Source organism: Streptomyces sp. CNP082 (assembly GCF_059570535.1).
In genome coordinates, this window is the sequence record NZ_JCANSZ010000045.1 from 1 (window position 1) to 56830 (window position 56830).

General features: G+C 71.4%; 55 protein-coding genes and 1 pseudogene (1 of these 56 cut by a window edge). 29 read left to right on the forward strand and 27 right to left on the reverse strand.

Features of this window, described 5'->3' with window-relative positions:
• Positions 1 to 102: 102 nt before the first annotated feature.
• A complete protein-coding gene (locus B124_RS27970) occupies positions 103 to 270 on the forward strand; it encodes a DUF8730 family Cys-rich protein (protein WP_496505757.1) in 168 nt (55 codons plus the stop codon).
• A gap of 60 nt (positions 271 to 330) precedes the next feature.
• Here the strand turns inward: B124_RS27970 and B124_RS27975 are convergent, their stop codons facing one another.
• The 3 genes from B124_RS27975 to B124_RS27985 are packed head-to-tail and all read right to left on the reverse strand — an operon-like array spanning position 331 to position 3867.
• A complete protein-coding gene (locus B124_RS27975) occupies positions 331 to 579 on the reverse strand; it encodes a hypothetical protein (RefSeq protein ID WP_496505758.1) in 249 nt (82 codons plus the stop codon).
• Entirely contained in the window at positions 576 to 935 is a 360-nt protein-coding gene (locus B124_RS27980) for a hypothetical protein (RefSeq protein ID WP_496505759.1), read from the reverse strand. The genes B124_RS27975 and B124_RS27980 overlap by 4 nt, the downstream gene beginning before the upstream one ends.
• Before the next feature lie 46 nt (positions 936 to 981).
• On the reverse strand, positions 982 to 3867 hold the full coding sequence (locus tag B124_RS27985) for an AfsR/SARP family transcriptional regulator (protein ID WP_496505760.1): 2886 nt from the start codon (positions 3865 to 3867) through the stop codon (positions 982 to 984).
• Positions 3868 to 3912: 45 nt separating this feature from the next.
• On the opposite strand from B124_RS27985, the gene B124_RS27990 reads away from it, so the two are divergent.
• The 4 genes from B124_RS27990 to B124_RS28005 all read left to right on the forward strand — a co-directional run bounded on the left by B124_RS27990 (position 3913) and on the right by B124_RS28005 (position 7560).
• Complete coding sequence (locus B124_RS27990; RefSeq protein ID WP_496505761.1) at positions 3913 to 4050, forward strand: hypothetical protein; 138 nt, start codon at positions 3913 to 3915, stop codon at positions 4048 to 4050.
• A 74-nt stretch (positions 4051 to 4124) separates the two neighbouring features.
• Positions 4125 to 5273 carry a HesA/MoeB/ThiF family protein gene (locus B124_RS27995; protein ID WP_496505762.1) on the forward strand — a complete coding sequence of 383 codons (1149 nt, stop codon included), beginning with the start codon at positions 4125 to 4127 and terminating at the stop codon, positions 5271 to 5273.
• A 185-nt stretch (positions 5274 to 5458) separates the two neighbouring features.
• Positions 5459 to 6289 (forward strand): hypothetical protein, encoded by an 831-nt coding sequence (locus tag B124_RS28000; RefSeq protein ID WP_496505763.1) that lies wholly within the window; start codon positions 5459 to 5461, stop codon positions 6287 to 6289.
• Between the two features lie 455 nt (positions 6290 to 6744).
• On the forward strand, positions 6745 to 7560 hold the full coding sequence (locus B124_RS28005; RefSeq protein ID WP_496505764.1) for an endonuclease I family protein: 816 nt from the start codon (positions 6745 to 6747) through the stop codon (positions 7558 to 7560).
• Between the two features lie 234 nt (positions 7561 to 7794).
• Here B124_RS28005 and B124_RS28010 read toward each other — a convergent pair whose 3' ends face one another.
• Together B124_RS28010 and B124_RS28015 are read right to left on the reverse strand one after the other, a co-directional pair.
• A complete protein-coding gene (locus tag B124_RS28010; RefSeq protein WP_496505765.1) occupies positions 7795 to 7986 on the reverse strand; it encodes a hypothetical protein in 192 nt (63 codons plus the stop codon).
• A 10-nt stretch (positions 7987 to 7996) separates the two neighbouring features.
• Positions 7997 to 8848, reverse strand: a complete 852-nt coding sequence (locus B124_RS28015) for a helix-turn-helix domain-containing protein (protein WP_496505766.1) — start codon at positions 8846 to 8848, stop codon at positions 7997 to 7999.
• Between the two features lie 335 nt (positions 8849 to 9183).
• On the opposite strand from B124_RS28015, the gene B124_RS28020 reads away from it, so the two are divergent.
• The gene (locus B124_RS28020) at positions 9184 to 9792 is read left to right on the forward strand and encodes an ATP-binding protein (protein WP_496505767.1); all 609 of its coding nucleotides are present in this window, start codon (positions 9184 to 9186) and stop codon (positions 9790 to 9792) included.
• Positions 9793 to 10142: 350 nt separating this feature from the next.
• Here B124_RS28020 and B124_RS28025 read toward each other — a convergent pair whose 3' ends face one another.
• From B124_RS28025 to B124_RS28045, 5 genes are all read right to left on the reverse strand, one after another.
• Complete coding sequence (locus tag B124_RS28025) at positions 10143 to 12383, reverse strand: ATP-binding protein (protein ID WP_496505768.1); 2241 nt, start codon at positions 12381 to 12383, stop codon at positions 10143 to 10145.
• Between the two features lie 184 nt (positions 12384 to 12567).
• Positions 12568 to 13191, reverse strand: a complete 624-nt coding sequence (locus tag B124_RS28030; protein ID WP_496505769.1) for a DUF6879 family protein — start codon at positions 13189 to 13191, stop codon at positions 12568 to 12570.
• Positions 13184 to 13453 (reverse strand): hypothetical protein, encoded by a 270-nt coding sequence (locus B124_RS28035; protein WP_067020178.1) that lies wholly within the window; start codon positions 13451 to 13453, stop codon positions 13184 to 13186. The genes B124_RS28030 and B124_RS28035 overlap by 8 nt, the downstream gene beginning before the upstream one ends.
• Positions 13454 to 13918: 465 nt before the next feature.
• Complete coding sequence (locus B124_RS28040; protein ID WP_496505770.1) at positions 13919 to 14764, reverse strand: S1 family peptidase; 846 nt, start codon at positions 14762 to 14764, stop codon at positions 13919 to 13921.
• A 616-nt stretch (positions 14765 to 15380) separates the two neighbouring features.
• Complete coding sequence (locus tag B124_RS28045; protein WP_496505771.1) at positions 15381 to 15509, reverse strand: hypothetical protein; 129 nt, start codon at positions 15507 to 15509, stop codon at positions 15381 to 15383.
• Positions 15510 to 15572: 63 nt separating this feature from the next.
• Between B124_RS28045 and B124_RS28050 the strand changes: the two genes are divergently transcribed.
• The 5 genes from B124_RS28050 (at position 15573) to B124_RS28070 (ending at position 21566) form a co-directional block, all read left to right on the forward strand.
• On the forward strand, positions 15573 to 17621 hold the full coding sequence (locus B124_RS28050) for a bifunctional polysaccharide deacetylase/glycosyltransferase family 2 protein (protein WP_496505772.1): 2049 nt from the start codon (positions 15573 to 15575) through the stop codon (positions 17619 to 17621).
• A gap of 40 nt (positions 17622 to 17661) precedes the next feature.
• Positions 17662 to 18027, forward strand: a complete 366-nt coding sequence (locus tag B124_RS28055) for a MerR family transcriptional regulator (RefSeq protein ID WP_496505773.1) — start codon at positions 17662 to 17664, stop codon at positions 18025 to 18027.
• 47 nt (positions 18028 to 18074) lie between these two features.
• On the forward strand, positions 18075 to 19226 hold the full coding sequence (locus B124_RS28060; RefSeq protein WP_496505774.1) for a zinc-binding dehydrogenase: 1152 nt from the start codon (positions 18075 to 18077) through the stop codon (positions 19224 to 19226).
• 231 nt (positions 19227 to 19457) lie between these two features.
• Positions 19458 to 19808, forward strand: a complete 351-nt coding sequence (locus tag B124_RS28065; protein ID WP_496505775.1) for a GNAT family N-acetyltransferase — start codon at positions 19458 to 19460, stop codon at positions 19806 to 19808.
• Between the two features lie 159 nt (positions 19809 to 19967).
• Positions 19968 to 21566, forward strand: a complete 1599-nt coding sequence (locus tag B124_RS28070) for an alpha/beta hydrolase (protein ID WP_496505776.1) — start codon at positions 19968 to 19970, stop codon at positions 21564 to 21566.
• A gap of 1 nt (position 21567) precedes the next feature.
• On the opposite strand, the gene B124_RS28075 is transcribed toward B124_RS28070, so the two are convergent.
• On the reverse strand, positions 21568 to 22212 hold the full coding sequence (locus tag B124_RS28075; RefSeq protein ID WP_496505777.1) for a TetR/AcrR family transcriptional regulator: 645 nt from the start codon (positions 22210 to 22212) through the stop codon (positions 21568 to 21570).
• A 115-nt stretch (positions 22213 to 22327) separates the two neighbouring features.
• On the opposite strand from B124_RS28075, the pseudogene B124_RS28080 reads away from it, so the two are divergent.
• The 6 genes and pseudogenes from B124_RS28080 to B124_RS28105 all read left to right on the forward strand — a co-directional run bounded on the left by B124_RS28080 (position 22328) and on the right by B124_RS28105 (position 29137).
• Positions 22328 to 23291: pseudogene (locus tag B124_RS28080) on the forward strand (zinc-dependent alcohol dehydrogenase family protein).
• 683 nt (positions 23292 to 23974) lie between these two features.
• Positions 23975 to 24787 carry a hypothetical protein gene (locus B124_RS28085; protein WP_496505778.1) on the forward strand — a complete coding sequence of 271 codons (813 nt, stop codon included), beginning with the start codon at positions 23975 to 23977 and terminating at the stop codon, positions 24785 to 24787.
• A gap of 170 nt (positions 24788 to 24957) precedes the next feature.
• The gene (locus B124_RS28090; RefSeq protein ID WP_496505811.1) at positions 24958 to 25536 is read left to right on the forward strand and encodes a sigma-70 family RNA polymerase sigma factor; all 579 of its coding nucleotides are present in this window, start codon (positions 24958 to 24960) and stop codon (positions 25534 to 25536) included.
• 715 nt (positions 25537 to 26251) lie between these two features.
• A complete protein-coding gene (locus tag B124_RS28095; protein WP_496505779.1) occupies positions 26252 to 27289 on the forward strand; it encodes an ABC transporter substrate-binding protein in 1038 nt (345 codons plus the stop codon).
• Positions 27290 to 27315: 26 nt separating this feature from the next.
• Entirely contained in the window at positions 27316 to 28311 is a 996-nt protein-coding gene (locus B124_RS28100) for a FecCD family ABC transporter permease (protein WP_496505780.1), read from the forward strand.
• A 4-nt stretch (positions 28312 to 28315) separates the two neighbouring features.
• Positions 28316 to 29137 (forward strand): ABC transporter ATP-binding protein, encoded by an 822-nt coding sequence (locus tag B124_RS28105; protein ID WP_496505781.1) that lies wholly within the window; start codon positions 28316 to 28318, stop codon positions 29135 to 29137.
• Between the two features lie 176 nt (positions 29138 to 29313).
• On the opposite strand, the gene B124_RS28110 is transcribed toward B124_RS28105, so the two are convergent.
• The 10 genes from B124_RS28110 to B124_RS28155 all read right to left on the reverse strand — a co-directional run bounded on the left by B124_RS28110 (position 29314) and on the right by B124_RS28155 (position 39636).
• Complete coding sequence (locus B124_RS28110; protein ID WP_496505782.1) at positions 29314 to 29919, reverse strand: chloramphenicol phosphotransferase CPT family protein; 606 nt, start codon at positions 29917 to 29919, stop codon at positions 29314 to 29316.
• A 192-nt stretch (positions 29920 to 30111) separates the two neighbouring features.
• Positions 30112 to 30906, reverse strand: a complete 795-nt coding sequence (locus B124_RS28115; RefSeq protein WP_496505783.1) for an ABC transporter ATP-binding protein — start codon at positions 30904 to 30906, stop codon at positions 30112 to 30114.
• A 2-nt stretch (positions 30907 to 30908) separates the two neighbouring features.
• Positions 30909 to 32000: a FecCD family ABC transporter permease gene (locus B124_RS28120; protein WP_496505784.1), complete on the reverse strand. Its 1092-nt coding sequence runs from the start codon at positions 31998 to 32000 to the stop codon at positions 30909 to 30911.
• The gene (locus tag B124_RS28125) at positions 32000 to 33067 is read right to left on the reverse strand and encodes an ABC transporter substrate-binding protein (protein ID WP_496505785.1); all 1068 of its coding nucleotides are present in this window, start codon (positions 33065 to 33067) and stop codon (positions 32000 to 32002) included. The genes B124_RS28120 and B124_RS28125 overlap by 1 nt, the downstream gene beginning before the upstream one ends.
• A 72-nt stretch (positions 33068 to 33139) precedes the next feature.
• A complete protein-coding gene (locus tag B124_RS28130; RefSeq protein ID WP_496505786.1) occupies positions 33140 to 34267 on the reverse strand; it encodes a SagB/ThcOx family dehydrogenase in 1128 nt (375 codons plus the stop codon).
• Between the two features lie 211 nt (positions 34268 to 34478).
• Entirely contained in the window at positions 34479 to 35669 is a 1191-nt protein-coding gene (locus B124_RS28135) for an MFS transporter (RefSeq protein ID WP_496505787.1), read from the reverse strand.
• A gap of 424 nt (positions 35670 to 36093) precedes the next feature.
• On the reverse strand, positions 36094 to 36276 hold the full coding sequence (locus B124_RS28140; protein WP_496505788.1) for a hypothetical protein: 183 nt from the start codon (positions 36274 to 36276) through the stop codon (positions 36094 to 36096).
• A gap of 357 nt (positions 36277 to 36633) precedes the next feature.
• Entirely contained in the window at positions 36634 to 37506 is an 873-nt protein-coding gene (locus B124_RS28145; RefSeq protein WP_496505789.1) for an ABC transporter ATP-binding protein, read from the reverse strand.
• Positions 37503 to 38630, reverse strand: coding sequence for a FecCD family ABC transporter permease (locus B124_RS28150; protein WP_496505790.1), 1128 nt, complete (start codon positions 38628 to 38630; stop codon positions 37503 to 37505). Before B124_RS28150 ends, B124_RS28145 begins: the two co-directional genes overlap by 4 nt.
• Positions 38620 to 39636 carry an ABC transporter substrate-binding protein gene (locus B124_RS28155; protein ID WP_496505791.1) on the reverse strand — a complete coding sequence of 339 codons (1017 nt, stop codon included), beginning with the start codon at positions 39634 to 39636 and terminating at the stop codon, positions 38620 to 38622. The genes B124_RS28150 and B124_RS28155 overlap by 11 nt, the downstream gene beginning before the upstream one ends.
• Positions 39637 to 39770: 134 nt before the next feature.
• Here B124_RS28155 and B124_RS28160 point away from each other — a divergent pair, with 134 nt between their 5' ends.
• The 7 genes from B124_RS28160 to B124_RS28190 all read left to right on the forward strand — a co-directional run bounded on the left by B124_RS28160 (position 39771) and on the right by B124_RS28190 (position 45555).
• The gene (locus B124_RS28160; RefSeq protein ID WP_496505792.1) at positions 39771 to 40988 is read left to right on the forward strand and encodes an MFS transporter; all 1218 of its coding nucleotides are present in this window, start codon (positions 39771 to 39773) and stop codon (positions 40986 to 40988) included.
• Entirely contained in the window at positions 40985 to 41782 is a 798-nt protein-coding gene (locus B124_RS28165) for a TauD/TfdA family dioxygenase (RefSeq protein WP_496505793.1), read from the forward strand. Before B124_RS28160 ends, B124_RS28165 begins: the two co-directional genes overlap by 4 nt.
• Positions 41783 to 41883: 101 nt before the next feature.
• Positions 41884 to 42111, forward strand: coding sequence for a hypothetical protein (locus B124_RS28170; protein ID WP_496505794.1), 228 nt, complete (start codon positions 41884 to 41886; stop codon positions 42109 to 42111).
• Complete coding sequence (locus B124_RS28175) at positions 42108 to 44399, forward strand: heavy metal translocating P-type ATPase (protein WP_496505795.1); 2292 nt, start codon at positions 42108 to 42110, stop codon at positions 44397 to 44399. The genes B124_RS28170 and B124_RS28175 overlap by 4 nt, the downstream gene beginning before the upstream one ends.
• A complete protein-coding gene (locus B124_RS28180; RefSeq protein ID WP_496505796.1) occupies positions 44396 to 44905 on the forward strand; it encodes a copper chaperone PCu(A)C in 510 nt (169 codons plus the stop codon). Before B124_RS28175 ends, B124_RS28180 begins: the two co-directional genes overlap by 4 nt.
• 110 nt (positions 44906 to 45015) lie before the next feature.
• Positions 45016 to 45144, forward strand: a complete 129-nt coding sequence (locus tag B124_RS28185; RefSeq protein ID WP_496505797.1) for a hypothetical protein — start codon at positions 45016 to 45018, stop codon at positions 45142 to 45144.
• Positions 45145 to 45276: 132 nt separating this feature from the next.
• Positions 45277 to 45555: a hypothetical protein gene (locus tag B124_RS28190; protein WP_496505798.1), complete on the forward strand. Its 279-nt coding sequence runs from the start codon at positions 45277 to 45279 to the stop codon at positions 45553 to 45555.
• A gap of 9 nt (positions 45556 to 45564) precedes the next feature.
• On the opposite strand, the gene B124_RS28195 is transcribed toward B124_RS28190, so the two are convergent.
• Positions 45565 to 46023, reverse strand: a complete 459-nt coding sequence (locus tag B124_RS28195; RefSeq protein WP_496505799.1) for a DJ-1/PfpI family protein — start codon at positions 46021 to 46023, stop codon at positions 45565 to 45567.
• Positions 46024 to 46115: 92 nt separating this feature from the next.
• On the opposite strand from B124_RS28195, the gene B124_RS28200 reads away from it, so the two are divergent.
• Positions 46116 to 46948, forward strand: a protein-coding gene (locus B124_RS28200; protein ID WP_496505800.1) for an IS5 family transposase whose coding sequence is annotated in 2 segments (ribosomal slippage) — positions 46116 to 46455 and positions 46455 to 46948 — 834 coding nt in all. Because the reading frame shifts where the segments join, the coding sequence is not laid out codon by codon here.
• A 273-nt stretch (positions 46949 to 47221) separates the two neighbouring features.
• Here the strand turns inward: B124_RS28200 and B124_RS28205 are convergent.
• Positions 47222 to 47863, reverse strand: a complete 642-nt coding sequence (locus tag B124_RS28205) for a superoxide dismutase (protein ID WP_496505801.1) — start codon at positions 47861 to 47863, stop codon at positions 47222 to 47224.
• Positions 47864 to 48077: 214 nt separating this feature from the next.
• On the opposite strand from B124_RS28205, the gene tsaD reads away from it, so the two are divergent.
• The 4 genes from tsaD to B124_RS28225 all read left to right on the forward strand — a co-directional run bounded on the left by tsaD (position 48078) and on the right by B124_RS28225 (position 52785).
• A complete protein-coding gene (tsaD, locus tag B124_RS28210; RefSeq protein ID WP_496505802.1) occupies positions 48078 to 49127 on the forward strand; it encodes a tRNA (adenosine(37)-N6)-threonylcarbamoyltransferase complex transferase subunit TsaD in 1050 nt (349 codons plus the stop codon).
• Positions 49127 to 49699, forward strand: a complete 573-nt coding sequence (locus B124_RS28215) for a GNAT family N-acetyltransferase (RefSeq protein ID WP_496505803.1) — start codon at positions 49127 to 49129, stop codon at positions 49697 to 49699. Before tsaD ends, B124_RS28215 begins: the two co-directional genes overlap by 1 nt.
• 15 nt (positions 49700 to 49714) lie before the next feature.
• Complete coding sequence (alaS, locus tag B124_RS28220; RefSeq protein WP_496505804.1) at positions 49715 to 52381, forward strand: alanine--tRNA ligase; 2667 nt, start codon at positions 49715 to 49717, stop codon at positions 52379 to 52381.
• Between the two features lie 68 nt (positions 52382 to 52449).
• Positions 52450 to 52785 (forward strand): antibiotic biosynthesis monooxygenase family protein, encoded by a 336-nt coding sequence (locus tag B124_RS28225; RefSeq protein WP_496505805.1) that lies wholly within the window; start codon positions 52450 to 52452, stop codon positions 52783 to 52785.
• Positions 52786 to 52834: 49 nt separating this feature from the next.
• Here B124_RS28225 and B124_RS28230 read toward each other — a convergent pair whose 3' ends face one another.
• From B124_RS28230 to B124_RS28245, 4 genes are all read right to left on the reverse strand, one after another.
• Complete coding sequence (locus B124_RS28230) at positions 52835 to 53704, reverse strand: ECF transporter S component (protein WP_496505806.1); 870 nt, start codon at positions 53702 to 53704, stop codon at positions 52835 to 52837.
• A complete protein-coding gene (locus B124_RS28235; protein ID WP_496505807.1) occupies positions 53701 to 55314 on the reverse strand; it encodes an ABC transporter ATP-binding protein in 1614 nt (537 codons plus the stop codon). Before B124_RS28235 ends, B124_RS28230 begins: the two co-directional genes overlap by 4 nt.
• Complete coding sequence (locus tag B124_RS28240) at positions 55311 to 56510, reverse strand: energy-coupling factor transporter transmembrane component T (protein ID WP_496505808.1); 1200 nt, start codon at positions 56508 to 56510, stop codon at positions 55311 to 55313. The genes B124_RS28235 and B124_RS28240 overlap by 4 nt, the downstream gene beginning before the upstream one ends.
• 77 nt (positions 56511 to 56587) lie before the next feature.
• Positions 56588 to 56830, reverse strand: partial view of a hypothetical protein gene (locus tag B124_RS28245; RefSeq protein WP_496505809.1) — the 3' end only. Its footprint extends 834 nt past the window's final position; only the last 243 of its 1077 coding nucleotides appear in the window; the start codon falls outside the window, past its right edge; its stop codon occupies positions 56588 to 56590.

Consider the following 56830-nt stretch of genomic DNA (forward strand, 5'->3'; position numbering starts at 1 on the left):
AAGGTAGGGCGCAACCCATGCAGCCATACCCAGAGCCCCTGGGCCCACCGATCTTACGAATGACCAGTTCGAACCCACGACTTGAAAGGTAGGGCACCACCCATGTGCCAGCGCACCACCTGCCACACCTGCGGCAAGGCCACCTACCGCGGCTGCGGCATGCACGTCGAGCAGGTCCTCGCCGGCGTACCGCAGTCCCAGCGGTGCACCTGCACCAAGGAGGAGGGACAGAGCGAGAGCGTCTGGAAGCGCCTCTTCGGCCGCAAATAAGCCGCACGTAACCCGGGCGGCGACAAGGCCGTGCCCCGCCGGTGGAGCGGGGCACGGCCGTCAGCGCCGGCGGTGACCGAACAGGGCCATGGACTCGTCCAGGCGGATACGCGCCCAGTCGTACTGCGTGCTGTCGGTGTGCCCGCGGTACACCGTCTCGATGACCATGATCAGCATCATGTGAAGGCAGTACAGGCGCCGGCGCACCGGCTGCGCCCCGGTCAGCTCCGGGTGGCCGTATCCGCGCATGAACGGCGCGGGATGGCCGAAGGCGGCCAACTGGGTGCCCGCGAAGCCCGACTCGATCAACGGGTCGCCGAAGAAGGCGCGTTCGTGGTCGGTGACCCCGACGATCCTGCCGTCGCGGACCATGACGTTGCCGGCCCACAGGTCCCACTCGACGAGGCGCGGCTCGTCACCTCGTCAAGGCTGCCGGCGTGTGACCCGCGCTCGTACGTCAGCACCTCCACCCCCGGCGGCGGCGCGATCTTCACCACCACCTCGGCGCCGTCCCGCAGCCGGATGCGGTACGCGACGTTGAACCACCCGTGCCCCAGCTCGGTGGCCCACCCGTCCCCGTCGGGGACCCGGCCGGCGCCGTAGGCGCGCTCGACCATGGCGCGGAGAACGGCGGGGGACTGCCTGTTCTTGGTGATGCTCTCCATGCCCGGGTCCCTTCGTGGTACGCGGTACGCGCGCGTCTGCTCCCGATCAGATCGTGCCGGACTCCGGACGGCCGTCCCGCGAGGCGGGGTTCGCGAGTCGCCGTTCGACGTCCGCCAGCCGGTCGCGTACCTCCGCCGTCTCGCTCGGCGCCAGCCCGACCAGCAGGTGCAGCGCCTGCCGCAGCGTGTCGCGCGCCTCGGTCAGGCGGCCCGCCGCCTCCTGCGCCTCGGCGAGCTGGGGCAGCGTGCCCGCCTGGTACACCCGCTCGTCCCGGCCGGACAGCAGCCGGAGGCACCGGCGGTAGCTGGTGATGGCCTGCTCCGGCTGGCCCAGCCGCAACTGGATGAAGCCCACGCTGTCCAGCGTGGCGGCCTGGCCCACGGTGTCGCCGAGGTCGACGAGGATGTCCAGGGCCTCCTCGCAGCACTCCAACGCGGTCTGCAGGTCGCCCCGTTGCGCGCGGTACCAGCCCAGGTTGTTCAGGGCCAGCGCCACCCCCGGCCGGTGCCCCGCCCCGCGGCACAGCTCCAGCGACCGCTCCGCGTGCCGCTCGGCGTCGGCGGGGCTGCCGTGCTGCCCCTCCAGCACCGCGAGCTGGGTGAGGACCACGGCCTGCCCGACGGCATCGGAGCGGTCCTCGTACAACTGAAGCGCCCGGCGGAGCTCGGCCCCGCCCTCCTCGGCGCGGCGCAGCCGCACCAGCGCCTGGCCGAGGCCGAAGTGGCAGTACGCCCGCGCCGCGGAGTCGGCCAGCCGCTGTGCCGCCGCAAGCCCGGCGCGGTGGACGTCCGCCTGGTCGGACAGGTGTCCCTGCTGGTAGAGGAACGTGCGCAGCACGCGGGCGAGTTGCCAGGTGTGCACGTCCCGGCCGGTACGTGCGCTGCCGGAGACCGCGGCCAGCAGCGTCTGCCGTTCCCGGCGGAACCAGGCCAGGGCCTCGTGCTCGTCGCGCGGCGGGACGACGGTGACGCCGTCCGCCGGCGGCGGCGGGGTGACGGGCAGTTGATGGTGCCGGTTGAGCAACTGGTCGCCGTGGTAGGCGGTGTGCAGCAGGTGGTCGTCGAGGCGGGCCGCCGCCTCGCGCCGCTCCGCCGCCGGCAGCTCGTCGTCCGCCCGCTCCCGCGCGTAGCTCCACAGCAGGTCGTGCCAGGCATAGCGGCCGTACGGGGACTCCTCGACCAGGTGGGCCCGGCTGAGCTCCGTCAGGGTGCGCCGCGCCCGTACCGGCGTCACTCCCGCCAGGCTGGCCGCGGCGGTCAGCGAGATCTCGGGAACCGGGTGCGTCCCCAGCAGCCGGAACAGCCGGGCGGCGTCCGGGCCGAGGCAGCGGTACGACCAGGACAGCACGGTCCGCAGGTCGGTACGGGCGTCCCCGCCGTCGAACGCGTCGAGCCGGGCGGTCGCCTCGTCCGCCCCGCCGAGTTCGGGCAGCATCGCGGACAGCGGCAGGCCGGGGCGGGCCACGGCGCGCGCCGTCACTATCGACAGGGCCAGCGGCAGCCCCGCGCAGTGGGTGATGAGTTCGGCCACCGCCTCCGGTTCCGCCGCGACCGCCTGGTCGCCCAGCCGGCGGGCCATCAGCTCCCGCGCCTGCGCGGGCGGCAGCGAGGCCAGCGGCACCGGGCGCGCCCCCTCGGCGGCCACCAGGCCGATGAGGTCGTGGCGGCTGGTCACCAGCGTCAGGCAGCCGGGCGCGTTCGGCAGCAACGGCCGTACCTGCTCGGCGTCCCGGGCGTTGTCCAGCACGACCAGCATGCGCCGGCCCGCCAGCAGGGTGCGGTAGAGGCCGACCCGCGCCTCGGCGTTGTCCGGCACCCGCTCGCGGGGGACGCCCAGCGCTTCGAGGAAGCCCCGCACCGCGGCGCCGGTCTCCAGCGGCGCCGCCGAGGGGCCGAAGCCGCGCAGGTTGACGTAGAGCTGGCCGTCGGGGAAGTGCTCCTCGCGGGCCGCGGCCCAGTGCACCACCAGGGCCGTCTTGCCGACTCCGCCGGTGCCCGCGATCACCGCGGTCACGGGGGCGGCGGCCCGTGCCTGGTCGCCGGGCGCGGGCAGCAGCCCGTCCAGGGCGGCCAGTTCCTCCTGCCTACCGGTGAAGAAAGCAGTGGCGGGGGGCAGTTGGCGCGGCACGGGCGCCGCTGCCGCCGGGCTCGCCTGTCCGCCGTTGCCGGCCGCGGCCACCGTGGCGTCCTGGAGCACCGCCTGGTGCGCCTGGCGCAGCTCGTGGCCCGGTTCGATGCCCAGCTCCGCCACGAACCGGCGGCGTACCCGCTGGTACATCTCCAGCGCCTCCGCCCGCCGCCCGGAGTGGTGCAGCGACGTCAGCAGCAGCGCCGCCGGGCGCTCCCGCAGGGGGTGCTCGGCGAGCAGCGACGTCAGCTCCGACACCACCTCCTCGTGCCGTCCGGCAGCGGCCCGGAGCGCGGCCAGGTCCTCCACGGCGGCCAGCCGCTCCTCCTCCAGAGCCGGTGCCACCGTGCCCGGCAGCCAGTCGCCGGCGACGTCGGCCAGTGCCGCACCGCGCCACTCGGCGAGCGCCGCGGTCAGCGCCTTCTCGGCCGCCGCGGAGGCGTTCAGCCGACGCGCCTCGCGTACCCCGGTCCGGAAGTGGTGCAGGTCGATCCGCGCCCCGGCCACCCGCAGGCGGTAGCCCCCCGCCGTCGTGACCAGGCCCACCTCCTCGGCGTCCGCCGCCGCCTCGCGCAGCAGCCGCCGTAACGCGGAGATCCGGCCCTGTACGGCGTTGCGCGCGGAGGCCGGCGGCGTTTCGCCCCACAGGGCCCGCTCCAGCCGCGCCACCGGCACCACATGCCCGGCCTCCAGGGTCAGCATGGCCAGCACCGCCCGGTCCTGCGCGGTGTCCGGCCCCAGGCGCCGTCCCCCGGCCCACACGCCCACCGGCCCCAGCACTCGCAGCTCGGCACGTTCCGGCACGCTCGAACACCCCCATTCTGGTCCGGGAGGAGATCAACCTACACGGTGGATCAGCGCCAGATCAGCGTGAAGTCAGCCCGCTGGTACAGCCTTTCGATGCCGAGGGCGGAGGGGAGGTGCCAGACCATGCAGATCAAGGTGCAGAAGGTGGAGCCCGTCAAGGCCACCGTGTTCTACGTGTGAGCCAGAGCCCGGCCACGTCCCCCGCGTGCGCTGCTCCGCCGGGGGGACTCCGCATCGTCATTTGAGGAGAGCCCGTGCGTGTCAACCTCAAGGAATGCCTGTGGGAGTCGGCCGGGGAAGACCTGGTCGTGGTCTTCGACCCGCGTGAGGCCGTCACCCTCCGCGACCCGGACGGCCGGATCGCGGCCCTTCTGACCGAGCTGAACCGGGCGCCGCAGACCCCCGCGGAACTCGTCGCCTCCCTGGGCGCCCGCGGCTTTTCGGTCACCGAGACGGAGGTGCGCGCCGGCCTCGGCGGGCTGAACTCGCTCGGCTTCGTCGAGATCGCCGACTACCACGATCTGGCCGGCCCGGAGGCAGTGGAACGGCAGTTCTCCAACCTCGCCTTCTTCGGCGGCTACGCCTCCCTGGAGCGGTCGCGGAGCGACTACGTCCGCCGGCTGGCGGACGCCCACGTGCTGGTGCTCGGGGTCGGCGGCGGCGGCTCGTCCCTGGTGCAGTGCCTGGCGGGTCTCGGCGTCGGCACCCTGACCCTCCTCGACCACGACCGGGTCGAACGGCGCAACTTCTCCCGCCAGTTCCTCTACCGGCACGACGACATCGGCCGCTCCAAGGTGGACCGCGCCGCCGCATGGGTCGCCGCCTACGACCCCGATATCCGCGTGCACACCGTCGACCGCTGGGTCTCGGGCCCCCGGGACCTGACCGACCTCACCGACGGCGTCACCCTGATCGCCGGCGGTCTCGACGGGCACCCGGACGCCACCCTGTGGGTGAACGAGGCCGCCGTCCGGGCCGGCGTCCCCTACGTCTTCGGCGGTGCCGGGCGCACCCAGATCTCGTACTCCTCCGTGGACCCCGGCGAGAGCCCCTGCCTGGCCTGCGACCGGGCCGGAGACCCGGACGCGGACAGCACCGCGGGCCGGGCCATGCGGCTGACCGCCCGGATGCCCCAGAGCAACCCGCTGATCGCGCCCGTCGCGATGCAGGTCGGCTCCCTCGTCGCCTACGAGGCCCTGCGCTACCTCACCGGCTTCGAACCGCCCCAGGCCGCCGGGTACCGCGTCCAGGTCGACCTGCGCGACGGCCTGACCCCCACCCGGGTCCCCTTCACCCGGGACCCGGACTGCGCCGTGTGCGCCACGGCCCCGCCGCGCACCGCCCGGCCCGGCCGGACCGCCCGCCCCGCCGCTTCGCCGCCGGTGGCGGTCGCCGATGCCTGAGACCGCGGCCGGCACCGTACGGCTGCGCCCGCTCAGCGTGGTGCAGGAGGGCGACGGCGTCGTCGTCGGGGATCCGGAATCCGGCACCTTCGTCACGATGCCCGCCGTCGGCGGCCTGGTGATCGGCGCCCTGCGACGGGGCGCCACCCTCGCTGGGCTTCCCCGACGACGGCGCCGACCGCGGCGTGGAGCGCACCGCGCCCGTCCAGGGCCGCCGCCGGCTGGCCGGCGTCCGCCAGGAGACCGCCCGGCGGTTCTTCGGCCCGACCGCCTGGACCTGCTACGCCCTGTGCGCCGCCGTCGCCGTCGCCGTTCTGGCACTCCGCCCGGCACTGCTGCCCGACCCCTCCGCGGACGCGCTCGTCTTCACCGACACCGGCCTGGGGCGACTGCTGCTGATCCCCCTCGCCCTGCTGGCCGTCGCCGCCCACCAGGCGGGCCACTGGCTGGCCGCCCGCGCCGTGGGCGTCCGCAGCCGTTTCGGCGTCGACCGCCGCATGGTCATGCTGGTCGTCGAGACGGACCTCACCCAGCTGTGGACCGTCGAACGCCGGCTCCGCTACGGGCCCCTGCTGGCGGGCCTGGCCGTCGACGCGGTCCAACTCGCCGCCGCCCTCGTCGCCCGCCTCCTGATCGACACCGGCCACTGGAGCCCGCCCACCACCGCCGACGAACTGCTGGCCGCCTGGATACTGATCAAGACCGGCCAGATCCTCTGGCAGTGCATGGTCTTCCTGCGGACCGACCTCTACGCGGTCCTGGTCAACGCCCTGGGCTGCCGCGACCTGTGGCGGGTGAAGTCACTGCCGCTCCGCCGCGCCCTCGGCAGGCTGACGCCGCGGCAGACGGCGGAACTGGCCGAAGCCGCCCCCGCGGACATACGCGCCGGCCGGTGGTTCCGCTGGGTGTGGCTGGCGGGCTTCGCCGGGTGGCCGCCTGGTTCGTACTCCTGGTGCTGCCTGCCCTGGCGGAGGTGGCCCGCTGGACGGCAGACGGCCTGGCGGAGGGCCCCCTGACCGGCACGTTCTGGTACCGCGCAGCGTGCGCGGCCCTGCTGGCGATCCCGGTAGCCCTGCCCGCGGCCCTCGCCGCCCGCCAGACGGCAGCGGCCCTCCGGCCACGGCACACGTAGCCGCCTACGGCGCGACACCGGGGGCCGCACACCGCCGGACCGGCGGGCCGACGGTAAGCCTCGGCCCCGCGCGGCTACAGCAGGTGGCCGGGCAGATGCCCTGCACTGTGGAGTGAAGCCACCACCGCGGTACGACGCCCGGTTGCTCGCCGACCACCAGTCCTGCCGGACACCGCGACCACACGGGAAATCGGTCTACGCGCGGCCACCTGCGGAGACGCTCTTGAAGCCAACTGCGCCTGCTGTCACTCTCGTTGGAGGTCCGGCACCCGGCCGGCCCACGTGCCGTGCCCCCCACACCCGGCAGCGGCAGGTGAACTCCCGGAGAGAGGTCCTTCCGTGGACACGTCCCGAATACCGCGCACCGCGCTGATCTCCGCCGTGGCTCTGGCCGCGACGGCCACCGGTACGCTGCCCTCCCTCGCGGCAACGCCCTCCGAACCCGCAACGTCCTCCGTCACGGCGTACGACGACACGTACTACGAGGACGCGCTCGGCAAGGAGGGCGCCCAGCTCAAGAGCGCCCTGCACACGATCATCAGCGACCAGACCAAGATCTCGTACGACCAGGTCTGGGACGCACTCATGGAGACCGACGAGGACCCGGAGAACCCGGACAACGTCATCCTCCTCTACAGCGGTTACTCGCAGAGCAAGGACTCCCACGGCGGCGACGCCGACGACTGGAACCGCGAGCACGTCTGGGCCAAGAGCCACGGCGACTTCGGTACGTCGACCGGTCCGGGCACCGACGTGCACCACCTGCGCCCCACAGACGTGACGGTCAACAGCGCCCGCGGGAACAAGGACTTCGACTACGGTGGCAGCCCGGTCGACCAGGCCCCCGAAAGCCTCACCGACGACGACTCCTTCGAGCCCCGCGACGAGGTCAAGGGCGACGTTGCCCGCATGATCCTCTACATGGCCGTCCGCTACGACGGCGACGACGGCTTCGCCGACCTGGAGCCCAACGACCAGGTCGACAACGGCTCGGCGCCCGCCATCGGCAAGCTCTCGGTCCTCAAGGAGTGGAACGAGCAGGATCCGCCGAGCGATTTCGAGAGGAACCGCAACCAGGTGATCTTCGACCAGATCCAGCACAACCGGAACCCGTTCATCGATCACCCGGAGTGGGTCGACTCGATCTGGCCGTAACGTTCCTCCAAGCCGTGACCGTGAGGCAGCGGGCTGACCCCGGCGGCAGGTGCGGCTGCCGGGGCCAGTGGGCGCGGCCCAGGAGGCGGAGTGCGTAAGCGGGGTACCGGTCTGGTCGCACACGGCGGTGGGGCGGGGCGCCATCCCCGATCAGGTGACTCTGCGCGAGCACGTGAGCGGTGAAGCTTGTACCGGTAGCCCGGCGCGGGGTTGGGTACGTGCCGCCTCGGGCGGTTACAGGAGGTGGTCGGCTTTGCCTGCCTTGATGTCCTGGATAAGGGTGCGCAGGGCTTCGCGGGTGTCGGTGAGGTAGGTGTCCTCCTGGCCCGCTACGGCTACATAGGCGTTGCCGTCAGCGTCGGTCCCGATGCGGAAGCAGTTGTTTCCCTCTCCGCAGAAGGGGGCTTCCCACTTGATGTCTGTCACGGTCGAATCCTTACAGGTCGTTGAGGATGGCGTGGAAGAAGTCTCTTGACGCATTGGCGGGAAGGCTCATCTTGTCCATCCACTCCAAATGGGCTCGATACTTCGAGAGTTGCAGGTCCGCATGCATGAACTCGGGGCTGTGCGCCGAGTCGAGCTGCGCCGTGTCGAGTTGCGGCACGGGCCCCTCCGCATAGAGCAGCGCGTGCCCGGCTCCTGGGAAGCTTCCCAGCTCAACGGGAACGACACGCACGACGACGTTTCGTCGCTCGCTCAATTCGAGTAGCGCGTTGAGCTGGCCCCTGCTCGTGTCCCGTCCCCCGAACAGCATGCGCAACGCGGCCTCGTGCACGTATGCCACGTACGGCACCGGCTCGTCCCGGTTCAGAACGCGCTGTCGGTCCATGCGATGAGCGACGCGCAACTCGACTTCGAGGCGTGACAGAGCGGGGAGAACCGCCGCGAAGACACTCCGTGCGTAGTCCTCGGTCTGGAGCAGCCCAGGCACGTGGACGGTCTGGATCGTTTGGATGCGAGCCGCGTGCCACTCCAGCTCAACGATGTCCAGCAGGCCGGGCGAGATCCTCCCCCTGTACTCGTCCCACCAGCGGTCCTGGGAAGGCTGGATCATGTCCGTGAGCGCGGACAGGTACTGCTCGTCTGCACATGCGCAGTGTGTCGCCAGCGTCCGCAGGCGGTCAGGGCTGATGTTGCGGGTGCCTGTCTCGATGTTCGAGATCTTCCCTCGATCGACTCCCAACAGGCCCGCGGCGTACTCGGCGGTGACGCCTGCCTCCGTGCGCATCTTCTTGATCTCTGCGCCAAGCCTGCGTTGCCGCTGCGTAGGTGTGGTGCGTGGCGCCATCGATCGCCTTCCTCTTCAGGGCGTGTCCCAGTCTGCCGGGTGCGGCCACCGTAATCCATTGGTGGCTAAGTGCCTTGGAGAGTATGGCATATGGGCCACCCGTTGCCCTACCGTAAGTGATGCGACGCTCACGCAAGGCGCATGAGAAGAGCATCGCGCGAGCCTGCCCATGTCCTCCTGCCCTGGGAGGGGTGTGTTCGCGCCAGGGAGACGAGCCACTGCCTCGCCGCGTCGCCCAACTGCCCTGTGCCGCACGGCACCTACCCCCACAACTCATCCCGTGCCGTCAACGACACGCCCCCGTACCGGTGTTCACACCACTGAATGGAGTCGTCATGCCCGAAAACGCATCTCCCACCCGTACTCCCGCAGGGCCACCGCGATCCAGCCTGCCCGCCTACACACTCGGCTCCCCGTACACGCTCCAGTCCGCACCGGCGATCACCCACTGCCCGCCGCCGCCCCCCGACCTCCGCGAGCCCTCCGCCGCCCACTTCGTCTACGGGCTGACCCTCCCCTCCGCCACCGGAACACCGGTGATCGCACACGAAGCGGCGGTAGCCGTCCTCGGCGTACACGGGGTCGAAGACGGACTCATCGAGCCGGCACTCGGTCTCGTCCACGAACTCACCGTCCACGCCTGCCGCTTCACCGGCGCGGGGGGGATGGTCCACCTCGTACTCCGCCGCGACGACGGCGGTGCCTTCCAGGCGGTGGCGTACGACACGCACACCCCGCACCTCAACACCCGTCTCGCCGCCCGGTGCGCCGAGCGCCGCCGGGTGTCCCTCGACGCGGTCCGCGAACTCGCGGAAACCCACGGCGGGGAGAGCGGCTTCGCCGCCTCCTATCCGCCCGCCGCGGGCGTGTGCACCTGGGCCACGGTCGCGTACAGCACGCAGGCCCCTGCGGCGTTGGACGCCGTTCGCGAGGAGATCGCCTGACTGGCCACAGGGCGAGGGCAGCATTGTTGGTGTCCGGGGCTGAAGGAGCGCTCGACGTCCGTCGGAGCCTGCACCCGCCCCGGTCGCCGCACTCGATCGGCTGCTTCCTGCTCGTGCCGCGACGATGGCCTGGTGGTCGGGAGACGGGCTCCGGTTACCTCGAATGGAGTCCGTCCTATCCGATCTCGGCGGAGGGCAGGAGAACGAAGTGCGTTCACGGCAGATGCGATGGGGGCCGCGAGGAGGAACGCGGTGAACCGAAGAGGGCCTCCTCCACCTGAGCCCGGCGTTCCTCGAACGCTAGATCTCCGTCGTGCTTGGTGGCGTCAATGGCCACATCAGCGACGGTGTCAACCGGCAGCACGGGTCAGCAACGCTTCCAGGCGGGAGCGGATGGACGTGGCCCGGGGGTCGATATACGGGGTCAGGCGGGTCAGAGCCTCGATCCAGTGGCCACGGGCAGTCTCGGGGTCCTCCGGGTGAACGGCTGCGGCCAGGTGGTCGAGTTCCAGGGCGAGCTGCCAGGTGTCCCCCAGGTCGCGGTGAACGGCCGCGGCCTGGCGGTGGAAGGTGGCGGCCTCGCCGTGGCGGTCCATCGCGGCATACGTCTGGCCCGTGCCACGCCAGGCCAGGGCCTCGCGGCTGCGGTCGCCAAGGCGTCGGTGGAGCATGGCGGAGCGCTGGTAGGAGGTCAGGGCGTCGCCGTGCTGGGCGGCGGTGCGCTGGATGTCGCCGAGGGTGAGAAGCCAGAAGCCTTCCCGGGTGTGGTCGCGGAGGGCGAGCGCGATGTCGAGAGCCTCGTCGATGGATCGCCGGGCAGCATCCGTGTCGCCCTCTTCGAGTCGCAGGGCGGCTGCGATCCGAAGAAGGTTGCCTTCACCGCCACGATTGGCCAGGGCCCGGTGCGCGGCAAGCGCCTCGTCGATGACTGAGGCGGCTTCAGGCAGGCGGCCGGCGCTCAGGCGAGTGCTGGCGATGTTGGACAGTGCGGTGGCGGCTCGTTGAGCATTTCCCAGGCCTCGGAAGACGGACATGGCCTGCCCGAAATGCGCGTCCGCCAGGTCGAGTTCGCGCTGTCGTAGATGGATCAGGCCCATGAGGTTGAGGGCTTGGGCCTCGTCGAACCGGCTCTGCGAACTGCGAGCCAACGTGACGGCTCGCTTCAAAGCGTCCAGGCCTTTGGAGAAATTGTTCAGAGCCCTGTGCGCGATGCCCGTGTTGATGAGCAGCCGTGTCTGCGTTCTCTGGTCCTCTCGTCTTGTCGCTGCCTCCAGTCCGATTCGGCCCAGCTCCAGCCAGTCCCGCTCCGACGAGGAGGCGGGACGTGCGAACCACAGGACGGTGGCCAACTGCCAAGCCGTCTCGTCCATTCCGTTTCGGGCGGCGTCGCGCACGGCGGGGAGGAAGTTGCCCTGCTCCCGTTCGGACCAGTCGACGGCGGCGTTGTAGTCGGTGAAGACGAGGGGCGTGACTTCCGGCAACGGTTCAGGCAGTGGCAGGTGGTCCTCTGATGGATAAAGCCACGTCTGGGCGGCGTCGGCGGTGTGCAGGTACCAGCTGAGGACGCGTCGTCGTGCAGCTTGCCTTTGGTCGTACGACTCCTCCGCCTGCGCCAGGTCGGTGGCGTACGCGCGTAAGAGGTCGTGGAACTGGAACCGGTCCGGAGCGGTCTGCTCCAGCAGGTGGGCCCCGACCAGATCGTCGAGTAGCTGGCGTGTTCGGCTGGGTGTGACGTCACCGAGGGCGGCGGCAGCGGGGAGGCTGAACGCCGCTCCGGGGTGCAGGCCGAGGAGGCGGAAGAGGCGGGCCGAGTGCGTGGGGAGAGCGCGGTAGGACCAGGTGAAGACCGAACGGATGGCCTCGGCCTCGTCATCGATGCCGGTGCTGAGGGCGTCCCAGAGGGCGGACTCGTCACGCAGATCGCTGATGAGATCGTCAAGTCGCATGTGCGGGTGGCTGGCGGCCCGTTCCGCGGCGATTCGCAGGGCCAGCGGCAGACGGGCGCACAGGCGCGCTAGTTCTGCCAGTTTGTCGCCGTCTTCCTCGGGTCGGTAGCCCCTTGTAACCGCGCGCAGCAGAGCGACCGCCTCCGGCTCAGGAAGCGTGCCAAGGGTGATCCTCTGGGCGCCGTCACGCACCGAGAGACCCGCCAGGCGACTGCGGCTGGTGACCACGACGAGGCTGTCTCCTCCACCGGGGAGCAGCGGCCGGACCTGGCTGACCGTGGCCGCATTGTCCAGGAGGATCAGGACCCGGCGGTCGGCGATCAGTGAGCGGTACATTGCTGCTGCGTCGTCGACGTCCTGGGGTACCTCGGCCGCGGCCACGCCCAGGGCCCGCAGGAAGCGCTGAAGTGCCTGCGCGGCTGTGACCGGTTCTCCGGGATCGTACCCGCGGAGGTTGACGAAGAGCTGGCCGTCGGGGAACTGGTCCTTGACCCGGTGCGCCCAGTGCAGGACCAGCGAGGTTTTGCCCGCGCCCGCCGTGCCGGCCACCACGTGAACGGAGACGACGACGCGCCCGCCGTTTCGGTCGGCAAGCACCGCGTTCAGCTGTCCCAGTTCGTCGGAGCGGTTGACGAAGGTGCCCACGTCGGCTGGGAGCTGGCGTGGGACGGGCCCCGATGGCCCCGAGGCGGCGACGTGGTGGAAGTGGATGTCACCGGTGACGCTCCCGGCCTGTACGACATCGCGAGATGACCCGGAGAGGTCGTTCTGCGAGTCTCCGGGTCGCGCCTGTTGCCCTCTGTAGGCACGTCGATCGATGCGCCCTCCGTCAGGCCGCGGGCGGCGGAGGCAGGTCGGCCACGGCACGGTCGAAGTACGCCTGGACGTCCTCCGCAGCCGCGTACAGTTCCCGGAGATACTCCGCCCAGTTCCTCACGGTGCTGGGATCTGTGAAGCGAATCGCCCCGTCCGGTTGACCGGCAGCGGTGTACAGCACACGGTAGAGAACCCGATTGTTCAGAAGGTTCAACTCCGGCAGCAGCACATTGCCCTCCGCGGCAGCGACCGCGGAAGCAGGCAGGACGCGAACGGAATGCCCGCATTCCGCGCTCAGTCGTAGCCAGTGCAGCTCCCACTGCAGGTACGGCGTCAGCGGCTCCTCAACCACACGAATACGATGAAAGACCGCCCTGCGCGACACTTCATCCCTGGCCTTTCGAACCAAGGCGTCACGGTCGGCCTTGAACAGCCGTAACACTGCTGGCCAGTCCCCCTGACGCAGCGCCTCCCGGCTGTCGTCGTTCGTCTCCTCGAAGTGCTGCAACCGCTCCAGTTTCCAGGACTCCCCATCGCGGATCGCGGCGCGCCGCTGCCGGAAGTCCAGCTTGTAGTCCTGGCGTGTGAGCCGCTCACCCAGCTCGTCCGGGAGTCCAGGAGCGAGGAGATCAAGCATCGGGAATGTCCACCTTCGCCGCACTCAGCATGTTGCCCGGGATGACGACCAACCGCTCGTCCGGCCCCAGGTTCACCTCGCTCGGCAGGCGCGACCGGTAGTGCGCGGTGAGATCGCGGCCGATCACGGCAACGTCACCGTTGCTCAGCTGCCAGATGTCCGGGCACTCGTCGTCGTCCTTGGAGTTGCCCAGCTCCGCCGCCGACTTACCGAGGCGCTTGACGAATAACGCAGACGGATCGGCTTCCCACGCGCGGGCCACGACTGCCTCCCGTATCCACAACATCACTGACAGTGTCCTCAACGATACCGGGCACGCCTGGATGCGTACATCAGGGAAACCGCCAGTCCACGCAGTACTCCCCCAGCGGACGCGCGGACGTCCTGAGCTACCGCTCGATACCGCGCGGGTGATCCGAGTCACACAGATAGTGGGACGCAACCCCCTGCGTCGACGGCATCCGAACCCCGTGACTGCGTTCGAGCTGATCAGGCGCGGGAGAAAGGAGCTGGAACGGCTGATGTGAAATTGACAGCCCCGGGCGGCGGCCGTCCTCGACATGCACGGGATCGAGATGTCTGGATGAGGGTGCGAAGCGCTTCGCAGGTCCGTGAGGTAGGTGTCCTCCTCTATGCACCTGGGCCACGGTCGCGTACAACGCGGCCCTGGGCGAGGTCCCCGCCCAGGGCCGCGTTCCGGTCAGGCCGGACAGTCACAGGAGGACCGTCACAGGAGGCTGACGCCGTAGGCGCCGAGTGCTTCCTTCACGGGCTGGTAGAAGGTCGTGCCGCCCGAGCGGCAGTCGCCGCTGCCGCCGGAGGTGATGCCCAGGCCCTTGCTGCCGTCGTAGAGCGGGCCGCCGGAGTCGCCGGGCTCGGCGCAGACGGTGGTCTGGATCATGTCGCGGACGGTGCCGCCGCCCTGGTAGCGCACCGTCACGTCGAGCGCGGTCACCGTGCCGTTGTGGGTGCCGGTGGTGGAGCCCCGGCGGGTGACGGACTCGCCCACGAAGGCGTCGGCGGCGGTGAAGCCGCCCGGGTGGCTGAGGGAGGTGTTGTCGTAGCGGACCAGGGCGTAGTCGTTGCCCGGGAAGCTGTAGCCGGTGGTGGGGCCGATCAGCGTGTTGTGTGCCTGGTCGGTGTACCAGGTGTCGGCGACCTTGCCGCAGTGGCCGGCGGTGAGGAAGTAGTAGGTGTTCCCGCTGACCGCGTTGAAGCCCAGCGAGCAGCGGTAGTTTCCGCCGTAGATGGCGTCGCCGGCGGACAGCAGTGGCCGGAACACGCCGTTGGTGCGTTCGATGGTGACGGTGCTGCCGTAGTCGGCTGCGGCGTTCTTCAGCTTGGCGAGTTCGGCCGCCGAGACGGTGGAGTCCACGGTGACCTGCAGGCCCCCGGTGGCGTCCTTGCCCCAGGCGGTGCCTTCGACGTTCGTGGCGGCGATGGCCGCGGCAGCGGCGGTCGCGTTGGCCGGATCCGGTGCCGCCTGTGCGGCGGGGTGTGCGATTGCCATGGCCAGCAATCCCGTGGTGATTGCGGTGGCCGCCCGGGTCAGGGCCGTGCGCTTGAGCCTCAACTCTGCCTCCTCAGGCATCAGTACGGGCTCGCGCCCCGCGGTCTGGCCGGTGGGCCCGGCCGCGTGGAGGGTAGGGACACGAAAGCGGCAGCGGTCAGGGCGGCGAGGTCGTCGTGTTCCTGACAAACTCCCAAAGGGGAGTATCCGGCTCCGGCCGGACGGCGGCAAGATGTGACGCTAAGCGGTCTCGTGACGCTGAAGGGGTGGGAGGCCCGCGGTGGTGCGGCTTCCGTCATCCGAGAGGACCCCGCTGAGGTAGCACCATGAGTCGCCGTACAAGAGCCGCCGGGCGCGGAGGCCCTGTGCCGCCCCCGCGCCGGAGGGCTGGGTCCCCGGAGCATGCTGCGGGCACGCAGGTCTTCGTGGCCGACAACGGCCGGCGCCGGCGGCTGGTCCGGTACGGGATGGCCGCGGCCGGTCTCGCCTGCGCGGGCTATCTGGTGGTGCTGGTGGCCGGTCTCTTCGGGGCGGGTCCCGGCGGCGGGGCGCCGTGGGTGCGTAAAGGGTCCGGGGAAGGGCGGCCCGCCGCCTCCCCGGCACCCGTGGAATCCGGCAGGGCGGCGCCCTCGGCGGCGCCGGCGACCCCGCAGGACGACACCCCGTCGCGTACCGCCTCTCAGCCGTCCGCTTCCGACAGCACCGAGGAGCCGTCCCCGACCGCCGGCAGCACGGCCTCTCCCGGCAGCGGCCCGGCCGCCACCGATGCGGAAACGTTGGTGCCCGGCGCCACGCGGAGGGCCGGCACCGGCGGAGGCGGAGCCGGTAACCGGACCGATCATCCGGTGGGCACGGGCGGCGGTGGCGGTCATTGAGCCGGCACGCGCGACGGCGTGATCCGCGAGCGCACTGGTTCCTGCTGCTGCTGACGCTGACCGTGTGCGCCGCCGCGCTGCTTTTCGAGGGCTTCACCTACCACCAGATCGGCGCCGCCACGCTCCCCGCACAGCGCTGCACCTCCCCCGCCCCCCAGGAGGTCAGGGACGGCGGACCGGTGTTCCGCATCACGGGAGGCAGGGCCGAGTCGGCGGCTCCGCAGGGCGACGTCACCGCCCTGACCTTCGACGGCGGGCCGGATCCGGTCCAGACCCCGCGGCTGCTGGACCTGCTGCGCGCGCACAAGGCCCAGGCCACCTTCTTCGTCACGGGCGCGGAGGCCGCCAAGCACCCCGGCCTCGTCGACCGCATCCGCGCGGAGGGCCACGAGCTGGGCTCGTACACCTACACCGCCACCGATCTCGGACAGACGGGCACGGTACGCAGCACGCTGGAGCTGTCCCTCTCGCAGAACGTGCTGTCCGGCAGCGCCGGGGTGCACACCAGGCTGCTGCGCCTGCCGCACACCACGACCCCGGAGAAGCTGTGCGCCGCTCAGTGGGAGGCGGCCGAGCGGGCGGGCGGAGACGGGTATCTGATCGTGGCCGCGGGAGACGGCGTCCTGCAGTACGGGCACACCCCGGCCGCGTATACGGACGTGGCCAAGCTGCTTCAGCGGCGCTCCGCGGGTACCGAGTTCACCACCGTCTCCGCGGCGCTGAAGCTGCCGGCCGGGTCCACCGACGCCTCGTTCGCCGCCAAGGTGCGCGGCACCGGGCTGCTGTGGGCGCAGGCCGGTGCGCACGCCTTCGCGGTCGGCATGACGTGGCTGCTGGTGGTGGCAGGGGCGCTGACGGTGCTGCGCATGCTGCTGCTGTTCTCCTTCGCCCGCCGGCATGTGCGCCGCGTACGGCGCGGGCGCCCGTCCCGGCGCGCCGATGAGGTCAATGAACCGGTCACCGTCATCGTCCCCGCCTACAACGAGGAAGCCGGGATCGAGGCGACGCTTCGTTCGCTGCTGGCCTCGACGTATCCGTACATCCAGATCATCGTCGTCGACGACGGGTCCAGCGACCGTACCTACGAGATCGCGAACGCGGTGGCGGCGCGGGACCGGCGGCTGATGGTCATCCGGCAGGAGAACGCGGGCAAGTCCGCGGCGCTGAACACCGGGCTGGGCTGGGCCCACTTCGACCTGGTGGTGATGATCGACGGTGACACGGTCTTCGAACCGGACGCCGTGCACCGGCTCATCCAGCCGTTCGCCGACCCGGCCGTCGGCGCGGTCAGCGGCAACACCAAGGTCGGCAACCGGCGCGGGCTGCTGGGCCGCTGGCAGCACCTGGAGTACGTCATCGGGTTCAACCTCGACCGGCGGATGTTCGACCTCCTGGAGTGCATGCCGACCGTGCCGGGCGCCATCGGCGCCTTCCGCCGCCAGGCGCTGCTCGGCGTCGGCGGACTGAGCGAGGACACCCTCGCCGAGGACACCGACCTGACCATGGCCCTGTGCCGGGCCGGCTGGCGGGTGGTGTACGTGGAGGACGCCATCGCCTGGACGGAGGCCCCCGCCACCGTCAAGCAGTTGTGGAAGCAGCGCTACCGGTGGTGCTACGGGACGCTGCAGGCGATGTGGAAGCACCGCCGCGCCTTCGTCGAACGCGGAGCGGCGGGCCGGTTCGGCCGGCGGGGCCTGAGCTATCTGTGGGTCTTCCAGACCCTGCTGCCCCTGCTCGCGCCGATCGTCGACCTGTACGCCGTCTACGGGCTGTGCTTCCAGGACGCCGGGCAGGCGCTGCAGGTCTGGCTGGGCTTCACGGCCGTTCAGCTCGTCGCGGCCGTCTACGCGCTGCGGCTGGACCGGGAGCGCCTGGGCGCGCTGTGGACGCTGCCGCTGCAGTTGTTCGTCTACCGGCAGTTGATGTACCTCGTCGTGATCCAGTCGGTGTTCACCGCGCTGCTCGGCGCCCGGCTGGGCTGGCACCGCATGCAGCGCACCGGCACCGCCGGCGACACGCTGCGCCGCGGCGCCCCGGTGGGCTGAACCGGGAAGACCCCGGTGATCCCGGACGTTGTCTGCGGATATGAAGATCGGTGAAGCCTCCCGGGCCAGTGGGGTGAGTGCCCGCTCGCTGCGGCACTACGAGGACGAGGGCCTGATCGTCCCCGGCCGTTTCAGCAACGGGTTCCGCGACTACTGCCAGTCCACGATCGACCGGGTGCACGTCATCCGTTCCCTGCTGGAGTCCGGGCTGCCGGTGCGGTTGATCAGGGAAGTCCTGCCCGGCCTCGCCGACGGGCCCGATGCCGGGACCGGGGCCGTGGGTGCGGAGTTCCTGCACGAGGTGCAGAGCTATCGCGACCGGCTCGCCGCCCGTATCGCCGCTCTCAGCGAGCAGCAGACGGCCCTGGACGCCTACCTTCGCCGGGCCCGCCGCGCCGGCCTCTGAGAGCCGCTTGACCTTGACGTAAGTGTCAGGCTCCTACGTTCTGGTGCATGGAGACCAACGAGCCGCAGCAGACCGCCGACCACACGATACGAGCACTGATCCAGCACTCGCACCGGGGACCGCAGGACCTGGCCCTCACTACCGGCCACCGCCGTCCCGCACCGGGGCCCGGCGACTACCTGATCCGCGTCGGCGCCGCAGGGGTCAACTTCGCCGACGTCATGCAGACGCGTGGAACGTACGGAGGAGGGCCGCAGGCACCCTACGTGGCGGGCTTCGAAGCCGCCGGCGAGATCGTGGGGACCGGCGCGGACGTCGAGAGTCCGTACCCGCTCGGCACCCACGTCATCGGGGCCGGCCCGGGCGCGTTCGCGCAGTACATGACGATGCCGGCCGCCGGCGCCCTGCCCGTACCGGCCGGCTGGAGCGACGCCGAAGCGCTCGGAATGGTGCTGAACTGGGCCACCGCGCTGGCGGCGCTCAAGCCGCTCGGCGAGATCAGGACCGGCGATGCGGTGCTCATCCACGCCGCGGCCGGAGGCGTCGGACAGGCCGCCGTCCGCCTCGCCCGCCACTACGGCGCCCGCGTGATCGCCACGGCCTCCCCGGCCAAGCACGCCACCGTCACAGCACTCGGCGCCGACGAGGTCCTGGACAGCCGCCGTCCCGGACTGGCCGCCGAGATCACCCGGCTGACCGGCGGGGCCGGGGTCGACCTGGTCCTGGAATCGGTGGGCAGGGCCACGTTCGAGACCAGCCTGGCGGTCACCAAACCCTTCACCGGCCGCATCGTCGTCTTCGGAGCCGCCTCGGGCGACGCCGCCGTCACCACGCACGACCTGGTCTTCACCCACCACGTCCAGATCAAGGGCCTGCACATCGGGGCGCTCGCGACCGAGGCCCCGGCCCTCTACCGGTCACTGCTCACCGAGATCGAGGCGCTCATCACCAACGGCGTCTACGCGCCAGGCACTCCCCGGGTGCACGGCCTGGCCGACGGGCCCGAGGTGCTGCGGCGACTCGAAGCCGGCGCTACCCACGGCAAGCACGCCCTCGATCCCTGGCGTGAGGAACACGCTGCTGGAGACGGGCCATCGAAGAGGGTTTGCGGACGAGGGCCGGGACCGGATAGTCCTTACCGCCGGACCCCGCCACGAGGGTTGAGGGCCGCGACAGCGAGAGGAGGGATAAGCCCATGATCCCCGTGATCACCGCGCTTGTGTCCTCCCGGGGTACGGACCGCGTCTGACCCCGGTACGTACGGGCGCCTTCACCGGAGCGTGCCTTGACCGTAGAAACGAACGACCTGACCCTGCGTCCGATCACCGGACGCGACGAACTCGACCTCTTCTCCCGGCTGCCCTACGTCCTCAACGGGGAACTGCCGGACGACCTCGCCGAACGCGCACAGCCGTGCCGACCTGACCCGGATGCCCGTACGCGAAGCAGCCGTCCGGCACTACGAGGACGAGCTGGCCCGCTACCCGAGCCCGCGGGACTGGTGGCGCATCGCCACCCTGCCCGACAGAGAGCCGGTCGGGTTCGTCGTCCCGGCCCGCAACCCGTACAACGCGATCATCGCCTACATCGCGGTCCTGCCCGCACACCGCGGCAGGGGCTACATCGACGACCTCCTCGCCGAGGGCACCCGGATCCTCGCGGAACAGCACGTTCCCCGTATCCGCGCGGCCACGGACCTCGGCAACGTCCCGATGGCGAACGCCTTCCGCCGCGCCGGATACGTCAACTTCGGGCGTGAGATCAACATGACCTGGAGCTGACCGAACACGGGGCGGGGACTCCGCGACCGGCGTCCCCGCCCTGAGGTGTGCGGGGGCTGGCACCAGGGCGGACACGGCGGGTGGCCGGATGGAGCGGGTGGGACGGTCTCCGTAGCGTCGCGGTGCCAGGGCAAACCCGCGATATCTCCGAGGAGTTCGATGCGCGTCGCACCCGCTCTCTGCGCCGGGCTCGGCCTGACCGGCCTGCTGGCCGGCGCCGTGCCCGCCACGGCGTCGGCCAACCGCAGCACACCGAGCCCGCCACCCGCCTCGTACGCGGCTCAGGTGAGCAGCCCCGGCACCGCGGCCTACGCGCACCAGCGGCTCTCCTGGGGCCGGTGCTCGCCCGGGCAGGAGGAACTGCGCGCGGCCGGCGCCGAGTGCACCAAGGTCACCGTGCCGCTCGACTACTCGGCGCCGCGCGGGCGCACGATCGAGATCGCCGTCTCACGCGTCAGGGCATCCGACCGTGCGCACCGCCGCGGCGTCCTGCTGTCCAACCCGGGCGGCCCGGGCGGCACCGGCCTCGCGTACACCCTGGGGCTGCGCCCCGCGCTCAAGGAGACGGCGAGCCGCTACGACCTGATCGGCTTCGACCCGAGGTTCCTCGGCGAGAGCACCCCCCTGCGGTGCGCGCCGGCGGAACCGGCGCCGCCGCCGGGCGCGGAGACCTCCCCGCGCGAGCAGTTCGACAGACAGGTACGGTCGGCGCGTGAGGACGCCCGGCGCTGCCACGCGTACGGGGACAACGCCGACCTGCTGCCGCACGCCTCGTCCCGCAACGTCGCACGCGACATGGACCTGATCCGCGCCGTGCTCGGCGAGCGCACGATGTCCTACTACGGCGTCTCCTACGGCGCGGACCTGGGCGCCGTCTACACGCAGATGTTCCCGCGCCGAACCGACCGCTTCGTCATCGACTCCTCGACCGACCCGGCGGCGACGCAGTACGAACTGTTCCAGCGCTCCGGGCCCGCCGCCGAGGAGGGCCTGGACGAATGGGCCGCCTGGACCGCGCGTCGCGACGGGACGTACGGCCTGGGCAGCAGCGCGACCGCTGTACGGGCAGAAGTGCAGGCCCTGCTCGACCGGACCGAACGGCGCCGGCTGACCATCGCGGACGTACCGCTCGACGCAAGCGTCGTACGCCTGATCCTCAAGCAGCCCGTACAGCACGCAGAACAGAACGCGGCGCTGGCCGGCATCGTGCGCGACCTGGTCGACGCGGCCGACGGCACGCCGGTCGAGCCCGGCCCCGAGCTGACCGCGATGCTCGAACTGCTGAAGTCCCCGGCGCTGGCCGACAGCATGATCGGCGGCGCCATGTTCATGTGCGGCGACGGCGGCTGGCCGGCAGGAGGCTGGCCGGCGGACCCGGAGACGTACTGGCAGAACAGCGTGCGCAGCCGCGGCACGGAGCCGGTCTTCGGCCCGTACGTCAACGGCATGATCGCCCCGTGCGCCTTCTGGCAGAGCCACCCCCGCGAGCCCGGCACGCGGATCGGCAACGACCGGCCGGTGCTGATGCTCCAGGCCCGCCGCGACAACAACGTGCCCTACGACGGCGCTCTCGCCCTGCACCGCAGACTGACCGGCTCCCGGCTGGTGACGGCGGACGTGCGGGCACACGGGGTGTTCGGCCGGGGAGCCGACGGCATGCGACCGGTGCCGTGTGCGGACCGTGCCGTGAACGACTACCTGACCAGCGGAGAACTGCCCGCACGCGACTACGTGTGCGAGCCGGAGGAAGCCGGGTGACCTACGGCGTGCGGGACGAGGGGGTGAGGTGCAGGTGCGGTGCCGGCGGCAGCGGTGAAGGCGCTGCCGTTTCCGGCGCGGCGCGGAAGGCCTCGATCACGTAGGCCGCGAAGCGGTGGGAGGCCGTGATCCGGTCGGCACGCGGTGTGTCCTGGAGGCCCCGGTGCGCCATGAGCATGAGGATCAGGTCGTCGACGGCGAAGCCGGGGCGCAGTTGGCCGGCCTCCTGGGCGCGGCGGGCCAGTCCGCCGACCGCGCGCAGGGTCCGCTCCTGGTCGGCGGCGAAGTCCATGGCCTCGGGGAAGGCGGTCATGAAGGCGTCGGCGAATCCCCGGCTGTGCGCGTGCAGTTCGCAGATCCGCTCGATCAGGCTCCGGAATCCGTGCCACGGGTCCGGGTCCGCAAGGGCGTCCCGGACAGCGGTGCGGCAGGCTCGCCGCTGCTCGGCGAAGGTCTCGGCGATCAGTGCCTGCTTGGTCGGGAAGTGCCGGTACAGCGTGGCGGGGCCGACGCCTGCGTGCCGGGCGACCTCGCGCATGGGCGCGCTCAGGCCCTCTTCGCCGAACACCGCGCGGGCGGCGTCCAGGATACGGGCCCGATTGTCGCGGGCGTCGGAGCGCACGGTCCGAGGCACATGGCCGGTCATCGTCTCTCACTTTAGCCAACCGGACGGGGGCGTCCGTTACGGTCCGACGGTGGTGCTGCCGCCCGGCGGGTGATGCCCCGGCTGCGGCGTCCGCCGACCCGACCGAGGAGCAGAGATGAAAGCCGTCGTGATCAGGACGTTCGGAGACCCCGATGGTCTGGAGATCGTCGATATGCCCGTGCCCGTTCCCGCCCCGGGACAGGTGCAGATCGCCACGGAGGCGATCGGGGTGGGCGGCGTGGACGCCGTGATCCGCCGGGGAGCGCTTGCGGCCTTCGGCTTCCGGGAGGGCCATCTCCTCGGGAGCGAGGTCGCGGGAAGGGTCACCGCGGTGGGAGAAGGCGTGGATCCCTCGTGGACTGGGCGGCGGGTGTGGGCGTTCACCGGCCTGTCCGGTGCGTACGCCGAGCAGGCAGTCGCCTCGGTCGACGACGTACATGCGCTGCCCGACGGCCTGACCGGCGCCGACGCGGTGACCCTCGGCGGCTCCGGCGTGGTCGCCCACTTCGCCCTGGACCGGGCCCGTTTCACCCCCGGCGAGACGGTGCTCGTGCGCGGCGCGGCGGGCAGCATCGGGATCACGGCGATCCAGCTCGCGGCCAGGAACGGCGCGAGCGCGGTGGCGGTCACCACCTCATCGGCGGAGCGCGGCGCCCGCCTGCGGGACCTGGGCGCGACCCACGTCCTGGACCGCTCCGGCGAGGGCGGCCCGGACGCACCGACGGGCTTCGACGTGGTCATAGACGTCGTCGGAGGCCCCCAGCTCCCCCTTTTCCTGGACAAGTTGAACACCCACGGGCCGGTACGTGGCCGTCGGCATAGTCGGCGGCCAGCCGCCGGCGGACTTCGGCACGCGGCTGATGGACGCCTTCCGCAAGTCGTTGTCGTTCGCCGCCTTCAGCTCGGATACGGTGCCCGCCCCCGACCGCCAGGCCGTACGGTCGTCCCAGTTCACCGACGCCGCGCACGGGAACCTACGCACGGCCGTGCACGAAGTGCTGCCGCTGGACCAGGCAGCGCAGGCCCACCGCGCGATGGACGAGGGAAAAGTATTCGGCCGGGTCGTACTGACGCCCTGATCTTCTCCCGGTTCTCTCCCAAGAGATCTCCAGAAACCACTCAGGGGCCCGATCCATCAAGCGGATCAAGCCCCTGACCTGGTGCTTTGCTGTCGGGGTGGCGGGATTTGAACCCACGACCTCTTCGTCCCGAACGAAGCAGACGCACGATCGGCACCGGCGCTGATGGGCAACGGAGCAGGTCAGCGCGTTGGTGCGGATCGGTCTCGCGTGGTCTCGGTCAGTCTGTGGGAGAAGATCTTCTCCCGGATTTCTCCCAGCGGCAGCCCTGTTGCGGGACAGCGGCTGAGCAGCCACCAGCGTTGCATGTGTGACTTTGCCGCTCAGGAGGCCGACGACGGACTTGGTGTTCTGGCATGCGGCCGACAGTGACCGTGAGCACTTGGCGGACAGAGCTGGACCAACGCGAATGAGGCCAGAATTGAGACGGAGCCTGGCTCCGCCGCGCCCTCACGCCGACCATCCGATGGGCTCGCCGCCGTAGCGCACCGCGTCTGCGCTCGGGGCGACAGTACGGCGCTACAGCGCGGCAGCAGGCAGAAGCATTGGTCGGGCTGGAGTGACGGGGAGTTCCCCGTGATTCATGTGGTGTGAATCACCGAACGAAGAGTCGAACAGGTCGTGGTGGGGAATGCTCACCCCGCCCTGAGCGCGCCCGACGCCGATGCGAGGATGAGCCCGCCATGACTGCCGGGTGGTGTATGCGCACCGTACGGGCCGCGACGTTCGCGGCCCTGTGTGTCGTGCTCGCCGCTGTCGGTCACGTCACGATGTCGGGGACGCCGGTGCCCTGGTGGGCGCTTGCCGCCGCGGCGGTCACCACCGGTCCGTTCGCCTGGTGTCTGGCCGGCCGGGAGCGCGGCCTGGTCGCGATCACGTCGGCCACGGTGGTGGCGCAGGCGGTGCTGCACGCGGCGTTCTCTCTCGCCCAGGCCGCCGGGCAGCCGACGAGCGGTGGCGCGAGCCTCGTCGAGAAGTGGACACAGAACCTGCTCTGCGCACCGCCGGGGGTCGGCGTGCCGACGGGTGTGGGGGCCAACGGCAGCACGGCAGCCATGGAGACCGCCACCGCGCATCATGTCCCCTCGACCCAACACGGCATGGAGCACAGCGCCGGCCACGCCATGGGCGCCATGCCCGGCGAGGGCTCTGCAGGGGCCGCCACGTCTGCGGAACATGTCGGCTCCATGTCCCACATGGGGCACGGCGGGGGTGAGATGTCCTCCTTCGGGATGCTCGGGGCGCACCTTCTGGTCGCTGTGGTCTGCGGGCTGTGGCTGGCGTACGGGGAACGCGCCGTGTTCCGCGTCCTGCGTGTCCTGCACGTGCTGGCGGGATGGGCAGCCGCGCCCCTGCAGATCCCGTTGGTCGCGCCTGTGCCACCGGCTGTCCCGACGCTCCGCTTCTTCCAGGTGCCTTCGCAAGCCGCGCCGGCACGTCTTCTCGTCCACTCCATCACTTCTCGAGGCCCGCCCGCCGGGACCGCTGTCATCTGACGACAGCCGGTCACCCGGGGCCGCAAGCAGGAGCCGCCGTGCTCCCGCGCCCCGGGCGTCGGTCGCGTGCACGCGTACGCCCGCGGCCGCCCCTTTCACCGGACCCCGCCGCTCTGCGCGCCGGTCCGGATCACGGAATCCGAGAAGGAATACACGTGACTACACACCCCATGCCCGTTTTGTCCGATGAGTCGATCACGGAGTGGGCGCTCGCGGCCCGCGGTGGTGACCGCGACGCGCTCGACCACGTCGTCCGCGCCCTGCACCGCGACGTCCGCCGCTATGTGATCTACCTGGGCGTCGATCCGCAGGCCGCCGACGACCTCACCCAGGAGACGTTCCTGCGGGCTCTGGGCAGCCTGCACCGTTTCGAAGGACGGTCGTCTGCCCGTACCTGGCTCCTGGCCATCGCCCGTCGTGCCGTGGTCGACAGCCTGCGCCGGGCTTCCGCCCGCCCGCGGCTGGCGGATACCGACGACTGGCTGTCCGCGGCGGAGTGGGCCCAGCCCACCGGCCTGCCGGGGCACGACGATGCCGTCGCCCTGGCGGAGTTGCTGGCTCTGTTGCCGGCCGAGCGGCGGCAGGCGTTCGTGCTTACGCAACTGGTCGGGCTGCCGTACGCGGAGGCGGCGCTGATCACCGACTGCCCGGTGGGCACCGTGCGCTCCCGTGTCAACCGGGCTCGCACCACCCTCGCACGCCAGTTGCACGACGCCGAACAGGCCGGCCTGACGCCGGCCGCGGCCTGACACCGGAAGACGGAACCCGTCGCCGGCCACCGGACCCCTCCCCCGGGGAACGGCGGCCGGGCGGCCCTCCCTGCCCGGTCTGGCCGGTCCCCGAGGCCGTCGCCGTCACCGCGGGCTACCGGCGCCGCCGCCGTGGCGGCCCGCCGTCACCGTGCTCCGAGACGTCCGCTCATCGCCAGTACCGTCGGATCACGCTGATCGGCCCGAAAGGTGCAGGGGAGTCGACCCTGCTGCGCCCCCTCGGCGGAGCCCGGCCGCGGCTGTCCGGACGGGTACTCCTCGTCGGCGCGGACCTCGCGGGTCGCTCTCTCCCCGCGGGCCACCCCGGCAGCCCGCTGCACTCGACCTCCCGGCGAAACCCGCAGGTCGCCCGGCAAATAGTGCTGGAGTATTGGTGGGGCAAGTTATTCGAGCTCGATGGCGGATTGCAATGATGGGGCGTCGAGACCCGCTCCGTCGATTCGTGCCGTGTTGCCTTCCACATTCACGGAAACTTCGGTGGCCCCGAGGACCGCCGAGACGCACGTTCGTCTCGACTCGCGTGCGGAGCCGGCCGGTTGTTCAGCGGTTTCCGCCTTCCAATGAGTCGGTTCGCAGCACGGCCTGGTTCCACATGGTTATGAACTTCTGAGTGGTGGTGCGCCGGGAACTTGCCGTCCTCTCGTTCCGACAACTGCAGTGGTCTTTTTCCCTCCAGCACGTTCCGGGAGCCAGCATGTCGATAAGCCGGCCACTTGCCACCACCGTGGCCACCGCCCTCTGCCTTCTCACCGCCGCGTGCGGTTCGTCATCAGAGGAGGAGGCGAAGGACGTCTCGCCCGGCACGGCCGCTTCGAGTGACGGCTACCCGGTGACGCTGGAGAACTGTGGACGTGAGCAGACCTTCACGAAAGCGCCCAGCCGAGTGGTCGTCATGAACGGCGCCTCCGTCGCTGAGGTCTCCACCCTGCTCGCCCTCGGGCTCGGCGGCAAGATCGTGTCCAATCAGCAGAGCTACGGCATGTCCGAGGTGCCCGGACGGGCCGCAGCCATCAAGGAGTTGCCGACCGGGGACGTCGAGCCGAACGACGCCTACGACATCCCGCGCGAGGCCATGATCGGCCTGCGGCCCGATCTCGCCTTGGCCGTCACCAGGTACGGCTTCGACGAGAAGAACGGTTTCGCCACCCGCGACCAGCTTGAGGAGATCGGCGCCAACAGCTACATCTCCCCACAGGGCTGCGACGACGACCCGGCCAAGATGACCGTCGCCGACAGCTACCGGCTGCTGCGTGACATGGGGAAGATCTTCAATGTCAGCGACAGGGCCGAGAAGCTGATCGCCGCCAATGAGAAGAAGATCGCGGAGGTCTCGGAGAAGGTCGAGGGGAAGAGGAAGCCGAAGGTCATGGTCCTCTTCTCCAACATGTCCATGGGCAGCAACGACTTCAGCTCCGTCTTCGCCAAGGGCATCGTCAACGACATCCTCGCCAAGGCCGGTGGCGCCAACGCCTTCGAGGACAGCGCCACGACCACCTTCGCCGACCTGAGCAAGGAGAAGGTGGCCACCACCGACGTCGACGCCGTCGTCGTCCTCAGCTACAACGACCCCGATCCGGCGGCCTACGCCGAGAAACTGCTCAAGGAGTTCCCCCAGTGGCCGGCGGCCGAGAACAACACGTACGTGACGCTGTCCGACTCGATGTACCTCGGCCCGAGCAACGATCTGGCCGTGGAGAAGGTCGCGAAGATGCTGCACCCCGACGCTTTCTGAACCGCATCCCGGTACCGCTGGCGTGCATGCTGCTCGCGCTCCTGCTGGCGGGCACCATGATCGTGGCGATCAGCATCGGCGCCGTCGGCGTTCCGCTCAGTGACGTGTGGAGCATCGTCCTCCACCACGTCACCGGCCTCGGACCGGCGCCGTCCGACCCGGCGCTGGACCAGATCGTGTGGAAGTTCCGCACCCCGCGCGTGATCCTGGCAGCCCTGGCCGGCGCTGGTCTCGCCGTCTCCGGCGCGGTCCTGCAGACCGTGGTGTCCAACCCTCTCGCAGATCCCATCGTGCTGGGCTTCTCCTACGGCGCCACTCTCGGCGCGGTCCTCGTCATCACCCTGGGCGGCGGAGCCGCGCTCGCCGGGCTCGGCGTGTCCGCGGCGGCCTTCCTGGGCGCGGTCGTGGCCGGGGCTCTGGTCTTCCTGCTCGGCCAGCGGCAAGGGAGGATGGCGCCGACCCGGCTGGTGCTGGCGGGCGTCGCCGTCGGGTACGTCTTTCTCTCCGCGACGAGCTATGTCCAGCTCCAGGCAACCCCCACCGAACTGCGCACGGTCATGTTCTGGATGCTGGGCAGTGTCGCAGGAGCCCAGTGGGACCAACTCCCCGTCGTCGCAAGCGTCGTGCTCGTCACGACCGTGCTGCTGTCGCTTTTCGGCCGCCGCCTCAACGTGCTGCTGGCCGGTGACGAGTCGGCCACCGCACTCGGCGTCGACGTCAACCGGTTGCGGACCGCGCTGCTGGTCCTCAGTGCGCTGCTGACCGGTACCGTGATCGCGGTCGCCGGCAGCATCGGGTTCGTCGGCCTGATGATCCCGCACCTGGTACGCCTGACCATCGGCGCCGACCACCGTCGCCTGCTGCCTCTCACCGCTCTGCTCGGCGCCCTCTACCTCGTCCTGGTCGACCTCCTCTCCCGCACCCTCAACCGGCCCAACGAAATGCCGTTGGGCATCCTCACCGCCCTGTTCGGCGCCCCCTTCTTCCTGTGGCTGCTACGCCGAAACAAGGGCTTGGACTGATCGCATGAAACTCGTCGTCGACCGCCTCCACATCACCCTCGACCGGAACCCGATCCTGCGCGATGTGAGTCTTCAGGCCCGCGCGGGCGACATCGTCGGCCTGGTCGGCCCCAACGGCAGCGGCAAATCCACCTTGCTGCGTGCGGTCTACCGCTCACTGCGCCCGCTGAAAGGGGTGATCAAAGTGGGTGAGGACGACGTGCGGACGCTGTCTCCCCGGGCCGCGGCCCGTCGTACGGCCGCGGTTCTGCAGGACGGCGGCGGCAACACCGCCGGCCTGACCGTGAGCGAGATCGTCGCGCTCGGACGCGCGCCCCACCACGGTCTCCTCGGCCGGGACGGACCACAGGACAACGCGGCCGTATCGAATGCCATCGACCGCTGCGGGATACATCCGTTCGCCCACCGTGCGTACGCCTCCCTGTCGGGCGGCGAACGTCAACGCGTCCTGCTGGCCCGTGCCCTGGCCCAGGACCCGCGACTGCTCGTTCTGGACGAACTCACCAACCACCTCGACATCCGGGCCCGGTTCGAGCTTCTGGATCTCATCCGCGCCACCGGGATCACCACACTGGCCGTGCTGCACGACCTCGATCTGGCGGCCCGGCTCTGTGACCACCTCGTCGTCCTGCGCCACGGCACCGTAGCGGCGGCAGGGCCGGTCCTGGAGGTGCTCACCCCGGACCTTCTCGCCGACGTCTTCGGCGTTCACGCCCGTGCCGAGCAGCACGCCGACCGCGTCATCCGCATCACCTACGCCGCCCGGCCCCTTGCCGGCGAAAGCCGCAGAGACGACGCCCACTTCACCAAGGCAGCGCCCTCGTGAGCTTCAAGCGGCGTGAGTCGTCCACCTCGGAAGCCGCGGTAACGGTCCGAGCCACATCGCGCGCTGACCTTGCCACTACCGCTGGGCGGGCCGCCGACCGCACTTCCCCGGGCCGCCACCTTCACTACGACGAGTTCTTCCGGGGCACAGCCTCCCCCGGCAGCGGTCCGCTGCCCTCATGGCGGCGGTCCGCTGCCATGGTGCTCCGCTGGTAAAGCCAGCGCGCGAGCCCGAAGGACCGTGCGCGCCAGCTCTTGCGCGGGGACCTTGCTGGTATCGACCTTCAGGTCGTACCTGCCCTCATGGGCATGAACCGTCCGCAGGTGCCCCCTCGCCAGGCCCGCCGGATTGCCCCGTGCCGCCTCCCGCTCCTCCAGCACATCGACCGGGCAGTACACCCCAACGAGATAGACCTCTACGCCGGAGAGCGCCCGGAGCCAGTCCTCCAGCAGATCGGGATCCAGCAGCATCTCGTCGACCACGACGTTGCAGCCCTTGAGCGCCAGCTTGGCGACCGACGCACAGGCGGCGGCAAGCATCCGGCGGCCGACGTCGCCGTACCGGATGCTGATCAGTTGTCGGCCGCCCTCGTCATGCTCCGACCGGTCGTAGCGGAACCCTTCGAAGCTCAAGTGCCCGCCGCGGGCGCCAGCCCATTTCTCCGGCACCATCGAGAACAGCGTATCGATGCCCCAATACAGGTACGGCTCGTCGCCTTCTTCCTGGATCGCGCGTGCCAAGGTGGTCTTACCAGCACTTGATGTGCCGTTGAGATAGATCACGTGACCAGGGCGGTCATACTGCACAGAGGCACCCATCCAACCAACGTATCGGGCCCGATCAGCGACGGTGCGGCCCTCCGACGCAGGAAGCCAGGCACGACGGTGGCGCTGCTGTGGCATCTCAGCGCGTCCCGGGCGTCCCGGGGCGGGTCTGGTGCCGGACCCCGCGCCGACTCGGGCTCCTGGCGTACGTCAGGTAACGCCTGGTTCCGGACTGCGGCCGGCGAGGACGATGTGGGGCCGGCCACTGCGCGGGTGATCGATGACGTCCGCCTCGACGCCGAACACGCTGCGCAGCATCTCCGGCGTGATGATCCGCGCCGGATCGCCGTGACGTACGGTCCCCCCCTCGCACATGACGACGAGGTGGTCGCAGTACTCCGCGGCCAGGTTCAAGTCGTGCATGGCCATGACGGTGGTGAGACCCTGACCGCGGACGATGCGCATCAGCTCCTCCTGGTGCGCGAGGTCGAGGTGGTTGGTCGGCTCGTCCAGAACGAGCACCGTCGCCGCCTGTGCGAGCGCGCGCGCGAGAAAGACGCGCTGTCGCTCGCCGCCGGAGAGCGTGCTCACGGAGCGGTCCGCCATGTGATCGATGCCGGTCCGCCGCATCGCGGCACGGACCCGTTCGAGGTCCTCTTGGCCCAGGGCCTGCAGGGCCTGGAGATAGGGGGTCCGGCCGACGGCCACCAACTCCTCGACGGTGACGTCGAAGGTGACCTTCGTCTCCTGCGGTACGCCGGCGATCAGTTGGGCCGCCGGGCGCGGCTTCATCGACCACACGTCCCGGTCGTCGACCCGCACCGTGCCGGACTCGGGCCGCAGATGCCGGTAGACGGTCCGGATCAGGGTGGACTTTCCGGCCCCGTTCGGCCCGATCAAGCCGATCAACGTGCCCGCGGGCGCCTCCAGGGCGGCGTTCACCACCACCTTGGCGGAGCCGAGGGTAACCGACACGCCCTCGATGACCAGAGTGCCCTCGCGCACTGCTATCCCCCTCCCAGTCGAACGTGGCGGCGGCTCATCAGGTAGAGGAACAGCGGGGCCCCGATCACACTGGTGGCCACGCCCACCGGAAGTTCCTGCGGCGCCATGACGGTACGGCACGCGATGTCCACCGTGAGCAGGAAGAGTCCGCCGAGCAGCGCTGACATCGGAAGCAGCCTGCGGTGGTCGTTTCCCACCAGCATCCGGGCGATGTGGGGGACGATCAGCCCCACGAATCCGATGGCGCCGGAGAGGGCCACCGCGAGCCCGGTGAGAAGTGCGGCGACGACGAAGAGCGTCACACGCAGGCGCTGCGGGTCGACTCCCACGCTCGCGGAGGTCTCGTCGCCCAGGAGTATCGCGTTGAGCTGGCGTGCCCTCGACATGAGATAGGCGAAGCCGGCCACCAGGCCCAGCGCGGGAATGCCGAGTTGGTCCCAGGACGCGCCGGCGAGGCTGCCGAGGAGCCAGAAGAGGGCCGAGTTGGTCGTACCCGGATCCTCCGCCTGAAAGATGAGGTAGTTGGTGATCCCGGAGAGACCGGAGCCGACCACCACGCCGCCGAGCAGCAGCCTGGTCGGTGAGAACTCTCCCGTCAGCGTGACGAAGGCGTAGATGATCAGCAGCGCCGCGAGGGCACCGGCGAACCCCGCGAAGCCGGCCGAGATCCCGCCGAAGACGGTGACGCCCAGGACCATGGAGGCCACCGCGCCGAGCGCGGCGCCCGATGAGGTGCCCAGCAGGTACGGATCGGCGAGCGGGTTGCGTACGAGGGCCTGGGCGACCACCCCCACGACGGACAGCGCGGCGCCGACCAGCAGGGCGAGCAGGACGCGGGGCAGCCGGAGGTCCCACACGATGCCGTCCTGCACGAGCGTCCATTCGTTCGGATCGCCGAGTCCGGTGATCCGGTGGACGAGTATCCCCACGACCTGTGGCGCGGGGATGGCGACGGAGCCCACCGCCAGCGCGATCACGGACAGCACGGGCACGCACAGGACCAGGCCGGCTACCGCCCAGCGGGTCCTGCCGGGAGCGGCCCCGGACCCGTCGGCGAACCGGGTGGCGGACGCCCCGGTCTTCGTGCGCGGCATCAGCCGACGAGACCGGGGTGGAGTTCTCGCGCCAGGCTGACGACGGCGTCGGCGTTGCGCACGCTTCCGACCGCGTACTCCTCGTAGGCCACCGGGATGAACCTGCGTTCTTTGACCGCGGTCACGCCGGCCAGCGGCTCGAAGCCCAGGAGGAACTTCTCGGCGTCCTTCACGACCTTTTCGAACTCGGCCTTCGTGTCCTTGCCGTAGACGACGATGGCGATCGCGTCTGGGTTGCGGTCCGCGACCTGTTCCCAACTGACCTTGTCATACGTGCCGTTCAGGTCGGAGAAGATGTTCTTGCCGCCGGCCTGGGTGATCACGGCGTGGGCGAGGGTCCGGTTGCCCTGGGCGTAGGGAGTCTGTGTGCCCTCCTCGTACTCGAAACCGAAGACGCTGACCGGTTCTGCCGAACCCACCTGGTCCCGGACCGAAGCGATCTTCTTGCGCATGCCGGATACCAGGGCGTCGGACTTGGCCTTCACGTCGAAGATCCGGCCGTAGTTGTCCAGATCCTTGTAGACCGAGGCGAAGTCGGTGACCGGAGCCTTGGACGCCGTTTCACACGCCGTGCTGAACGCGTAGTAGGAGTTGATCTCCCGCTCGGTGAGCTGCTCCTGGCTCAGCGCCCCGAGACCCTTGTCGAAGTTCGACGACCAGCCGCCCACGACCAGGTCGGGCTGTACGTTCAGAAGCTGCTCCTTCTGAACGGGCGCGTAGGACTTGGGGTTGTACTCGCCCGACAGCTTGGGCAGGTCGTCCGCGACACGTTCCAGCCCGGGGCGGAACGCACCCGGGGCCACGGCCTGGATCCCCGAGATCCGCTCCTCCAGGCCCAGGGACAGCAGCATCTCCAGGACGCTGGAGGTCACGGTCGCCACCCGGGCCGGAGCCGCCCGGAACGTCGACGTGTGCCCGGTGCAGTCCGTCACCGTCCGCTTCTCGTACGGCTTCCCGTCGGAGGCGGCGGCCGAGGAGGAGTCCCGTCCCGCCGGCCCTCCGCATCCGGACAGGCAGAGCACCGCCAGCGTCAAGGCCGTGGCGATGGGAGTGGTTCCTCTGAGCATTCCGTCTTTCCGTTCTCGATGGGGAGACCGAAGCCCGGCGGGCCGGCGGCCCGTCGAGGGTTCCGGCGCTGGCTAGCGGGGTGATGCGGCGACGCTCATGTCGATCGGATGACCGTCGACCGGCCCGGCCGGGCGGCCCGCGCCGATCAGGTAGAGAGCGGTCTCGGCGATGCCGTCGATGCCGAGGGCGGATTCGGCCTCGCTGTCGCGGAACGCGGCGGTCTGGAAAGGGCCCAGACCCGTTGCCGTGCTCACCATGGCGAAGGTCTGCGCGAGGTGCCCGGCGTCCAGGAGGATCATCCGCAGAGTGCGCGGGTGCCGGTACTTGTACGTCGCCCTGGACACCAGCGCGGTCAGGAAGACGACGAAGCCCGCCGTGACCGCCATCTGCTGGCCGAAGCCGAGCCGGTCGACGTGCTGGGCCCGGAACTCGGGGTCGATCAGTTCCAGCGAGTGCTGTTCGACGTTGTAGTGATAGAGGCCGGGTGCGACCCCCTCGACATTGAGCACACCCACGTACGCCTCGATCTCGTGGCGTGCGCCGCCACCGGGGCTGGTACGCATCATGAGCGTGCCGTACTCGCGGGCGTCCACGAAGTACATCGGGCCGAAGGTGTAGTGCAACGTCGTGGCGAGTTCCCGCAGTGTGACGGGTTCCCCGGTGAACTCCCGGTGTGTGCGCCGGGCCAGCAGCACCTCGTCGAAGTCCCGGCGCAACGGCAGAAACGCCCGGGGCAGCCTGACCCTGGGGGCATCGGGATAGCTCTTGAAGACGGGGGGCGGCGGACCGCTCTCCAGCGCGACGGCGGTGGCGGCCGAGCGGTGCTCCTCGTCATCGCCGATGTACACGGCGTCCTTCGTGCCGAAGTGGAAGAACCGGGCCTCTTCGCTCCAGTCGGCCCACTCCGAGGCCAGCCGGTCCTCCCGTTCGGCCTGTTCCGGTGTGTGCAGGAGTCCCGCGTCCGCCAGGGCTTCGATGGCGGTGCGCACGGACGCGGGGTCGTAGCCGGACAGGGCGTCGAGAACCGACTCCGGATCCGTCCAGTCGTCGAAGCGCTGCAGCAGGAGCAGTGCTTCCTGGTCGACGGCGACCGCGTTGTCCTCGTCCGCGTCGGAGGACTTGGCGGACAGGTAGTCTTCGAGAACGAAGTCACCGTCGTGCCAGTAACCGACCAGGCTGCGGGTGCGGCGAAGCTTCATGGCGTTTCTCCTTGGAGGGCTCTCCGGGGGGTAGCGCTGAAGGGTGCGGGGCGGCAGAGCGCGCCGCCCCGCACCCCACCGTTCAACGGGCTACGCCGCGTGGTTCGACAGCAGCTTGCCGCGCGTCTTCTTGGAGCGGACCTGGACCTTGAGCTTGGCCATGGTGTTCACCTCCATTCGCATTCCGGTTGGTTGTTGCCGCCCTCGCGTCTCATGACGGCGAGGGAGTGCGGGGGCGCAGCAGGTCTATGCGCCAGAAGGCGGCCAGCGCCGCGAGGGCCAGCAGCCCCGCCGCGACGACGACCCCCGCGCGCCAATGGGCGTGCTGAACGAGCCAGCCACCGAGGGCGGTGCCGACGGCATTTCCCCCGAAGGTGGCGGTGGTCGCCCAGGCGAACGCCTCGGTGACCACGCTCGCGGGCGCGCAGCGGCTGATCAGGCTGAACTCGCCGATGGTCGCGGGGGTCAGCGCGATCCCGGTGAGGACGGCCAGCCCGAACATGACCGCGAAGCCGGTCCCGGCCAGCAGGAACAGCACACAGGCGGCGTACAGGGCCAGCAGCACCACGTACCGGCGTTCGACCGGCGTGGACCAGTTCCGGCTGCCGTACCACAGCCCGCTCACCGCGCTTCCGATGCCGACGGCGGTGTAGAGCACCCCTCCCGACGACGCGTCACCGGAGGCGTCCGCGAACCCGATGAGCGAGACACGTACGACGCCCAATGCCGCCGCGGTGGCGGTGATCGTGGACAGCAGGAGCACGAACCCGGCGGCGCGCAGCGGGCTCATTCCCCGCTTGGCACCCGTGGGCCGGGCCGCCCGGCAGACGGGCAGTGAGGTGAAGACGATCGTGCCGGCCGCCAGGAGAAGGCCGGTCGCACCCACCGCGGCGGAGGGACCCGCTACGGCGGACAGCGCCGTCACCACAAGGGGTCCGACGATGAGAAAGGTGTCTAACTGGAGAGAGTCCAGGGCAAGTGCGCTCTCGCGCCGCTGTTCGTCGAGCAACCGCGGCCACAGCGCGCGCTGACACGAGGCGACCGGCGGCACCGACGCCCCCACGAGAAAGGCCGCAACGCCGAGCAGCCAGGCCGACGACAACCAGGCGGCAGCCGCCAGACAGATCCCGAAGGCGCACGCGTTGACCGCCGCGGCGGACAGCAGCGGCCGTACTGGACCGTGCTTGTCGGCCGCCCTGCCGAGGACGGGGCCGAAGACGGCGTGGCCGATCCCGGCAGCGGCACCCACCGCTCCTGCGGCGCTGAGGGACCCCGTCTTCTGATGCGCCAGGAGTATGAGCCCAAGCCCGTACATGCTCACCGGCAGCCGAGCCAAGACGCCGGCGCCGAGTACCGCGGGGACCTGGGGGGTGCGCAGGAGCACGGAGTAGGACTCAGCCATGTCCGCAGCCCTCTCCGGGGTGGGACAACGGCACAGGGACCGACGGTAAGCAAACCGGACTGGGAGAGCATGCAGTTCGGCATGCCTCGGTGAACTCCGCGGGCCGGCGGGCGAGGTACTCGTGCATGAGCCCGACCGCGGTCGCGGTGTCCGGTGGCACGGACCACTCGCGGCACGCACCGAGCGGACCCGCGAGGACGAGAGCGATCCCGCCCTCGGGGCAGGTACGCATGCACCCCGACGCCGTCACGGTCAGGGAGTCCTTCCCTACCAGCCGGTACAGGCGGCGGCGAAACTCAACCACCCACCCTTCTCCCACCTCCGGGTGGCACCGTCGGCAGACGAACAGCATGGCGTCACGCCGTGGCTGACCGTCGTCCCTCTCCTGAGAGTCCACACTTAGTCAGTCGGGAGGCAAGCCCGGTTAGTTCCCGGAGGCGGCGGAATCCGGGGCGTGGCCGTAGGAGGCTTTGCGGGTGGCGCGGCGGAGGACGGCCAGGATCGCGGGGCCCAGGGCGAGGATGGCAAGGGTGTTGGTGATCGCGCGGCCGGTGTCCATGAAGAACACCGTCTCGATACCGGCGCAGCGTTCGTGCAGCACGTCCACGTCCCGATCCCTCCCTCACGGCCGAGAAGTACGCCGTTCCGGGAGGGCCAGGGTGAATCAGGAATTCTGACGCACGTGCTTCGCAGCAACACTCCACGGTTCCCGTGGAAGGCCCCCAGCACCACGCTGACCTGCGAGCTCACCGGCATCACAGAGGCATCGGTTTCGGCCGGAACGAACCCCACCAGCATCCCGGACCGGCATCAGCCCCGTCAGAGCGGACAGAAGCACTTCCGGCGCGCGCCACGAGATTTACCACGCCCCCGGCGCGCACCGAAGGTGCGCTGGACCGATGACCTGCGACGACGTATCTCTATCGGGTGACGACGGGCACCGTTCCTGACCCTCGTCGACCCGTCATCCCCACGGTGTCTGGCATGCGGATGGCACACCGGTGTCCCCGTCGCCGGAACTCGGTGTGTCGCTGTCCGGGCGGATTGCACCGTCTTCGCGTGTGGTTGCTCTCTGTGCGGGGCCGCGGTAGGCGACCGTGAGGTTGTCCAGGCTGTCGCGGCCGATCTCGGCGTCGACCTCGAAGACCTCCGCGAGGCGGGCTGGGGTGAGGACGTCGGCGGGGGGTCCGTTGGCGACCAGTCGGCCGTGGTGCATGAGCAGCAGGCGGTCGCAGTAGCGGGCTGCCAGGGACAGGTCGTGCAGGGCGACCAGGACCGTCTGGTCGGTGCCGGAGAGCAGGTGCAGAAGCTCCAGTTGGTGTTTGACGTCGAGGTGGTTGGTGGGCTCGTCCAGGAGGAGGGCGTAGGGCTGCTGGGCGAGGGCGCGGGCGATGTGGGCACGCTGCCGCTCGCCGCCGGAAAGGGTCTTCCAGGAGCGGTCGGCAAGGGCGGTGAGTTCGAGGCGGTCGAGCGCGGCGGCGATCACGGCGCGGTCGGTGGTGTCCGGTCCTTGCCAGCGGTCGCGGAACGGGGTGCGGCCGAGGCCGACGACGTCGGTGACGCGCAGGTCGGTCTCGGTGCCGGGGGTCTGTTCGACGAAGGCGAGCCGGCGGGCGATGCGGCGCGGGCTCCAGTCGGCGATGGGCTCGCCGTCGTAGCGCACGGTGCCCGCGCTCGGGGTGCGCAGACCGGCGAGGCAGCGCAGCAGTGACGACTTGCCGGATCCGTTGGGTCCGATCAGCCCGGCGGTCTCGCCGGGGTCGAGATCGAGGCTGACGTCCTCGACGATGGTCTTGCCGCCGGCCGCCCAGCTCAGCTTCTCGGCGGTGATCCTCACAGCTCACCTCTTCTGCGCAGCACCAGCAGGAAGAGCGGGACGCCGAGTACCGCGGTGAAGACGCCGACCGGCACCTCCTGCGGGTCGAAGGCGACGCGGGCGAGCGCGTCGGTCCAGACCAGGAAGATCGCGCCGGCAAGGGCGGAGAACGGCAGCAGCGTCCGGTGCAGCGGGCCGGCGAGGAATCGCACGCCGTGCGGCACGATGAGGCCGACGAAGCCGATCGCGCCGACGGCGGCGACCGCGACCGCCGTCATCAGCGAGGTGACGACGAGGAGGACCGTACGGGTCCTGCGTACGGTGACGCCCAGGGAAGCGGCGGTGTCGGCGCCGAAGCCGAAGGCGTCGAGTGCGCCGCTGTAGAGCCACAGCACCGCCAGGCCGAGCGCCGTGACCACCGCGCACACGGCCACCGCGTCCCAGCGCGCGGACGCCATGGAGCCCAGCAGCCACTGGATGATGGCCCGGGTGACGTCGGCGTCACCCGACGCCATCATGATCAGGTACGTGAGCGCGGTGAACAGTTCCGCGACCACCACGCCGGTGAGTACCACCCGGTTCGAGTCGAGGCCGCTGCGCCGCAGCAGGAGCATCAGCAGGGCGAACGACACCATGGCGCCGGTGAACGCGCCGCCGGTGGCGCCCAGCGAGCCCGCGCCGTAACCCAGGACGACCACGATCACCGCCCCGGTCGACGCTCCGGAGGAGATGCCGAGGAGGTAGGGGTCGGCGAGCGGGTTGCGCGTGACGGCCTGCAGCGCGGCCCCGCATACCGCGAGGCCGGCGCCGACAAGGGCCGCAAGCAGGACACGGGGCAGGCGCAGGTCCCAGATCAGCGAGTCGGCCAGGGGCGGCAGCCGTTCGACCTCCAGCCCCAGCCGGGGCCCGAGCACGTGCCACAAGTCCCCGTAGCCGACGTCCGCCACCCCGATGCGTACCGACACTGCCATCGACGCGAGCAGCGCCGCCATGCCGATCACGAGCAACGAGGCGACGGACAGCGCCGAGGGGCCGGAAGCCGGCGGCTTCGCCACCCGTGCGGTCGCCGGGAGCAGCGATGCGGTACGGGCCGAGGGGTGCAGCGGGTCCGCACAGCGGGCGGACGCCGGGAGTTCAGCGGGCATACCCCAGGTCCTTCAACCCCTCCGCCACCAGACCCAGGGTGTGCACGCTACGTACCGAGGGGTCCATCTCGACGCCGGGCACCTCGATGATCCGGTTCTTCCGGACCGCCGTCAGCTTCGAGACGAGCGGGTCCTCGCGCATCATCTTCCGCTTGTCCTCGGCGGTGTCGCCTGCCGCGCCGCGCTCGGGGATGTCGCCGATGACGACGACGTCGGGGTCCTTCTCGGCGATCGCCTCCCAGGAGACCTCGGGCCAGTCCTCGTCGACCTCGTCGAAGGCGTTCCGGGCTCCGACGAGGCGGCTCATCTCGCTGGGCAGCGCACTCCCGCCCGCCACGTACGGCATGCCCTTGTACACGGAGTAGACCCAGACGACGGTCGGTTTCTCCCTGTCCGCCCCGGCCTCACCGGCGGTGCGGGCCGCCTGCCGCACTGCGGCGCGCTGCTCCTCGACCAGCCGCTCGGCCCGTTCCTCGACGCCGAAGACCTTGCCGAGGTTCGCGTAGTCGTCGAAGAGGAGATCGAAGGGTGTCTTGCCGGTGTCGTTCTCGTCCGGGCAGTCGACGGCGCTGATGTACGAGGGCACTTCGAGCTCGGCCAGTTCCGCCCGCGTGCCGACCTGGTCCTTGGTGAACAGGTCGGAGAACGAGGACACGACCATGTCCGGGGTGGCCGCGCGCAGCCGCTCCCCGGTGAGGGTCTTCGGGCTGAGCACGGGTATCTCGTCGTAGGCATCCCGGTATTCGGCGGGGATCTCGGTCTTGAGGTTGGACGTGCCAGCCATGCGGTCACCGAGGCCGAGTTCGATCAGCGTTTCGGTGGAGGACTGATCCAGGGTCACCGCACGCTCCGGCGCTTCGCCGAACGACAGCTTCTGTCCGCAACTGGTCACGGTCACGGCCTGTGCGCCGCCGTCGTCCGCTGACGTGGCGCCGTCGGAGGAGGAGCAGGCCGTCACGACGGCGAGGGACAGGGCGACGCCGACGAGGTGGGCGCGGTGGCGCATGGGTCCTCCGGTGGGCAAGTTCTTGCAACTTATGAGCAACAACACACTTGAATGCAACAAGGTCCAGCCCGGAGAGTATAACGATAATGATTTTCATCAAAGGGGAAGAGCCGTCAAGGGCACCCGGGACGGGCATGCGGTCCGTCCTGCTCGACGTGGGGTTCCTGCGGCTGTGGTGCGGGGCCACGGCATCCGGGCTGGCGACCTGGGCGCTGCAGTTCGTCCTCGGACTGGCGGTACTGGAGCGGGCGTTGACTGCGACGGAGCTGGGTCTGCTGCTGGCCGCCCGCACCGTCGGCTTCCTCGCGGCGGTGCCCGTCGGCGGAGTGCTCGCCGACCGGCACTCCCGCCGCGGCGTGGTGCTCTGGTCCGGCCTGGCCGCCGCCGCGTCCGCACCGCTGCTCGCCGCCGGACTCGGCCGGTCGATGGTGCTGACGGCCGCGGCGGCCGCGGTGGCGGGTGCCGGCCAGGGCGCGTGCCGTCCCGCTTTCCATGCGCTGACCGCCGAGGTCGTCGACGAGGGCCGCAGGCAGCAGGCCAACGCCGCGATGACCCTGGCGGTGCGGGTCACCACGCTCGTCGGCCCGGGGCTGGCCGCGCTCCTCGCCGTCGTCCTGGACATCCGCGGGCTGCTGCTGGGCATCGGACTGCTCTGGCTGATCGCCGCGCTGGTGCCGGGACGGGGCGCCGGGGCAGGGGCAGCCGCCGCAGAGCACCGGGACTCCTTCGTCAGGGAGTTCACCGAGGGGATACGCGAGGCGCGCCGCCACCCCTGGTTCGTCGCCGGGCTCGGCGCGCTGACCGCCGTCATCTTCACCGGCTACTCCGCCACCGGCGTCGCGCTGCCCCTGGTCAGCCGGGACCGGTACGACACCGAGGTGGTGCTCGCCGCCGCGCTGACCGCCTACACCGCAGGGGCGCTCGCCGGAGCCCTGGTCATCGCCCGCTGGCGGCCCCGCGCCCAGGGCTGGGCGGCCCTGGGCGCGCTCGCCGCGTACGGGTTCGCCCCGCTGAGTCTGATCTTCCCGGTCCACTTCGTCGTCGTGATAGCCGCCTACGCGATCGCGGGCCTGGGCATCGAGCTGTTCAACGTGCCCTGGTTCACCGCCTCCCAACGCGAGGTGGCGCCGGACAAGCTCGCCCGGGTCTCCTCGCTGGACTTCCTCGTCTCCTACGGCCTGGCCCCCGTCGGACTCGCGCTCATCGCCCCGGCCATCGACGCCTTCGGCCTCCGACCGGTCCTCGGCGTCTGCGCGCTGGTCTGCTTCCTCGCCCCCGCCGCCGCTCTGCTCACCCCCACCGCCAAGCACCTCTCCCGCCACCCCGCACCCCTCGCGAGCAAGGACACATGAGCAACCACCTCCTGCGACAGCCGGCCGACGTGTCCCCGGGCGCGAACGGCCCCGGCGTCGTCCCCGACCGCCTCCCCGCCGCCCGCGCGCACGAGACCGGCGACTCGCTGGCCCGCGTCGGCGCCGTCGTCCTCACCGGCCGCGACACCACCGCCGACGCCCTCGTCGTCGCGGCTGCCGAAGTCCTCGGCAGCCGCCTGGCGGAGCTGTACCCGCAGCGCCTGCGCACGTCCCGCGACGGCAGCCCCGTCCACCTGCACGCCGACAGCTTCGACCTGACCGTCGACGTCGGCGGCGTACCGCGCCGCCGACGTGACCCCGACGAGGACTTCGTCCTCGTCCAGTGCGTACGCCCAGCACCCGCCGGCGGCGAGTCCTTCGCCGTCGACGCCTACCGTGTCGCCGACGACCTCGCCGCAGCCGATCCCGAACTGCACGGCTTCCTCACGGACACCGACGTCGACCTGTACGGCGTCTGGGCCGGGCTGCGCGGCCTGCCGGCCGTCCCGCGCGTCGGCCGGCACGTCGAATACACCCGCACCGGACGGCGCATCGTCCGCCGCACCGACGGCGCCGCCCCGTTGCACCGCGATCCCGAAGCCGTCCGCGTACAGGCCATGCTCGCCCGCCTCGACGAGACCGTCCGCGCCCTGGAGCCGGGACTGCCGCGCTTCACCCTCGGCGCAGGCGACATCCTCGTGCTGGACAACTACCGCTGCTGGCACGGCCGCGACGCCCACACCGGTGAGCGCAGCGTACGAATCCTCACCCTGCGCAGCACCGACGCCCGCTGACCCGGGCCGGGAACTTTCCGGTCACCCGCACCGACTACTGCACCGGACGGCCACGCCTCGGCGGTCCGGTGCGTATCCCTGCGGTGAAAGGCCGGAGAACGGTGAACGAGCACGTCGGGCGTGCGGCTGCGGTGGTGCGGGGGGTGTTGCCGCCGCCTCGGTTCTTCGGGTTCCTGCTGTTGCTCGCCGTGGTGTTCGCCGTCGCGTACGGCGTGGGATCCGCGGTGGGGCCCGTCGCTCCCGACATGCGCGGCTCCGATCCCGAAACCGGTGTCAGCGACGCCCCCGCCGGGGACGGCGGCGACTCGCACGGGACGCACGGGCGATGACCGAGACCGCGTCGCAGCCTGGGGTCACCACCGACCTGGCGGTGGACGGCATGACCTGTGCCGCCTGCGTGCGGCGGGTCGAGAAGCGGCTCGGCCGGCTGGACGGCGTGCGCGCGACCGTCAACCTGGCCACGGGCAGGGCCCGGGTGAGCCATCCGCCCGACGTAACCGCCGAGGTGCTCATCGACGCCGTCCGGCAGGCCGGTTACTCCGCCGCGCTGCCGGAGCCGGAGCGCGCCGCGGCCGGGGGCGGTGAGGAGGACGACCCCGTACGACGAGAGCGCGACCGGCTGGTGATCACCGCGCTGCTCGCGGTGCCCGTGCTCGCGCTGTCGATGGCCCCGGCCCTGCAGTTCCGCAACTGGCAGTGGCTGTGCTTCGCCCTCGCCGCCCCGGTGGCTGTCTGGTCCGCCTGGCCGTTCCACAGCCGCGCGCTGCGCGGGCTGCGGCACGGGGCGTCCACCATGGACACGCTGGTCTCACTGGGCGTGGCGGCATCGTTCTCCTGGTCGGCGTACGCGCTGTTCCTCGGCGGGGCGGGTGAGCCGGACATGCGGATGGGCTTCAGCCTGGTGCCGGACGCCGGGCACGGCCCCGCCCACGTGTATCTGGAGGCGGCGGTCGGGGTGCCGCTGTTCGTGCTGGCGGGCCGGTTCCTGGAGGCGCGGGGCCGACGCGCCACCGGTACGGCGCTGCGGGGTCTCGCCCGGCTCGGGGTCAAGGACGTGGCCATACGCGAAGGCGGCGTGGAGCGGCGCGTCGCCCTCGCGGAGCTGCGGATCGGGCAGCACTTCCTCGTACGGCCCGGGGAGCGCGTCGCCACCGACGGCGTCGTGGTGGAGGGCAGCTCCGCCGTGGACCTCTCGCTGGTCACCGGCGAGAGCGAGCCGGTGGAGGTCGGGCCGGACACGGAGGTGACGGGCGGCGCAGTCAATGCCGGCGGGTTGCTCGTCGTACGGGCCGCGGCGGTCGGAGCCGATACCCAACTGGCCCGTATCGCACGCATGGTCGCCGAGGCGCAAGCGGGCAAGGCACGAGTCCAGCGGCTCGCCGACTCCGTGTCCGGGGTGTTCGTGCCGGCGGTGCTCGCGCTGGCCGCCGTCGTGCTGGGCTTCTGGGCCGGTGCGGGCGCCGATGCGCAGGCGGCGGTCACCGCCTGCGTCGCCATCCTGGTCGTGGCGTGCCCGTGCGCGCTCGGTCTGGCCACCCCTACCGCGCTGATGGCCGCGACCGGCCGCGGCGCCGAAGCCGGCGTCCTCGTCCGCGGCGCCCGGGCCCTGGAGACGCTGCGTAACGTCGACACCGTCGTACTGGACAAGACGGGCACCCTGACCACCGGTCGGATGCACGTCGTCCGCGTCACCGCGCTGCCCGAAGGGCTGGGCGAGTCAGCGGTACTGCGGCTGGCCGGCGGGGTCGAACAGGGCTCGGAGCACCCGGTGGGCCGGGCCCTTGCGGAGCATGCGCGGCGCGCTCGGTCCGAGGAAGCACTCCCGGAGGTACGTGACTTCCGCGCCGGCGCCGGCCGGGGCGTCAGCGGGTACGTCGATGGGCGGCAGGTGGAGGTCCGTACGCCCGGAGAGACTCTGCCGGAGCCCTTGGCGCGGGCGCTCGCCGCGGCGGAGGCCGCCGGGCGCACCGCCGTCGAGGTGGTGGTGGACGGCGGGACAGAGGCGGTGATCGAGGTCGGCGACGTGCTGCGTCCCGGGAGCTACCGCGCCGTGGACCGGCTGCGCCGCCTCGGGGTGAGTCCGGTGCTGGCCACCGGTGACCGCGAGGCGCCCGCCCGCGCCGTCGCCGCCGAGGTGCGGATCGCGGAAGTGCATGCCCGATGCACCCCCGAGGACAAGGCCGCACTCGTCGGACGGCTCCGGGCGGAGGGCCGCCGGGTCGCCATGGTCGGCGACGGCGTGAACGACGCCGCGGCGCTGTCGGGTGCCCACCTGGGCATCGCCCTGGGCAGCGGCACCGATGTCGCGGCCGGGGCCGCCGACGTGACGCTGGTACGCCGCGACATCGCTGCGCTGGCGGACGCGGTGCAGCTGGCACGGCGCACGAGGGGCACGATCCGCGCCAACCTGCTCTGGGCCTTCGGCTACAACATGGTCACCGTGCCGCTGGCCGCCGTCGGCCTGCTCACCCCCATGCTGGCCGCAGCCGCGATGTCGGCGAGTTCGCTGCTGGTGGTCGGCAACAGCCTGCGGCTGCGGACCACCCGCCTCTCCGGTGCGACGCCGCGGAACCGAACGCTCGTGGAAAGTCGGCGCGTTGCGGGAGGGCAGCCGTGACTACACCGCACCGTAGGCGGCGCTTCCGTGAGGTGCTGCGCGCCGTACTCGCCCCCGTGGTGGCGAGTGCGGTCGCGCTGGCGGGCCTGTCCGCCTGGGTCGCCACGGGGAACGCCGGCGTGCCGCCCAGGATCGACGTCGTCGTGGGGTACGTGCTCCTCCCGTACGGCGAATACCGCAACACCTCCGCCTTCTTCCTGATCTCCAACACGGGCGACGTGGACGACAGGCTCGTCTCGGTCACCTCGCCGGCCGCCGGTCGCAACGGTGCCCGGCTCGGCCGGCACCGTGCCACGGCCGGGGGCGGGGCGGCGGTCAAGGAGGTCGTCGGCTCGGCCGCCATCCCGGCGCGCTCCCGCCTGGACATGGACCCGCACAACGTGACCGTGCTGCTGAACGCACCGGACAACTGGAAACCGGGTGACATGGTGCCGTTCACACTGCGCTTCGAGCACAGCGGGAGCATCGAGACCGAGGCGGTCGTCACCCGCCCCGGCACCAGCTGAGCAGCGGCCCACGGCACTCTCCGCTCCGGGCCGATCACCGGGAACCCGCCGTGGGCTCCCTCCGACTCCTCTTCGTGAAGCGGTGAGGGCGAGCGCAGTGAGGAGGCGGCATGGGCGGGCTGGACGTGCGCATGCGCGGGGTCGGCTGCCGGCACGGCCGCGTCGAGGCCGTGCGCCACTCCGACGCCGAGCTGGTCGAGGTCGCCCTCGACAACGACGCCGACAAGGTCAAGGACTAGGTGGCGCGGCTGGGCGAGAAGTTCGGCACCGAGAACGCGGCGGCGAAGTGGGTGAAGACCTTCGACCCGGAGTAAGCCGAGCTGAGCGCCGGCATCAAGGACGCCTGGCCCTGCGGCGAGGCGCCCGGTGCCGTGACGCAGGTCTTCACCGACTGGGCGGGGAAGATGGCGGGCGCGCGGTCGCTCGGTACGTACGGGCCCGAACCCGTGACGGCGCAGCAGGTCTCGGAGCTGTCGGCGAAGCAGCCGGAACTGGTGCTGGACAACGCCCACATGTCCACCGGCACCGTGCTGCCGGACTCGGGAGCGCACCAGGCGAAGATCGTCAACTACCCGGGCGAGGACCTGGATCTGCTGGCCGTCTACCGCAACGCGGCGGCCGAGGTCGAGAAGGCCACGGGTGCGCAGTGACCGGGCGGTTCACCCCGGGGAAGGCGTGGGGTCCGAGATGCGGTCACCGGCTCCCGGAACGGGACGCCTGCCTGCTCCACACCGTCCGCGCGCCTGGTACTCCAGCATGCGCACCACGTCCAGCGTGGCGTCCGGGCCGAACTCGCGGCGGACCATCCAGAGGGCGGGTTCCAGGCCGGAGGTGATGCCGCCGGAGGTGACGACGCCGCCGTCGTTCACCACCCGGGCGCGGGTCAGAACACTGCCGTAGGACTCCAGCGCCTCGAAGGCGCCGTGATGCGTCGTGCAGGGACCGTTCTTCAGCAGGCCGGCCGTGCCGAGGAGGATCGTTCCGGTGCAGACCGACGTGAGGGTCAGACCCGGTTGCGGAGCCCTGGCCAGGGCCAGGGGCAGGACGCCGCGGCGGATCTCCCGGCCGACACAAGGTCGGTTCGCGTCGGCGAAGCCGCCGCCCGGAACGACGAGCACGTCGGCCTCCCCCGGGCGCCCAGCCGTGGGTGAGGTGCACGGGGTGCCCTAGGTCGTGTCCGTAAAGTGGTTGGTGCGTTGGTCTGTGTGTGGTGCGTCGTCATGAGTTGACTGATCGGGCGTGGGTGGTGATTGAGCCGTTGCTGGCTCCTTCGCGGATGGGCCGTCCGGTGCGGGATCGCCGTCAGGTGGTCAACGGGATCTTGTGGAAGCTGTCCGCCGGGGCGGCCTGGCGGGATCTGCCGGAACGCTACGGCCCGTGGAAAACGGTCTACGAGCGTTTCCGCCGCTGGTCGGCGGACGGTACGTGGGACCGGCTGCTGGCCCATGTCCAGCAGCACTGCGATGCTGTCGGCGCGGTCGATTGGAGTGTGGTGTGCGTGGACTCCACCTCCGTGCGGGCCCATCAGCATGCGGCGGGGGCGCGAAAAGGGGGCAGTGCTGGCCGGGTGAGGCGATCGGCCGGTCCCGCGGAGGGCTGACCACGAAGATTCACCTGGCCTGCGACGGGCAGGGCCGACCGCTGGCCTTCACCCTCACCCCGGGCAACGTCAACGACTGCACCCAGTTCGAGCAGGTCATGGCCCGCATCCGCATCCGGCGGAGCGGGCCCGGCCGGCCCAGAACCCGGCCCGCACGTGTCGTTGCCGACAAGGGCTACTCGTCCACCAAGATCCGCGCCTACCTGCGCAGACGAGGCATCAAGGCCGCGATCCCGGAACGGATCGACCAGATCAACGGCCGCATCCGCCGAGGCGAGAGCCGTTGCCGACTCAACCGCGCCGCCTACCGCCGCCGCAACCTCGTCGAACGCTGCTTCAACCGACTCAAGCACAACAAAGCCCTGGCCACCCGCTACGACAAACGAGCCCGCCACTACCAAGCCCTGGTCACCCTCGCCTGCCTACAACTCTGGCTCCCCTGACATTGCGGACACGACCTAGGGGGCGGTGACGGTCCGGGAGCCGTCGGACGTGCTGATCGGCGACTCCGCGATCGGCCTCGCACCCGACCTGTTCCCGGGCGAGCACGGAACCTGCTTCACCCGCGTCCCCTGACCGGCCCGCGGCGTCCGGGCCGGGAACGCGCAGACGAACGGGCTCCCGCGAGCGTGTGCTTGCGGGAGCCCGTCGTCGTGCCGCCTGCAGGTGAAAGGTGGAAGACGATCACGAGCAGGACGTAGGGGTGTGCTCCGCCGTCAGGGCGCGAGCAGCAGGTTGTTGCCGTTCTCCTTGGCGGCGGCGTAGCGCTTGGCCACGTCCTGCCAGTTGACGACCTCCCACATGGCGTCGATGAAGTCGACCTTCTGGTTCTTGTACTGCAGGTAGAAGGCGTGCTCCCAGGCGTCGAAGACCAGGATCGGGGTCGAGCCCTGGCCGACGTTGCCCTGGTGGTCGTAGATCTGCTCGACGATGAGCCGGCCGCTGACCGGCTCGTAGGCCAGGACGCCCCAGCCGGAGCCCTGGGTGGTCGCGGACGCCTTGGTGAGCTGGCCCTTGAAGTTCTTGAACGAGCCGAAGGACTCGGTGATGGCGTCCGCGAGTTCGCCGACGCCGTCCTTGTCCAGGGGCTCGCCGCCGCCCTCGCCGGTCATGTTGTGCCAGTAGATGCTGTGCAGGATGTGCCCCGAGAGGTGGAAGGCCAGGGACTTCTCCAGGCCGTTGAGCGCCCCCCACTGTTCCTTGTCCCGCACCTCGGCGAGCTGCTCCAGGGTGTCGTTCGCGCCCTTGACGTAGGCCGCGTGGTGCTTGTCGTGATGCAGCTCGATGATCTCGGGGCTGATCACCGGGGCGAGTGCCGAGTAGTCGTACGGAAGCTCCGGGAGCGTGTACAGCGCCATGTCCAACATCCTCCGACGTAATTGCTACCTCTTCGCAATTGCACGCTAGCAGCAAGAGAGGGCCGGACCCGATCAGGCATTGGTCCTAGGACCACCGTCGTGTCGTCCGCCGCCCGTCCGGCGCCGTTGACCTGCGTGTCCGTATCCGGCTAGGCATCGCAGGCAGCTTATTGCACACTATTTGCAACAGCGATATTAGTGCAGGAATGAGGGGATGGGTGTGGGCTCTCCGATCGTGCTGGGCATCGAGTCGTCCTGCGACGAGACCGGCGCGGGGCTGGTGCGGGACGGGCGGCTGCTGGGGGAGGCGGTGGCGTCGAGCATGGAGGAGCACGCCCGCTTCGGCGGGGTGGTGCCGGAGATCGCCGCCCGCGCCCACGTGCACGCGCTGCGCCCGGTCGTACGGGAGGCGTTGGCGGACGCCGGGTTGCGGCTCTCGGACATCGGGGCAGTCGCGGTGACCACCGGGCCGGGGCTGTCGGGTGCGTTGCAGGTGGGGCTGGCGGGGGCCAAGGGCATCGCGTACGGGCTGGGGGTGCCGCTGTACGGGGTCCACCACCTCGCCGGGCACGTGGCCGCGGACACGCTGGAGCACAGGCCACTGCCGGATCCGTGCGTGGTGCTGATCGTCTCCGGCGGCCACACGTCGCTGGTTCTCGTACGCGACCTGGCCCGGGATCCGCTCGTCCACCTCGGCGACACCCTGGACGACGCCGCGGGAGAGTGCTTCGACAAGGTCGCGCGGGCCTTCGGGCTGCCGTACCCCGGTGGCCCCGCGATCGACCGGGCGGCGCGTGAGGGCGATCCGCGCGCGGTCGCGTTCCCCCGGCCGCTGCCCGGCTCTTACGACTTCTCCTTCTCCGGGCTCAAGACCGCCGCCGCCCGCTGGGCCGAGGTATATACGGGCCGCGGGCTGCCCGTGGCGGACGGCGCCGCCTCGCTCCAGGAGGCCGTCGCCGACGTGCTGACCCGCAAGGCGGTCGCGGCCTGCGCGGCGCACGGGGTGGGCACACTGGTCGTGGTCGGCGGCGTCGCCGCCAACTCCCGGGTGCGGGCGCTGGCCGAGGAGCGCTGCCGGGCCGCGGGCGTCCGGCTCCGGGTGCCGCCGCTGCGGCTGTGCACGGACAACGGGGCGATGATCGCGGCCGTGGGCGACCTCCTCGTACGCGCCGGGGCCGCGCCCGCGCCGCTGGAGATGTCCGTCGACCCGTCGGCGCCGCTGGAGTACGCCGCCCTCCAGCCCGGTCTGGCGGTGGCGGCCTGATGCGTACCGGAATCCGAGCCCTCGACGGCTCCGCACTCCTCGCCCACACCGGCGCCCTGCGCTCCGTCTACGTCGACGCCTTCTGCGCCCCGCCGTGGAACGAGGACGAGAGCAAGGCCGACGAGTTCGCCGCCGGGCTCCCGGAGAACTGCCGCCGGCCGGGCTTCACCGCCGCGACCGCCGTGCAGGACGACCGGATCGTCGGCCTGGCCACCGCCTGGACCACCCTGGCGCCCTTCCCCACCGACCGCTGCTACCCCCAGGCAGCCGCCGCCCTCGGGCCCGAGCGCACCGCGCAGTTGCTGTGCGGCGCGCTGGAGATCGTCGAACTTGCCGTCACCCCGGCCGCCCACGGCACCGGGACGGCCGCCGGACTCCTGGAGGCGGTCACCGCTGACGCGCCCGAGGGCCGCGTATGGCTGCTGACCTCCGTGCAGGCACCGCGCGCCATGGCCTTCTACCGCCGCCTCGGCTGGACCCAGGCCACGCATCCGTCCACCGAGGGGAAGGGCATAGTCGTCTTCCTCGGCCCCCACCACCCCGCGCGGTCGCTGGCCGCCCTCCCCCTGTAGACCCGGAGCCCCTCCTTGCGTACCGCCGAGATCCGACGCCGTTTCCTCGACCACTTCGCCGAGCGCGGGCACACGGTCGTCCCCAGCGCCCCGCTGCCGACGCCCGACCCGACGCTGCTGTTCGTCAACGCGGGCATGGTCCCGTTCAAGCCGTATCTGACGGGCGAGGTCCAGGCGCCCTGGCCGCGGGCGGCCAGCGTGCAGAAGTGCGTGCGCACCCTGGACATCGAGGAGGTCGGACGGACCAGCCGGCACGGCTCGTTCTTCCAGATGAACGGCAACTTCTCCTTCGGCGACTACTTCAAGGACCGGGCCATCGCCCTCGCCTGGGAGCTGAGCACCACACCGGTCGCCGACGGCGGCTACGGACTGGACCCGGCCCGTATCTGGGTGACCGTGCACCACAGCGACGGCGAGGCACGCGCCCTGTGGCGGCGCATCGCCGGGCTGCCGGACGAGCGGATCGTGGCGCGCGGCGACGAGGACAACTTCTGGTCCATGGGCGTGCCCGGGCCGTGCGGTCCGTGTTCGGAGCTGTACTACGACCGCGGGCCGGACTTCGGCCGCGCGGGTGGCCCGGAGGCCGACGAGGACCGGTTCATGGAGTTCTGGAACCTCGTCTTCATGCAGTACGAACGCGGGGAGGGCACGGGCAAGACCGGCTACCCCATCCTCGGCGAACTGCCCCGCCGCAACATCGACACCGGCATGGGCCTGGAGCGCATGGCCACCCTCCTCCAGGGCGTCGGCAGCCTCTACGAGGCCGACGAGACCCGCCCCGTCCTGGACCGCGCGGCCGACCTGTCCGCCACTCCCTACGGCGCGGCCCCGCACAGCGACGTACACCTCCGCGTCGTCGCCGACCACGTCCGCACCGCCCTGATGCTCCTCGCCGACGGCGCCGCCCCCGGCAACGAGGGCCGCGGCTACGTCCTGCGCCGCATCCTGCGCCGCGCCGTCCGCTCGATGCGCCACCTGGGCCACGAGGACCCGGTGCTGCCCGAACTGCTGGCAGTCGCCCGGGACTGCATGGCGCCCGGCTACCCCGAAGTGGCGACCGCGTACGACCGCATCGCCGAGCAGGCGGCCGGCGAGGAGGCCGCCTTCCGGGCCACCCTGAAGCAGGGCACGACCGTCCTCGACACCGCCGTGGCGCAGGTCAAGGCGCGGGGCGGCGGCACCCTGCCGGGCGACCAAGCCTTCCTGCTGCACGACACCTACGGCTTCCCCGTCGACCTCACCCTGGAGATGGCCGCGGAACAGGGCGTCGCCGTGGACCGCGAGGGCTTCACCGCCCTGATGCGCGAGCAGCGCGAACGCGCCCGCGCCGACGCCCGCGCCCGCAAGTCCGGTGGTGCGGTGGACACTTCCGCCCTGCGGACGGTCCTGGACGAGCACGGCCCCACGGACTGGCGCGCCTGGGACGCGCTCAGCACGGAATCCCGCGTGCTGGCCCTCCTCGGCCCTGCCGGAGCCCTGCCGGCCGCCCGGGAGGGCGACATCGTCACCGCCGTCCTGGACCGCACCCCGTTCTACGCCGAGTCGGGCGGCCAGGGCAGCGACGCCGGCCGCATCGCCGGCACCTCGGCGGAGGCCCACGTGCTGGACGTACAACGGCCGCTGCCGGGCCTGGTCGTGCACCGGATCCGTGTCACCGCCGGGGAACTGGCGGTCGGCGACGCCGTGCACGCCGCCGTGGATCCCGAGTGGCGGCTCGGTGCCCGCCAGGCCCACTCGGGCACCCACGTGCTGCACGCCGCCCTGCGCCAGATCCTCGGCCCTTCCGCCCTGCAGTCCGGCTCGTACAACCGCCCCGGCTATCTGCGCCTGGACTTCCCCTGGCGCGGCGGCCTCTCCGCCGCCGCCCGGAGCGAGATCGAGGAGGCCGCCAACCAGGCGCTGCGCCGCGACCTGCCGGTCGGCGTGCGCTGGATGACCCTCCCCGAGGCGCGGGAGCTGGGCGCGCTGGCGCTCTTCGACGAGACGTACGGCGAGAAAGTGCGGGTCGTCGAGATCGGCGGCGCGTGGTCGCGGGAGTTGTGCGGCGGGACCCATGTCGAGCACGCCTCGCAGGTCGGGGTCGTCGCGCTCACCGCGGAGTCGTCGGTCGGCGCCGGCATGCGCCGCCTGGAGGCGGCGGTCGGCGCCGACGGCTTCGCCCACCTCGCCCGCGAACGCGACCTGGTCACCCGCGTCGCCGAACAACTCCAGGCCCCTCGCGCCGAACTCCCCGACCGCATCGCCACCCTCCTCGACCGGCTCAAGGCGGCCGACCGGGAGAACCAGCGACTGCGCCAGGACGCCGTACGCGCCCGGGCGGCCGTCCTCGCCGGCCAGGCGGCCGACGCGCACGGCGTCCTCGTCGCCACCACGACCACCGACGGCGGCGCCGACGCCGCGCGGTCGCTCGCGGTCGCCGTCCGCGACCTGCTGCCCGCCGAACGCCCCGGCGTGGCCGCGGTGGGAGCACGGACCGGCGGTGGCAAAGCGGTGGTGGTGGCCGCCGCCAACCCGGCCGCCCGCGCGGCCGGGCACGACGCCTCCGCCCTCGTCAGGCAACTCCTCCACGGCCGCGGCGGCGGCACCCCCGAACTGGCGCAGGGCGGCGGCCTGCCCGCCGCGCACCTCGACGAAGCCCTCGCTGCCGTGCCTGATCTCCTCACCCGGCATGAGATGACATAGCAAGTAATTGTGCGATCAAGTCAGCCAACTGCCCCATGACCCAAGTTGTATAGGGGCACACTCTGCCTATGACTATTACCGCGAGCATCGACTCCAGCCGCCCCGTCGCGACGCTGATCAACGTCTTCACCGTTGCTCCCGACCGCCAGGCGGAACTCGTCGCGCACCTCGCCCGTGCCACCGAGGAGACGATGAAGCACCAGCCGGGCTTCATCTGCGCCAACTTCCACGCTTCCCTGGACGGCCGCCGGGTCATCAATTACGCCCAGTGGGAGACCGAGGACCACTACTGGAAGATGCGCGCCAACCCCGAGGCCCAGGTCCACATGGACCAGGCCGCGGAGATCGCCACCGACGTCCAGCCCAGCCTCTTCGAAGTCCGCTCCACGCACGCCAAGGCGTAAGAGAGTTCCTGCGCCCCGGCCGCGGCCGCCGTCACCGGCCGGGGCGCGGTCAGGCTGAGCGGCCGTGCCGCCGGTCGGCGGCGGAATCCGGGGCGTGGCCGTAGGAGGCTCTGCGGGTGGCGCGGCGGAGGACGGCCAGGATCGCCGGGCCCAGGGTGAGGATGGCCAGGGTGTTGGTGATCGCGCGGCCGGTGTCCCAGCCGGCGGTGGAGGTGAGGAGGGTGAACACCGCGAAGCGGTGGAGGTTCTCCAGCACCGGGGCGCCCGGGACGTAGGAGATGTGGCCGTCGTGGTACGGGACTTCGGCGTCGGTGATGAACGGCCAGAACCACAGGTTCATGAGGAAGCCGAAGACGTACGACACGGCGATGCCGTACGCGACGAGCATCGCGATCTCCGCCCGGCCCCGCACGCGCCGCGGCAGCAGCCCGGCGCCCATGCCGATCCACGCGGAGCACAGCATCTGGAACGGCAGCCACGGGCCGACCCCGGCGGTCAGCAGGGCGGAGGCGAAGAGGGACGTGCAGCCCAGGACGAAGCCGAAGCCGGGGCCGAAGACGCGGCCGGCGAGGACGAGCATGAAGAACACCGTCTCGATGCCCGCGGTGCCCGCGCCCAGCGGGCGCAGGGAGGCGTTGACGGCGGAGAGCACACCGAGCATCGCGAGTGCTTTGGAGTCCATGCCGTTCTCGGAGAGTTCGGCGAGGACGACGATAATCAGGACGGGGAGGATGCCCATGAAGACGTACGGGGCGTCCGGCCCATGCTGCATGCTCTGGGGTTCGACGCGCACCAGCAGCGGCCAGACGAACATCATCAGTCCGGCGAGCGATGCCAGCCCCAGCGTCAGCGCCGAGCGCGGGCCCACCCGGATCGCCTTGTCCGCCTGGTCCCAGCGGCGCAGGTACGGCCCGCTCACCGGACGCCGTCCGGCAGCGCGGTCCGTACGTCGGCGACTGTGAGCCAGTCCGGGCCGAGGATCTTCGCGACCTGCGGTGCGAACGCCGGGGAGCCGCCGAGGACTTCGACGGCCGGTCCGTCCGAGACGACCTCGCCCTCCGCCATCACCACCACCCGGTCGGCGACAGTGGCGACGAATTCCACGTCGTGGGTGGCGACGACCACCGCCCGGCCTTCGCCGGCGAGGGCCGCGACGGTGCGGCCGAGGGCGGCCTTGGCGGTGTAGTCGAGGCCGCGGGTGGGTTCGTCGAGGAGCATCACGGGTGGGGCGGCGGAGAGTTGGACGGCGAGGACGAGGGCGAGGCGCTGGCCCTCGGAGAGGTCGCGGGGGTGCGCGGTGTCCTCGACGCCCGGGGCGATCTTGTCCAGCAGTGCGCGGCAGGTGCCGGCGGGGGCGTCGGACTCGGAGTCGGCGGCGGCGCACTCCTGCGCGACGGTTTCGAGGAAGAGCAGGTCGCCGGCGGTCTGCGGGACGAGGCCGACGGTCTTGCGGGCCTTGGCGCTGGGCACCTGGGCGGGGTCGACGCCGTTGACGTCCACGGTGCCGCCCTGCCGCGAGCCGGAGCCCTGGAGGGCCCAGAGCAGGGAGGACTTGCCGGTGCCGTTGCGGCCCATGAGGGCGGTGACGCTGCCGGGGTGCAGGTCGAGTCCGACGCCGCGGACGGCGACGGTGCGTCCGTAGCGGACGACGACGCCGGTGGCGGTGAGGAGGGGCGGTGCGGTGGGGGGAGCCGCGGTACGGGCCGGGGGCGCGGTCTTCGCCAGGTCGGCCCGCAGTGGTGCCGCCAGCCTGCGGGCGTCGCGTACGGACAGCGGCAGCGGCTCCCACCCCGCCAGCCGGCCCAGCTCCACGATGGGTGGGGCGATCGGCGCCGCGCGCAGCACCTCGGCGGGGGTGCCGTCGCGTACGGTGCCGTCCCCGGGCACGTACAGCATGCGGTCGGCGAAGGGGATGACGCGCTCCATGCGGTGCTCGGCCATGACGACGGTGGTGCCGAGGTCCTGCACCAGCCGGGCGAGGGTGGCGAGCACGTCCTCGGCGGCGGTCGGGTCGAGCGCGGAGGTGGGCTCGTCCAGGACGAGCACGTGCGGGTGGGTGGTGAGGACGGAGCCGATGGCGACCCGCTGCTGCTGGCCGCCGGACAGCGTGCGCAGGGCGCGGCGGCGGAGGTCGGCGATGCCGAGGAGGTCGAGGGTCTCCTCTACCCGGCGGCGCATCACCTGCGGGGCGAGGCCCAGTTGCTCCATCCCGTACGCAAGCTCCTCCTCGACGATGTCGGTGACGAACCCGGCGAGCGGGTCCTGCCCGACGACGCCGACGAGGTGCGCGAACTCCCGCGGCGGCCGGGCGCGGGTGCTCACTCCGGCGACGGACACGCTGCCTTCGAGGTGGCCGCCGGTGAAGTGCGGCACGAGGCCGTTGAGGGTGCCCAGGAGGGTGGACTTGCCGGCTCCGGTACGGCCGGCGACGAGCACCAGTTCCCCTTCGCCGATCGACAGGGTGACGTCGGCGACGATGGCCTCGTTGCGGCCGTGGTACCAGAAGGCGACGTCTGTCAGCTCGATCACGCGCGTACCTCTGTGGTCTCTGTGTCGTCTGCTTCGTCGGCGGGGGCGTCGTGCGTGGATTCGGGCGGTGGCGAGAGGAACGCCGGCAGCACGCCGAGCAGCACCCCCGCCAGCGGCAGCCAGGAGAGCATCGGCCAGGACAGGGTGGTCAGGGACGGGTTGAGGTTGAGGGGGTCGACGCTGGACGTGGTCCAGAGCACGGCGGCGACGCCGAGGCCGCTGCCCGCGACGACGAGTTCGGGCGGCTGCCAGCGGTCCGGCCGGTAGCGGGTGCGCTGCACCCGGGCGCCGGCGAGCCGGAAGCCGACGAGCGCGACGGCGGCGCTGGGCAGGAGCAGCGGGGCGGCGAGGTAGCGGGGCGTGGTGCCGTCGAGGGTGGCGTAGACGCCGACGCACACGCCGAGCAGGCCGGCGACCATCAGCGTGCCGGTGAGCAGACGGGCGCGTGCGGCGGCGCGGCCTGCGCGGCCGTAGCCGCGGGAGTCCATCGAAGCGGCCAGCAGTAGCGAGCGGTCGAGCGCGTCGGCGAGGACCGGGATGACGATCGCGCGCAGCGCGCGTATCCGTCCGTCGGCGCTGCCGCCGCGCAGTTTGCGCGCGCGCCGCACGCGCAGCGCGCTCTCCGCCAGCTGCGGGAAGACGGACAGCGCGATGACGACGGCGGTGCCGACCTCGTACAGCGCGGGCGGCATCGCCTTCAGCAGCCGCTTGGGGTTGGCCAGCGCGTTGGCCGCGCCGACGCAGACGACCATGGTGGCCAGCCGCAGCCCGTCGTACAGGCCGCCGAGCAGCGACTCGGCGGAGACGTCGCCGAAGAGCCGGATCCCGGCGGCCCACGCGGGCAGCGGGATCTCCGGCAGCCGCACGATGATCGTGGCGCCCTCGCCGCCGCCGAAGACGAAGCGGAAGAAGAGCCGGATCAGCACGATGAGCGCCCCGAGCCAGAGGTAGAGCCGGAACGCCATGGCCCAGGGCGCGTCCGAGCGGCGGGCGACGACCACGTGGCAGGCGACGGCGACGACGGTGAGGAGCAGCCAGGGGTTGGTGGTGCGGCTGGCGGCGACGGCGAGGCCGAGGGCCCAGAGCCACCAGGCGGCGGGGTGGAGGTCACGCGGAAGGAAGTAGGTGCTGAGGGGGCGGCGGGGGCTTCTCGTCCCGGTGCGGGCCGCGTCGGTGGCGGGGCCGGCGGGCACCATGGGCCCCGCCTCTCCGGTGGGTGTCGCGTCCTGCGTGGGCCCCGCGTTCGACGCGGGCTGAACCTTCCGTACGCGCCTCACCCTTCCCGCGCCCGCCGGCGCCGCCGGGCGGTCACCCACGTCCCCGCCGCCAGCACCACGAGCGCGCCCGCTGCCGCCCAGGGCGCGATGTCGCTGGCGCCGGACTCCTCGCGGACGGCCTCGGCCACGTCGCGGTTCTTCTCGCCGCCGGTGAACTCGACGTTGTCGCCGGGGTCGCGGGCGGCGTCCGCGTCGGGGCCGGTGTCGTCGCGGGGGCGGGGCGGGGGGAGCGCCTTGCC

What these genes read in the sequence shown, in the direction of transcription:
- B124_RS28065 (WP_496505775.1), top strand. Translation starts at nt 19,458, where the DNA reads ATGCCCGTACGCGAAGCAGCCGTCCGGCACTACGAGGACGAGCTGGCC.
- B124_RS28070 (WP_496505776.1), top strand. Translation starts at nt 19,968, where the DNA reads ATGCGCGTCGCACCCGCTCTCTGCGCCGGGCTCGGCCTGACCGGCCTG.
- B124_RS28125 (WP_496505785.1), bottom strand. Translation starts at nt 33,067, where the DNA reads ATGCTCAGAGGAACCACTCCCATCGCCACGGCCTTGACGCTGGCGGTG.
- B124_RS28225 (WP_496505805.1), top strand. Translation starts at nt 52,450, where the DNA reads ATGACTATTACCGCGAGCATCGACTCCAGCCGCCCCGTCGCGACGCTG.
- tsaD (WP_496505802.1), top strand. Translation starts at nt 48,078, where the DNA reads ATGGGTGTGGGCTCTCCGATCGTGCTGGGCATCGAGTCGTCCTGCGAC.
- B124_RS28135 (WP_496505787.1), bottom strand. Translation starts at nt 35,669, where the DNA reads ATGGCTGAGTCCTACTCCGTGCTCCTGCGCACCCCCCAGGTCCCCGCG.
- B124_RS28085 (WP_496505778.1), top strand. Translation starts at nt 23,975, where the DNA reads ATGACTGCCGGGTGGTGTATGCGCACCGTACGGGCCGCGACGTTCGCG.
- B124_RS28155 (WP_496505791.1), bottom strand. Translation starts at nt 39,636, where the DNA reads ATGCGCCACCGCGCCCACCTCGTCGGCGTCGCCCTGTCCCTCGCCGTC.
- B124_RS28130 (WP_496505786.1), bottom strand. Translation starts at nt 34,267, where the DNA reads ATGAAGCTTCGCCGCACCCGCAGCCTGGTCGGTTACTGGCACGACGGT.
- B124_RS28175 (WP_496505795.1), top strand. Translation starts at nt 42,108, where the DNA reads ATGACCGAGACCGCGTCGCAGCCTGGGGTCACCACCGACCTGGCGGTG.
- B124_RS28055 (WP_496505773.1), top strand. Translation starts at nt 17,662, where the DNA reads ATGAAGATCGGTGAAGCCTCCCGGGCCAGTGGGGTGAGTGCCCGCTCG.
- B124_RS28095 (WP_496505779.1), top strand. Translation starts at nt 26,252, where the DNA reads ATGTCGATAAGCCGGCCACTTGCCACCACCGTGGCCACCGCCCTCTGC.
- B124_RS28120 (WP_496505784.1), bottom strand. Translation starts at nt 32,000, where the DNA reads ATGCCGCGCACGAAGACCGGGGCGTCCGCCACCCGGTTCGCCGACGGG.
- B124_RS28060 (WP_496505774.1), top strand. Translation starts at nt 18,075, where the DNA reads ATGGAGACCAACGAGCCGCAGCAGACCGCCGACCACACGATACGAGCA.
- B124_RS28015 (WP_496505766.1), bottom strand. Translation starts at nt 8,848, where the DNA reads ATGGCGCCACGCACCACACCTACGCAGCGGCAACGCAGGCTTGGCGCA.
- B124_RS28185 (WP_496505797.1), top strand. Translation starts at nt 45,016, where the DNA reads ATGGGCGGGCTGGACGTGCGCATGCGCGGGGTCGGCTGCCGGCACGGC.
- B124_RS28150 (WP_496505790.1), bottom strand. Translation starts at nt 38,630, where the DNA reads ATGCCCGCTGAACTCCCGGCGTCCGCCCGCTGTGCGGACCCGCTGCAC.
- B124_RS28020 (WP_496505767.1), top strand. Translation starts at nt 9,184, where the DNA reads ATGCCCGAAAACGCATCTCCCACCCGTACTCCCGCAGGGCCACCGCGA.
- B124_RS28030 (WP_496505769.1), bottom strand. Translation starts at nt 13,191, where the DNA reads ATGCTTGATCTCCTCGCTCCTGGACTCCCGGACGAGCTGGGTGAGCGG.
- B124_RS28165 (WP_496505793.1), top strand. Translation starts at nt 40,985, where the DNA reads ATGAGCAACCACCTCCTGCGACAGCCGGCCGACGTGTCCCCGGGCGCG.
- B124_RS28105 (WP_496505781.1), top strand. Translation starts at nt 28,316, where the DNA reads ATGAAACTCGTCGTCGACCGCCTCCACATCACCCTCGACCGGAACCCG.
- B124_RS27980 (WP_496505759.1), bottom strand. Translation starts at nt 935, where the DNA reads ATGGAGAGCATCACCAAGAACAGGCAGTCCCCCGCCGTTCTCCGCGCC.
- B124_RS28240 (WP_496505808.1), bottom strand. Translation starts at nt 56,510, where the DNA reads ATGGTGCCCGCCGGCCCCGCCACCGACGCGGCCCGCACCGGGACGAGA.
- B124_RS28100 (WP_496505780.1), top strand. Translation starts at nt 27,316, where the DNA reads ATGCTGCTCGCGCTCCTGCTGGCGGGCACCATGATCGTGGCGATCAGC.
- B124_RS28160 (WP_496505792.1), top strand. Translation starts at nt 39,771, where the DNA reads ATGCGGTCCGTCCTGCTCGACGTGGGGTTCCTGCGGCTGTGGTGCGGG.
- B124_RS27970 (WP_496505757.1), top strand. Translation starts at nt 103, where the DNA reads ATGTGCCAGCGCACCACCTGCCACACCTGCGGCAAGGCCACCTACCGC.
- B124_RS28215 (WP_496505803.1), top strand. Translation starts at nt 49,127, where the DNA reads ATGCGTACCGGAATCCGAGCCCTCGACGGCTCCGCACTCCTCGCCCAC.
- B124_RS28090 (WP_496505811.1), top strand. Translation starts at nt 24,958, where the DNA reads ATGCCCGTTTTGTCCGATGAGTCGATCACGGAGTGGGCGCTCGCGGCC.
- B124_RS28205 (WP_496505801.1), bottom strand. Translation starts at nt 47,863, where the DNA reads ATGGCGCTGTACACGCTCCCGGAGCTTCCGTACGACTACTCGGCACTC.
- B124_RS28075 (WP_496505777.1), bottom strand. Translation starts at nt 22,212, where the DNA reads ATGACCGGCCATGTGCCTCGGACCGTGCGCTCCGACGCCCGCGACAAT.